This window comes from Niallia laureatilytica, assembly GCF_046613985.1.
Classification (GTDB): Bacteria; Bacillota; Bacilli; order Bacillales; family Cytobacillaceae; genus Niallia.
Window position 1 is genome coordinate 115344 of the sequence record NZ_JBKKHP010000011.1, and the last position, 49093, is coordinate 164436.

Consider the following 49093-nt stretch of genomic DNA (forward strand, 5'->3'; position numbering starts at 1 on the left):
TTACCTTTTCCTTTCAAGTGGCTTACTTTTCCATGTCCGTTCTTAAAGGATACCTTGCGTTCTCTCCGAATTTCTCTTTCATATCCTCCCTAGTTTGAGCAACCTGTTTTTAACCGTAAAACTGTGCTTTAACAAATTTCACTATAAATAGTTAAGGGGGATTTTATAATGGATCATACATTCAGGGAAATTGGTTTGGAATTTGGCTGCAATTTAATTAATGAGACAACGAGTATCCCAATCTCAGTCCTAGACAAACAAGGTAAATTAATACTCAATCATTCATCTAACCTACCTCATAATCCAATGTTTTCTTCCTATGAGGAGCATTTAAAAAGCATCAATCTATCAGAAAAAGAGAAAACACTTCCAATCATGTGTTCAACTATATTTCAGGAACAGTTCGTTCTAATTCCTATTGTTGAAAACCATACGTACATCGGGACAATTTTCTTAGGCCCAACGGTATTCGCAAATCCTTCAGAAGCAATGTTAACCAACATATTTTATGCAAATGATTTAGGTGAACTAACCCCAAAAGTAAAAGACTATTTTTATTCCTTGCCTGTAATAAGTAGATGGAGGTTAATTAAATCAAGTATTCTTCTTTCTTATGTTTTATTTAAAGAAAAATTTGACATGAACGACATTACGGAAAAAAATCTCTATTCAATAGATAATTTCCATCAACACCAAGTATCAGACAAAAGCATTTCAGATTTACGTCAAAACTCCTCCTTTCATCACGACCCTGCTGCCGAAAAGAAATTATATCAATATATTACGGATGGAAATAAAGAAGATCTAATCATCTATTATAAAGCCTTTCATCAAAGATCCGATTTTGAATTTGGAGTATTGTCAAAGCAGTGTGAAATGAGAAGTCATAAGAACTTAAAAATAGCAGGGATTACGCTGGCTACTCGAGCGGCAATTGCTGGTGGTTTAAATCCTGAAATTGCTTATACTTTAGGAGATAAGTATATTCAGGATATTGAGGAACTTCATACGATTAAAGAGGTTGAGACACTTACTGAAAGTGCCTATTTGGACTTTGCTGAAAGAGTATATAAAGGTAAAAGACAGCAAAGCTCCAAAACAATAAGTGATTGCAAGCATTACATATTTAAATATATATACGAAAATATTTCTCTCGCTGTCCTTGCTGACTATGTCTCCATGAATCCAAAATATCTTTCTAACTTATTTAAAAAAGAGGTTGGGATTTCAGTTACGGAATATATTCAGCAATCTAAAATTGATGAAGCCATAAAATTAATGATATTTTCTAATTACTCTTTATCAGAAATATATACCCTGCTTAATTTTACCGATCAAAGCTATTTCACTAAGGTGTTCAAAAAGTTTACAGGTTTTACACCAAAGCAATACATGAAAAATAACATCGGAAAGGAGAAAAATCTTAATTTCTGATTCAAATTAGCATTCTCTCTTTTAATATTGCGGATCATTCATAGAGATACATAATGTCTCTTATGAACTGGATTTTTTTCTGTAGCGGCAGTGACATACAGCAATAAATTAATCAAAAAAAACTTTGTACGGAAGCGATAAAAGCTTAAAAAAAATAACCGTCTAACTCCCTATATAACAAGGATTAGACGGTTTTGCTGCCAAATTTACTTAAGCGTTAAATGATAAAAGATAACACCTTCCCTCAATTTGGACTTTTTTATCTTTTAAAGTTGATTTCGCTTTAGATAGTTACACTTCCTGCTAGACGAATATCACTTGAAGAGCTGCCTACATATATAGCTACTTCTCCTGAAGGAAAGATCCATTTGTTTTTCTTTTCATCATAATAAGAAAAGGCTTTTGAATCGAGTTTCATTCTTACTCTCTTTTCGTTCCCAGGCTTTAGTTCAATTTTTTTAAATCCTGCTAATTGTTTGGGAGATGTCTCTATGTTAGCAGGAAGTTTACCAATGTATACTTGTACTACTTCAGAGCCAGTCACCCTACCTGTATTTATTATATTGAAAGTAACTTCAACCATTGGATCAGTGGATTCTGACGAATTTTTAACCTTTGTTTTTAAATTTTCATAATCGAATTTAGTGTAGGATAAACCATGTCCAAAGGAGAAAGCTGCTTTAATGCCAGCTTGTTCATAGCCACGATAACCGACAAATATATCTTCTGTATATTTTATAACTTTATTAATTCCAGGATATTGTTCTTCCGTAGAAACAGGTGTTGAGTCTTCATCGACAGGAAATGTGACTGGCAGCTTTCCAGAAGGATTAACATCTCCGAATAATACATCAGCTATAGCATTTCCTTGTTCCTGACCTGGATACCATGCTTGTACAATAGAAGCGACCTTATCTTTCCAGCCACCCATCTTTACAGCAATCCCACTTTCATTAACAACCACGACATTTCTATTTACCTTTGCGACTTCTTTAATTAATTGTGATTGGTTATTAGGCAGTTCCATATCTGACCGATCTATGTAACCTTCGCTATCATACGTTCTTGTTACAATAACCGCTACATCTGATTTTTCCGCTAAGTTAACGGCACGCTTGATATTTTTGTCAATAATTTTGTCTGAAGCTTTCCATCCAAAGCGTAATTGTCCGCCATTCTTATATCCAGGAGCCTCTTTGTAGTCTGTTTTATACTCTATTTTCAAATTATGATTTCTGTTTGCTTCCAAAGAAATTGTCTGTTGTACTGTTTTCAGTTCTTCACCAGCATTATCAATCACTAACTTTCCATCAATATACACTTTACTCGATCCATAACTTGTCGTAGATAAGGTGTATTTATCTGTTTTCGGTACATTTATTACACCGGTATATCTTGCAGACATCTTGCCATTTAAGCTAGTTGGCAGTTTGTCTAACTTAGTTGATTGTGCGTTAAAACCTTTATAATTATAGAAACCAAGATTTAAGCTAACTTGTTTAGCGGTATGTTTAAATTCTGGATTTCCTTCCATATTCTCATTCGACCAGTATTCAGCTGTTAAACCATTCTCTTTTGAACCTGCAGCTGGCAATAAGAAAGAAGAAGGAACTGCATCAGGCCCAGGAAAAATATCACCGGTATTAACTGGATCTGTCCCTGCCTCATATTCAACTTGTACATTTGCTCCTGCACGTCTCTTTATACCCTCTAGCGGACTTACTGTATAAGTAGGATTAACAAGAGAACTCCCTCCGCCAGCTGCTGAAGCATTATCCGCGTCAGGTCCAATGACCGCAATTGACTTCAGCTTTTGTGTATTTAATGGTAAAACATCCTTCTTATTTTGCAACAATACCATTGTCTCAGCAGCGATTTTACGAGCTATTTCCCCATGGGCTTTTATATCAATTGGATTGTTCTGCGTGGGGTTATCAAATAAACCTTTTTTAAACATTTGGTAAAGAATTCGATAAGCACTTTGATTAATTGTCTCTTTTTTTACTTTCCCTTCATATACAGCCTGTAGAAGCTTATTTCCCCATACTCCAGAAGGCTCTCCCGGTGTTTCTAAATCAAGTCCGGCATTAATAGAATCAACTGTGCTGTTATTAGCTCCGTAGTCACTCATGACAAATCCTTGATAGTTTAAGCGTTCTCTAAGTAGACCTGCTAGTAAATCAACATTATTGCAAGCATGAATACCATTGACCTTATTATATGAACACATGACACTTCCTAAATCAGCATTTTCAATGATGCTTGCAAATGGTCTTGCATAGATTTCATTTATTGCTCGTGCACTTGCTTGAGAGTCAATCGTAAAGCGGTCTTTCTCTTGATTATTCAATAAATAATGCTTGGCTGTCGCCAAAACACTATTACTTTGAAGAGCATTCACATAGCTTGTTGCCATTTGTCCTTGCAAATATGGATCTTCACCGAAAGATTCAAAGTTTCTTGCGCCGAAAGGAATGCGGGCAATGTCAAGTCCAGGACCAAGCATAACATTATGCGTCGTATTAAAAGCTTCATTCCCAATCAGGTTTCCATATTCTTTTGCAGTCTCTATATCCCATGTTGCTGCAAGGCTTATTGCAGAAGGCAAGGCAGTTGATTGTCTATTTTGAATTTCAGGATTAGCTATGCGGACTCCAACTGGTCCATCTGCCATTTGTAAGGCTGGTATGCCGTATTTTGCTAATCCCTGATTATAAAATCCGTAATCACTGTTGACGTTTCCGGTAATAAAGTCTACCTTATCCTCCAATGACATTTTTCCGACTAAAGTACGAGCTCTTTCTTCAGCAGAAAGACCTTTGTTCATCCACGGAAACTCTTTGGCAAATGCATATAAAGGTAATGTTGAAAGACTAAGAATCATCGCGAAAAGAATCATGACTTTCATCAACTTGCGTCTCACTACTGAAAAATCGGCCATTATCCCACTCCTTTTTATTATTTTTAGTAATTTCAACGTTCTTCTCCTATATAACTATGATTTTCTAGATCTAATGCCTTATAGTCCTAAGAGCAGAATTTTGTAGTAATGAATAGGCTACATTATTCATCATTCCAAATCATCGAATCTGAGATAATTTCCCCTAAAATATAGAAAATAATAACATTCCAATAAAATAAAAAAATCGTACATTTTGGCTATAAAATGTACGATAAGAAAATTATTCAACTAATATTAAATTCAATCTAAACTCATCATCGCTTATTGACGGTTGAGTTTATACAGAGTTCATTCATTTCTCTGAACAGGGATTCTTAATGATTTATTATCATTTCCAAGTGCAGCTATGGTATGATTAAGGAGTTATTATCCAACTTTCCTTCGTTAAAAAATTTCTCCAAAGTGGAAATAGCTTTCTGTTCATCTTTTCCATTGGCAACTAAAATTATTTCGTCTTTCTCCAAAACATTTAAATTCATAATATCCATTAAATCAATCCCACTAGTAACTCCCTTATAAATAATATGTATTTTACAATCAAACAAAGAAGCAATTGCAACAAAATAACATGTGTTTCTTGCCTGTAGTCCTCTTGGAAGATTAACAATAACCTGACTTCTCAACATAATCTGCACCTCAAACACAAATTAATTTTGAGTATTCCTTTCAACTAATCAAATATCTTTTATCCCTTATCAAGTGGGACTTTCATCATTAGCAACTTATTAAACGAATTAAAAAAGTGAAATTATTCATTTTAAAAATCAATTATTTTATGTATTTTTGACTTAACATAAATCATATGGAATTAAAACTATTTCCTTTAATAACGAATTTAGCTTGTTTATAATGATATATTGCTTTTGAGTAACAGAATGGCTGCCCACTTGTAAGATGGTAAATGATTTCTTTACACAGCATTGGATCCCCTAATTTCAATCCAAAAAAACTTGCTTCTTCAGAGTTCAGTTTATCCAAATTTATATAAATATCAGGAAATCCTATTTTTAATCCTAAGACGTCTTTCAAATAATTATTAATTGAATTAGAAACTATTTCTTTGTCCAGATAAGAAATAATATCCTTATTATAAAACACTTGTTCCGTGCATAACACTTGCTTTTCCATATAATGAACTAACTTTACGGAATATACTTTTGAGTATTTGTCTATATCAAGAGCATCTGCAACCTCTGGTAATGCACTTACTATTTCCATGCCGACTACTTTTTGCAAAGCAGGAGAACTATTATGATCAACTTGTTGAAATTTCTGGGATGGCAATAGATTAAAATAACCTTGTCTGCTTTGGCCTCTTACAAAAATCCCACTTCCTCTCACCAAAAAAACAATTCCTTTGTCCTCCAACAGTTTAAGTGCTTTTATAATAGTACTTTTGCTAACCTTATAGTGACTTATTAACGTTTCAATTATAGGTAACTTGTCTCCTTGTTGTAATGCATTTTCTGTAATATACCTTTCCATTTCCAAAGCAATATACTGATATTTCAACATTATGATCCTCGCTTTTACAACGATGTAATATTATATAATGCAGATTTTTTTTATGTGAGTGGGAAAATTTTTTTCGCCACTCACTGCTCACTCGTTTTACCTAGCTTATCTTACACTACCTTAAGCTTGCTTCCTCATCTAAGTCTTGTTGTGTTATTTTTCTGTCCTTATAGTAGTATTCCATATCATGTTCATTTATTGTTCGCATTACTTTGCAAGGATTACCAACAGCAACTGAGTTAGCTGGAATATCTTTTGTCACTACGCTTCCAGCCCCTATAACACTGTTTTCACCAATGGTTACCCCTGGACATATGATACTTCCTGCTCCAATCCAACAGTTATCTTCGATTTTTACTGGTTCAGCATACATATACTCTCTGTAATTAGGATTGATTGGATGGCCAACAGTAGCAATTGTTACGGCCGGACCAAACAACACTTTTTTTCCAATGATAATTTTCGTGTCATCAACAAAATTACAATTAAAATTAATGTAAGTACCTTCTCCAATTTCAATATTTGTGCCATAGCAAAAATAAAATGGTGGTTCAATCCATGCTTTAGTTTCCTTACCGAATATTTCTGCCATTATTTGAACTCGGTCTGCTAATGCATCTGGTCTTGTTGCATTAAATTCCATCATTCTTTTTTTAGCTTGCATCCTATCTTCTGGTAATCCTTCACAATAATCAGTAAATAACTTTCCTGAATGGATTCTTTCTCTCATTGTCATATGTCATTTCTCCTTTTCATTCTATTATTCATTATGATGCCACATCTCTTGTAATATTTTTAACCCATCTATATTGACTATAACGATATACAGCCAACGGCAGCTTGAGTATTTCATCTAAATTGAGTACTGCATACAGTAATATAGGGTGTAAATTCCACACAAATGCACTCAAATAGCCTAATGGCAATACTATAATCCACATTACAACAATATCACACCAAAGCCCAAATTTCGCATCTCCTCCAGCTGGAAAAAAACCCCCAATGATTGTTGAATTAATGGACTTACCAATACAATAGTAAGCGCATACATATAACATTCCATCTAAGTATGATTGGGCATTAACGTTTAGGTCTACTATAAGGAACACCAATGGCTTTATCACCAATATAGTCCCGCCTGCTACAATACCTAAAAGCAATGCATATAAATTGATTCTTTTGGATGCTTTTATTGCCATCACTGTGTCATTGCTTCCTAAATATTTTCCAATAAGCACAGCACCTCCGCTAGAGATACCTGCACAAAACACAACTGCTAAGTTTCTAACTACGGTTGCGATAGAGTTTGCCGCAACCATATCAGCACTTACATGTCCGATTATTGATGTAGCAACTGTTAAGCCACCGCCCCATACAAAATAATTAGCTTGTATAGGAATTGTATATTTTAGAAAGTCTTTACGTAACTGACGATTAATCTTATCTTTTAATGGTAGGTGAAATTTAACTTGGCTGTATCTGATTGAATGAATGATACAACATCCAAGCTCTACGAACTTAGCACATACAGTTGCCACAGCTACCCCTGTAATGGCCTTTTCCGGCATACCCGGAAAGAATACATAAACACAAAGTGCATTTAAGCCGATATTAAGAAAAAGACAAATGGAACTAATCCATGCACTGAATCGTGCGTTCTCCATACTTTTTATCACGCTAAAATAAACCTGAGATAGTCCCATTGCGATATACGAAAACGACACAGTACGCAAAAAGATCTTTCCATAGTAAATTAACTCCGTATCATTTGTAAGTAATCGCATTAGCACTTCGGGAAAGCAAAACGAAAACACAAAAAATATTATCGATATACTCAGTGAAAAAATACTAGTAATGCTAAATACCCGTTGAATTACATTTACGTCATTCCTTCCCCAATATTGAGCCGTGAGTATACCTGCTCCAGTTGAAATACCCATATAAAATAGCGACAATACAAAAGTTACTTGTCCCGCAAGTGATACGGCAGACATTACAGATTGATTAATGACACCAAGCATTATAACATCTACCGCAATGGCAGCTGCTGAAATTAAATTTTGAAATGCTATTGGTAATACTAACGAAAACAAGGAACGATTAAGGGTACGATTAAATTCACTATTTGATTTCTTTTCTTGTTTTGACACTTCACACCCCGTCTTTCTTATTTTAAATATAAATAAATTGTATATGTTTACATAGATCACTTCCATCAAAATCAAATATCATTCTTTCGAAATCGTGTATTTCATAAGAATCGTCCCTTATATTTCTACTTAGGTCTTGTACATAAAATCTATAAAAATAGTGTTTGAGACAAAACAATATATAACCTATCTAAACACGAATAATGTAATTTCATCTGAATTTGGGATATGGCTTTAAAATTAGTTCATTTCATAACGCTCCCATCCATTCTACTAAGATTTTTAATTATTGTATTAACACCGAAAACACAAAAAACCGAACTAATTATCAAAAACGATAAAATAGTTCGGTTTTTATGCAGATTTACATACTTATAACTCAGCCTCATTCTTACTTCTGAATTAGATGTGACAAAATACATTAGAACATTTTAAATTATAACTTTAGTAAGTAGAACTAGGATTGGCTATTGTAATTTGCTTTCGATAATCCTGTGGCCCATAGCCCATTTTCTTACGGAAAGTATAGGAAAAATAACTTCCACTTTGAAAACCACACGCAATTGCAATTTCACTGATAGATCTATTTGTTTCTTTTAACATTTCGCAACTTTTTTGAATTCGATAGCCTATTAGATAATTATTGGGAGTTTGTTCAATATATTTACTAAATAAGTTACAGCAGATACTTCTACAAACATTCCCAGCAAACGCAATGTCATCCAGTGTTATTTTTTCTTCATAATGTTCATGAATAAAATTTGTCATTTTCCAGACTGTCCCCCAGGAATTGTCATCAACATGGTTCCTAGGGACTTTTTGTATATGGTCTCCTATATTTGCACAAAGAGACATAACTTGTGCATTTAAACGAAGTGGATTTGCGTTTTCATGCATTTCTTCATATATTTCATTTAATTTCGTCAGTGCTTCTTGTTGCCATTGAACTTGTTCATTCAATAATATATAGTCTTCAGTAGATAATCCGAATTTTTCCTCGAGGTAGACTTTTCCTACTTGAGTGTGCTCACCAAGCAATATAGGATGAATAACTACAACAATAAAGTGGCAATCATTCATATTGTTAGAATAACCATAATGCATACGCTTACTATTTACAAAAATACCATTTCCCTTTTCAATACTAACCGTATGACCATTCACAAAATATTCCATAGAACCTTCAAGTACTAAAATAAATTCTAAATCGGAATGCCAATGACTTGGTGCAACATATTTATCAAAGTAAAGTAATCTTCCTTTTCGCACATATAAAGGGAAATCAGGTATATTATAGTTTACTCGTTCAGATGAATCCGAAAATATTTCCAATACTGAATTCATGATTGCCTCCAAAGAAAATACGATTTTGATAATATTAAACCCAATTTTGATGGAAAACGCAAGTATAAATAATATAATATTGCTATTGAAAGAGAACTGATAAAGAGATAATAATTATAAGATATTATAAATAATACTTATACGGTAAATTCAAGGGAGGATTCAATTGTGAATGATATTAAAGTAATTATTATGGATGTGGATGGTACATTAACGAATAATGAAAAAGCGATATCTGCAGAAACAAAAGAGGTTTTACTAAAGGCACAAAAAGCTGGAGCAATCTTAGTTCTTGCTTCTGGTAGACCAACATCTGGATTAATGGATTTTGCGAAAGAATTAGAAATGGAAAAGCATCATGGACTTTTAGTTTCTTTTAACGGTTCTAAAGTCGTGGATTGTGAAACCAATGAAGTATTATTTAATGAAACAATGACTGTTGAACAAGGTCAAGCCGTGCTTGAGCATATGAAAAAATTTGAAGTAATTCCTATGATTGATAAAGATAACTATATGTATGTAACTGATGTCTTCAATAATGAAATAAAGTATAATGGTAATGATATTAACATAATGAAATACGAATCCCGTGGTGGTAAATATAAACTATGTGAAGTAGATGATTTGGCGGCATTTGCTGATTATCCACTAAATAAAATCCTAACTGCAGGATCTGATGATTATCTTCAGAAACATTACAAAGAGATGATGGAGCCTTTCAAAGATACGTTAAATTGTGTGTTTACAGCTCCCTTTTACTTTGAATTTACTGCTCAAGGAATTGATAAAGCAAAAGCATTAGATACAGTGCTAATTCCTAGAGGATACAAAAAAGAAGAGATGATTGCTTTCGGAGATGGACATAATGACGCTACTATGGTCGAATATGCTGGTATCGGAGTTGCGATGGCTAATGCCGTAGACGATTTAAAAGCTGTAGCTGATGAAGTTACGCGTTCAAATGAAGAAGACGGAATTGCTTATACATTAAATAAATATTTTAAATAAAACTAGATAAGTAACATAACTACAATTTATATTTAGGCAACTTTTATGATCTGTGTTTCGGATTCTACTGGACACAGATTTTAAAAGTTGCCTTCATTCATTTGGGCTTGTAAAAATCATATAAGTAATTTCTAAAACTGCTTTTAACTAGCCTACTACTGTATATGCTTTAAGAATAGCCTTTTCACCATCATTTGGAATATTGGAGATGATATAGTTTAATTAAGCTTTGAATAAAAACAGAACCCTCACATAGGAATATACCCTTTAGACAGATATACAAATATTGCTACGGGAAAAATACTAAATATCATAATTAAATTACTTAAAGCAACCCATTTTTTTGCTGAGAGGATTCCTAGGATCATTCCAACAGGGTTAATGATTAAAGTAAGCAATCCATAAGGTTCCTGAATTTTAAAAGCTAAATATGGCATCCATGAAACTATTCCACAAAGTAATAAGGTGATGGATAGCCAAAAGTATAATGGTCTTCTGGTAGTGACATGATTCATTAATCTCACTCTTTCCATTGCCTTTTTATACTTATCATAACATTATTACCAAATAAAGTAATTAAACCCATCTCCCTCCATAAACAAACATTTTTCTCTTAAACACAGACTTTCATGCAATAAGTTAGCGTTAACTCTCCATATAAGCATTAATCCTCTTTAGATTGATTAATTCACAAAGAAAAACCGTCTAACCCCATTTATACCAGTGGATTCGACGGTCGCCCTTACATTAACGTATTCTTTATTTTTTAACCAATAATTCATATCCAAAAAACTGGATATTTCCTGTTGCTTCTTAAATTATTAATAACTAATGCTAACAGTACAATTACAATAGATCCTGTTAATACTGGTGTAAATAGATATTCCCATGAATAAGAGCCGAGTATTATTATTATTGGATCTGCTCCTGCGGGAGGATGGGTTGTTTTCGTTAACATCATTAAACCGATAGCTAACCCAACTCCCAAAGCCAATGACCATGGTTCATTACCAAATAAATGATAAATAATTAATCCTATTAAAGTGGAAATGAAATGGCCCCCTATAATATTTCTAGGCTGTGATAATGGTGAATTCCAGAGTCCGAATGCTAATACACAACTTGCACCAAATGAAGCTATTAGCAAAGGAGTATAGGTAAAACGTGTTAATAAACCGAGAATAAAAATGGTTATAGCTCCACCCATAAATCCTGTTATAATATCATTTATATTTACTTTCAGAGGGCTCTTTTCTCCTCCCCCTTTCATTTTCATTAAATAGGAAGTATTTTCATCATTATGTTCCTTTTTTGCAAGATTTCCTTCTGTAATCAAAAGATGTCTGCCTCCTTGTTAAAAAACTATCCTAAATATATTACACTACTTCTTATCTTTAGTGAATCCCATTACTTCTTAATTTGCATGTCATGTTTATAACAATAGAACATTTAAAAGTTGCAAGGAACCCTTCATTTTCCCTCGATAGTTTTAACAAAACATATATACTAACAAGTTATGTAATCAAAAAAAACAAAAAGACATCTGTAAGCTCACAAGAACCGATGCCTTTTTGTTTTCGTATAAACTTATACTTGATATGTTAATCACATCATTAAAAACAGTAATAAAGGAACTGCCCTCTCATCTTATCTTGCTGTTTTCATCCAATGCTTTTGTAGGTTAACCAATCCAGGTATAACAAATTAATCTGATTAGCATTAATCAATGAACATACTGGAATTATCTTATATAGTTTCAGATTTTTTTCTACTCATAAGGAGTAAAAAGCTTTAAAGAAATATGAGAAATACCAAGGCTAACTGTTGAAAAACCAATCATAAAAAAGAAGAAAGAAACAAAGATTAACCAAAAAGGATCTAATGACATTATTGCTGCTATAGCAATTATAAGGATTAGCAAACCGGCTGTTATTTTAGGATTTAATGAAGAAACCTGTAATACGACACGAAAGCTACCTAGCAATGAATTCTCATAACGTGCACTGTACGGAAAAATAAAGATGCAAAATACTACAAAGGTAATTAACGCTAAGAGAATACCAACACCTACAATAACAAAGGATATAATCGGAAGAATTGGTAACAGCCTTATCGCAACAACTAACAAAACTCCATAAATAATTAAAATCAGCTCAATTGTAGTTCCACGAAGAAAGTTATCTTTCCACTCCTGCAAATAAGTTTTTGTTGGAAAAGACAATTTCCCTTCTGCCATTTTCATAGTAACTCTTGAGAGAGCTAATGTGCTGGCACCAACTGTAACTATTGGTAAACAGGTAATTAAAAACAGCAGATTTAATGTAAACAAATCCATTAGATAGGATGAAAACTTATAAATTTTACTATTTGAATCTATAAAATGCTTCAGCATTAAGTACCTCCTAACCTTTTACGGACCCAATCATAACACCCTTTACGAAGTATTTTTGCAGGAATGGATAGATACATAGAATTGGAATAGTTGAGATACAAATAGCTGCATACTTAATCGTCTCAGCATATTGGTTAACAACATCTGCACTTGCAGCCCCTTGATTTAGCGATGCATTATTTGCTAATAAAACAGCCCTTAAAATGTTTTGGATTGGTAATAAATCATTATCTGTAATATAAATGGACGCATTAAACCAGTTATTCCATAACCCAACACCATAATACAGCAACAAAACTGCCAAAGTCGGTTTAATTACTGGAACTAGAATCTTTCCTAGAATGGTAAAATCCCCAGCACCATCTATTTTCGCTGATTCTACCAAGCTATCAGGAATTCCTTCAATGGCAGATTTGCAAATTATGGCATTAAACAAACTCAGTGCACCTGGGATAATTAATGCCCAAATATTGTTATATAAGCCCAATTCTTTTTGGTTCAAGAAGCTCGGAATTAAGCCACCATGGAAGAACATCGTAAACATAAAAAAGGAAACGATCGCATTTTTCCACAATACATTCTTGGAAGCCATAAAATACCCACACAGAATGGTCATTAACATATTAATAGGCAAGGAGATTAACAACATCAAAAAGATATTTCGAAAACCAGAGATAATTAACGGGTGGCTTAACGCTTTAGAATAGGCCCCTAGAGTAAAATCTTTTGGGAAAATTAATTTTCCAATATTCGCATTAATCGCCGCTGAACTGGAGAATGAAGCGACGATTACATACCATATAGGGTAAAAACAAGCGATGATTACTAATATCATGATAATAGTATTAATATAAGAGAAAACTCGGTCGCCTTTACTTTCTCTCAGTAATCTAACTTTTCGTTTTCTAAGCATATCTTCAACCACCTTTCTATTAGAATAGGCCAGAACCTGCGAATTTCTTTGCTAAGCGGTTCGTTATTAACAACAATGTAACGTTAACTAATGTATTGAGTAGTCCAATTGCTGCTGCATAACTATAATCTGCATTTAATATACCCATACGGTAAACATAAGTTGATATTACATCTGCCACTGAATAAGTGGATGGAGAGTAAAGAAGCAATATCTTTTCAAACCCCATGTTAAGCAACGTTCCCATTCGCAATATTAACAAGATAATAATCGTTGTTTTCAATCCTGGGAGAGTAATGTGGAAAATCTGTTGTAATTTGCTGGCACCATCTATTCTTGCAGCTTCATATTGTTCTTGATCAATACCAGCTAAGGCTGCTAGATAGATGATAGAATCCCAGCCGATTGTTTGCCATATATCCGAAATTACATAAATCGGAACAAAAGCACTAGGTTCTGCTAATAAATTAGTCTTTTCAATCCCAAAATAGCTAAAGAATTCGGGAATTAGTCCATCGGATTGTGTAAAAAACTTAATTAAACTGCATAAAACTACGATGGATATAAAGTAAGGCATGTAGGAAACAGTTTGGACGATACGTTTAAAAAACTTATTTCTAATTTCGTTAATCAGTAGCGCTAAAATAATTGGTGCTGGAAAGCCAAATACTAAACTCCAAAAGCTAATGTTAAATGTGTTTTTAACGATACGCCAAGCACTCGGATCAGCAAAAAAGCGCTGAAAATTCTCAAATCCAACCCATGTACTCCCCGATATACCTAAACGAGGACTAAAATCTTGGAAAACCATCAGTAACCCATACATTGGTTTATAAGCAAAGATAAGAAAGTAAATTATTACAGGCAATACCATTAAATACTTTATCTTATTAAGTTGAAAATCTTTCTTTAACTTACTATAAAAACTAATTTTCGGATTATTCTCTGTTGGTAGGTTATTGTTTATTGCTAGGTTATTGTCCGACAACTTTTTTCCCCCTTTCAACAATCATCCATTTTCGATTCTTTTACCAACTAAGAGCGACACCCCAAGTTGTTCAATCGTTTAGACCAAAGACACTCACTTTACAACATCCTGAACATCCTTCCAATTCAACAACATTAGTGGTTCGGTCGTTCCCTTACCACATTTTTAATTCTTGATTGTTAACCTTTAGTAATGCCTCCAGTAGAAAATAATCAGCATAAATTAACGTTGTTATATGTTTGTCAAAATGGTAGGCAACTGCGCAACGTTCCACCAATGCTTCGCTAGTCGAATCTAAACACAAACGATTTTCACAAAGAGCTTTTAGCATTTCTTCTGCAACCTCAATATATTTGTTTCCATCTGTTTTTTCTTTATTGAGTGCTTTTCCCAAATCCAACAATCCGCAAATGGCAATACAAGTTGCACTATTATCTTCAAAGTCATCTTCTGCAGGCTGTTGAAAGTCAATAGGTGCTAGACGCGAATCAGGTAAGTGCTTTATAAAATAATCTGCAATTTCTTTTGACGCATCAAGGTAGCGTTCATCCTTTGTATGAAGGAAGCTATTCACAAAACCATAAATACCCCAAGCTTGACCACGAGTCCAGCTGCTTCCTACCTCATATCCCTGACCGCGCTCCGCTTCTATTACTTCTCCTGTTGCAGCATCGAATTTTACAATATGATGGACTGAACCATCCTCACGTATAAACTGGTCAAGTGCCATATCCGCATGTGCACGTGCGATTTGTTCGAATCTAGGATCACCGGTTTCTTCTGTTGCCCAATACAATAACGATAAGTTCATTAAACAATCAATGATAGCCAACCCTGTACAGTGATTATCTATCCCACCCCACGCACGTATGAAATTTCCTTTAAGATTAAACCGTCCAGCAAGAATATTAGCCGCATGGACAGCACGCACTTTTGCCTTTGGATCCTGTGTCATTTGATAGTTTGCCACCGATGTATGCAGCCACATAAAACCTACATCATGATTTAAACCTTGAAAAATATCAAAACATCGATCCAATTTGACTTCTTGAATTCTTGCCCATTCACGATACTTTTCTTCTCGAGTATAGTTGTAAAGCTGCCACAGCATACCTGCAAAAAAACCATTCGTCCACCAACTAACATCGCCTGTGGTTGACTTGGTATATGCATTATCCATATTGTTGTATTTACCATCCTCTAATACATAATAAGGAATTCCATTGCGATTCCTTTCACTTACCCACTTTAATTTGTCTACACATTTATCTAAATACGTTTCAAATTCCGTTTGATGCCTTCCAACCAAGCTTCTTCACTCCTAATAGTAATAATGATTTTAAAGCTGATAACCTTCAAAAACAGGTATCAGCTTATGGATATTTAGCGCTTTAAATAACGTTCATAGGCAGCTTGACGAATTTCTAACAGTCGTTCCAAGCCTTGATTATTTAATTCCTTTACAAAGTCATCAAACTTGTCTAGGCTTTCCTCTCCAGTCACAAATTTTAATGCATGTTCCTTAACATAAGTATTTATCGTATTTTCAAGATTAGAAGCTTCTTTACGTTCCTCAGATGTCATAGAAACAGCTGCAGGGAAAATAGAGTCGATTGCCTCTTCTTGACCATCTGACCATGAATTTGAAGCATTAAATGATGGTTCATCCAAACGTTGTTCAATAAATCGTGAAAGTTGAACACCTTGTCCGGATAACCAGTTACCTGTATAAAGAGCAATTGCTTCATCTTTACCTAACTTATTTTCTGTTATTAAGTCAGTAAAGGTAGGTTGCCCATCTACCATTTCCCAACTTTCGCCTTCTTTACCAAAATTCCAGTATTGCATTCCTTCTTCCGTGTAAGCCCAGTCTAAAAATTTAAACGCTGCATCCAATTCTTCTTCTGGTAATGATGTTGAGATTGCGATGCCTTGTGCATTATATAAATCTTCTGTGAAGATTGATGCTGATTTTGTGCCATCTGCTTGATTCGGATATGGTGCGCCTACCCACTCGGCACCCGTTTCATTTGTTGTTGCATCCGTATTCATTGCTAATAAAGTTCCGGCATTCATGATAGTTGCACCAGTTTTATCTTGAGATGCCTTTGTTTTCACGCCTTGATCATCAATTGTTGCAAAATCAGGATCAATTAAGTTTTTCTTATATAAATCGTTAAACCAAGCCATATAATTTCTCCATTCAGGCTGAGCTTGTGCTAACTGTACTTGGCCATTCTTATCAATGAAATAACGAGTGTCAAATGACCCATGAGCATCAAAGGCCCCTGCAAATCCTGGACTCATACGCCAACCAGTTTGAAAGGTTAATTGAGCACCATATTTCTCATGGAAAATTTCAATAGTTTTGGTCCAATCTGCAATATTTTCGGGCAATGATAAGTTCTGTTCCTCTAGCCAATCTTGGCGAATCATTGGCCCCATGTAAGAAGCTTGATACGGCTGTTCTCTAAAGAAGCCAAACATATAATACTTTCCATCATCCGTTTTCATTGCACGATCAAACTCAGGATGTTCTTTTAAAAACTTCCAATAGTTTGGTGCTTTTTCCTCAATATCTTTTGTCAGATCTCGTATGGCCCCTTCATTAATGTATTTATCAGCCACTCCCATCCAGCCATAATAAATCAGGTCTGGTAATTGTTTTTCAGAGAGCATTAAATTAAACGCCTGGCTCCAGTCTGAACCTTCCGTTGGAAACTGCCATTTTAATTTAACACCAGATTCCTTTTCTAAATTTTGATGAAAAGGTGATTCCTCATAGCTTTTGACTGTTGGACTAGGCGTCATCCACGTACTCCAAATAGTTAATGTCCCATCCTCCACTGCATTCGATTTATTGTTCTGACAACCAGCTAATACTACTGACACAATAAGGAATGTGAAAAAACATAACTTTTTTAATTTTTTCATTCGTACCTCTCTCCCCTTTCACTAATTAATAATTTTTATCGCACTGATAAAAATCTACTGCTTAAAACATAATCACGCTTATGGTTACGCTTACAATTTGGTTTCTTTAAAAATCTTTCGATCCTTTCGAAAGATTTTATGGAAAATCAGTACCAAACTGTATTTGTAGTTTATTTAAAACCGAGTTCAAAAACAATTACGTAATTTATAAATACTAACATTTTTAACTTTTTTGTTTTCTGCCATGTTTAGAACAATTGAACAAGAACCCTATGAAAAATTTTCTGATTATAATATAATAAATTCAAATATTTGTGAGCGTTTCAAAACGCGCCAAATCAACTATTAAAATATAAGTGAAGCATAGACCCTGAAAATAGAATGTAATTAACGTAGACATGACACTAGACTTAGCTTTATACAAAAATTTGAAAGTTTCCTTAAAAGCAATACTTCTAAACTTACTTCATCACTAGTATCGCTAGCATTATAGGAAGGAGCATTCTAAATGAACGAACTTTTTTCGATAATAAATGGCGGAATAAATATGCGTCATCCTTTAACGTTTAGAATGTCAAAACCCCATGGTATCCCTTGTTATGTTTTATTATCACTGAAATCCAATGCAATCTATAATGTTAACGGTGTATCCATGAAAGGTCGACCTAACGAAGCTATAATTATTAGTCCTAACACTCCTTATTATTACGAGAATCCAGATGGAGTGTATATTGATGACTGGCTGCGCTTTGAATCAAATGATCCTACGCTTTTAGACAAGATGAACTTTCCTCTTAATACTCTTATATATCTAGCTGATTCCAGGCATATTAATATTATCTTTCAAGAAATTATTTGGGAGTATAACTATTCAAGAGAAGAATTTAAGAAGCAAAATGTTTCAATACTTCTTCAAGTCCTTATTAATAAACTAATGTCCTACTATCTTGAAATAGGCAGTGATGATAACTATAGTCCTTTTCATTCAAAATTAAGAGATTTACGATTACGCATTCAGTCTGATGTCATGCAGTCGTACAAGGCAGAGAACGTTGCCTCTACTTTAGGAATAAGCACCTCCTATTTCCAGCATTTGTACAGGAAACTTTTTGGCATCTCTTTCCACAAAGACGTAATTCGGTTCAGAATTGATCAAGCTAAATATCTCATTGCTCATACAGAATTGACATTGAATGACATTTCAGAAATGTGTGGTTACTCTTCCGAAGTACATTTCTTTCGTCAATTTAAAAAAGAAACCGGCAGAAATCCATCCGATTATCGTAATATGCCGTTTTTTGAAAGCACAAGTAAGTATTAAAATTTACGGATATGTAATGTTTTAGAATAAGCAATAAAGAAAGTTTTCTTAAAAGCTCGCCTGTTAGGAATTGTGCTTCAGATTTTTCCCATGTGTCGCTTTGATTTAGGCGAAGTCGCCGTCCCTTTAAACAAATGAATAGAGCGATACTAGAAGTATCGCTCAAAGTAAACGAATCTTAAATTAACTAATTTTTAGCATCCATCCATTCCACAAGCCAGTCCTTCCGGTATTTCACTAGAATTCTGCTTGCTTATTTCTTCATTTATGATTCTCTCTAGATTTTCCTTCGAATGAATACCTGCAGCGACTGTATCTCCTATAATAAAGGTAGGAACTGCAGATATGTTAGCTTCAGTATAAGCATGTTGTAATGCCTTTTGGTGTTCTTCACGAAACGTTCTATTTTCCAGCGCCGTTCGATATGCTTGTACATCGAGGCCAACCTCACCTGCTAGCTTTGTAAGAACATTCATGTTACCAATATCTTGTTCTTCTTGGAAAAACGCACGCAGTAAACGAATGTTATACTCATTTCCCCTTCCCTTCTCCTTAGCATATTGAAAACCTTCAAATGCCAAGTGAGTATAAGGTTGTGGTGATACATTTGGTAAGACAATCTTAATTCCCATCCTATCAGCCATTGGATAAACAGACTGCTTCCAAGTTCTTTGTAAATAATCTCCTTCTGGCCTTAACGTTTCGTTTGGATACGGACGCAGCTCAAATGGCATCCATTCTATGTCTACATCTTTTCCTTTTATCGCTTCTTCTAATGGTGCTTCTGCCAAGAAACAGAAAGGGCACACATAATCTGAATAAACTTTAATTTTGACTGTCAAAATGCTTCACTCCGATTTGATTCATAATCTCCTACTTTTGCAAAGCCATGTTTTTGGCTTACATAAAAACAACTGCTACATCAGATAAAATGGGGAATTGCTGATCCTGCTGTTGCCCGTTTTCTTTAATCGCCTCTATTCAATCTCGAAATCCTTAATATTAGCTGCTGGGTAAAGCACATCATTTGGTTTAAATACTGATAAAGCTTCGTTATTTTTCACTTTTTTAACCCAATCGTGATCAGCTAAAGCACCTTTTCCTAATGTTACAATATCAGCATCACCGCTATTTAAGATTTCAGTAGCTTTTTCTATTTTTTCTAATTGACCATTCGCAATTATGGGCAGTTGGCTATATTTTTTCGCTAAAGAAACTAAAGATTCCTCTCCTCCATCAAATGCTGGCTGCCATGCTTCGAACTCTGTGACGTGAATATAGTCTAAGCCTGATTGACCTAAGGAAGTGAAAATAATTTTTGCATCTTCTTCTTTTCCTGACCATTTGTAGAAATAATCGTTTACTTGTGATTGAGAGATTCGCATTCCAACTATGAAATCATTTCCAACAGCTTTAGTCACTTCAGATGCAATTTCAACTAAATATCTTACTCGGTTTACAGTACTTCCACCATATTCATCAGTGCGCAGGTTTGTATATTCTGTAAGAAATGCATCTAAGAGATAACCATTGGCACCATGGATTTCAACCCCATCAAATCCAACAGCCTTTGCTCTTTGAGCAGCATTTACGAAGCTTTTTTTCACATCATTCATTTCTTCTTTTGTCATTTCTTTCGGAACATTAAACTCCCCTTCTCCGAAATAAAATTTAAGCTGTTCGCCTTTAGGCTTTACTGCTGATGGGGCAATTGTGTCCTTTGAAAAGTGACTTCCTTGTGAGAGTGGTCCACTATGCTGTAACTGCATAAAAATTTTACCGCCTTCTTCATGAACGGCATCCACAACCTTTTTCCAAGCTTGTGCTTGTCCATCCAATGCAATACCTGGTTGATATTGATACGTTTGGCTACTTTTATCATCAATATACGTACCTTCTGTAATAATTAACCCAAATCCACCTTTTGCGAAAGAACGGTAATATTTGACCATCTTATCCGTAACATATCCGTCTACTGTCGCACTAATTCGAGTCATTGGTGCTAGTCCAACTCTATTTTTTAATTCTGTTTTATTCATTATCAAAGATTGAAACAAAATACTTTTATCCAAGTCATTTTCCTCCTGTTGTATTAAGTAATTGACATCCTTACTGTTATTAGCTTAAATGAAGAGTACAGTTTAGTAAAACGAATATATTTGATAAGATAGTTCAAAAATATTGAACTATTATTAGGAGATGTTAGTTTGGAGCTTCGCCATTTAATTACATTTAAAACCATCGTTGAAAAGAACGGATTTAATAAAGCAGCAGAACACTTGGGTTACGCACAGTCTTCTATTACTACCCATGTTAAAGAACTAGAAAAGGTATTAGGTAATCCACTTTTTGACCGTCTCGGAAAAAAAATAATATTAACTCACTTCGGTAAGCAATTTCTTCCGTATGCAAATCAAATAATTGAGCTTTACAATCAGTCACTTACTATTGAAAAGGAACCTCAAGGTGAATTAACCATTGGAATATCGGAATCATTAACAATTTGCCGAATTCCTCAGATTCTGCTTGAATTCAAGCAGAAATATCCGAAAGTGAGCCTTCACGTTAAGTCATTAGAAAATTATGATGTTACTAAGAGCCTCCAGAGTGGTGATATAGATTTAGCTTTAATATTAGAAAAGGATAATTGGAAACAAGAAGAGTTGCATATAGGAGAATTAGTAAAAGAAAGAATGGTCTTCATCCAGCCTAAAAATAAAAAAGATGCTTTAAATACAGCGCTATATTCCGATTTAAGATGCAGTTATAAATCTGTATTTGACGAATATATTTCATTAAATCAATTAGATATTAAAGATAGTCTAGAATTCCAAAGTATAGAAGCAATCAAACACTGTGTAAAAGCTGGGTTAGGCGTATCACTTGTTCCATACTTTTCTGTAAAAGAAGAACTTAAAGGCGGGATCTTCATAGGAGAAGAAGTTACAAAAGAACAAAATTCACTATCCACTTATTTGGCTTATCACAAAGATAAATGGTTGTCACCATCTATAAGCAGTATGATAAGTCTTGTGCAGAAGCACGCAATAACTTGGGAGTAACAATTTCTCTTTTAAATAACGCAGTTTTACGTAGAAAAATGGCGTTGGCAATAAAAAACTTCTATCAAGGATTAGAAGTTTTTTTACTAAGCATTTTAAACGTTAATAAGACGCAGAATGCAGCTTTATATATTCATTATTTATACTTCCTCTCTTGTCCGAACAAATTTTTTCTAAGAACCAATTGTAGCTTAAAAAATATCCTTCTAAACAGCATCATTAAATCCGTTTATTATGTATAAAAAATCCAAAACTATTGAAAATAATATAAGCAATTACTAACTAATAAGGAGCAATTTTTGATGAAAAAGATATTTTTAATGAGCTGGATTTTGCTTTTTTCCTTAATCATGGTGACGGGAACAAATACTTACGCTAAACCGCAAGAAAAACACATTAGCCAATCACAGGTAGATTTTGAAAATAATTTCCGAAAGCTTTGGTTAGATCATGTTTTGTGGACAAGCAACTATATTACAAGCGCAACTACAGCAGGTGCAGAGGATCAAAAACAGGTTCTGACGAGACTTCTAAAAAATCAAGAGGATATTGGAAATGCAATAAAGCCTGTTTACGGCCAGAAAGCAGGGAACAAACTGACAGAGCTGCTTAAGGAGCATATTGTTATAGCAGGAAAAATTATAGATGCAGCTAAAAGCGGAAATAAAACTACAGTGACTCAGCTAAACAAAGAATGGGCTAGAAATGCAGATGATATAGCTGCTTTTCTCAGTGAAGCCAACCCTTTCCTCAAAAAGGAAGAGCTAAAGAAATTATTAGCTATGCATCTCCAATTAGTCACAAATGATTTAACTGCAAGCCTGGAAAAAGACTGGAATGCTAGAATCATCTCAATTGATGAGGGTGTAACTCATATAATCATAATGGCTAATGCTATTTCAACTGGAGTTGTAAAACAGTTTCCTGATAAATTCAAATAATAAATGGAACAAGCACCTCTATTTCTATTAGAGGTGCCTGTCATATTATTGATAGCCACTCCCTCGCTATTGGTAAATATAGATGGACAGAAAAAAGAAAAATTTTTGTTAAGGTCTAATTATCCAATCAATAATTTAATGTTTCCCATTAATGTTGTTATAAGAATTTTTTTCCTTTCAACTTTTTAAATAAAGACAATACTAATTGAATAATAATTAATTATAATAGCAAGCCCAAAGAAAAAGGCAGAACGTACAACACAATTGCCCCCAAAATTATATGAATAGTGAAGGGAAAACATTTACTTATTAAGTACATGAGTACAGAGAAACCGAAAAACCGGTACCAAGATATCAAGTTAGTAAGGGGAAATCGTGGGGTAAGATTACATATGAATAATAAGGGGAGAAGCATATGCACGTTGAGAGTCTAAAAATTTGGCAACCACAAACAAACCTAAACTCTAATCATCCTGTTCATATTCTTTTTAGGGGTATTGTTAAACATGATGACTATTTTAAAATAATCCTGGAAGATTATGACGACAATATAACGGAAATTGTATATAACCAATTAAACGGACCTATGGAATATTATGTTTGGTCCTTTAGATATACAACAGAGATAGGAAGGTTTGGTTTATATAATTTAGAGGTTGATGAATCAAATTTAAAAGAAAAAGGAAAAGCATATTTTTTTAAAATGGAAAACTCAGAATACATTAATTGGTTTGACAATCAAAATCCCCTTTTCAATAGCACGACACATCCAAATTTAGAGCATCATGTTTATATTACTCGTGATGAAGTAATGGAAGTATTATCAGATTATAATCCTTTAATATTAACAAATTAGATTAAAAATCCTTTAATTTAAACAACTGGAACAATAGGTTTTATATTCCCCTCAGTTGTTTATTACTTCGAACTGAATTCACTAAAAAGGAAAATGTTAATAAGGATAGACAATATTCCAGTATAAGATATTTTTATGTCATGGTTCATTTAAATTAAACTACCATTAGTGCCAGAGTAAACCATGAATATTATTAAACATTAATAATAATTTAACGCAGACTTGTAGATTCATAAATACTTTGTTAATACTTCTTCTCTTGTCTATATAAGTGAACTTCACACTTACTTCTAAACATTCATTTTTAAGAAGAAAATTCAATTAGAATAAATTGCCAGAAAAAAGAGCATTAATTATTTCTAAATTAACGCTCAATTAATGATCATTTCCCTTTTTGCTTCTCGAGAACAAATTGAAATAAATACAATAACAAGGTATCAATCATAAATATACATAGTAATTGAAATTTCTTAAATTTTGACAACGCAAAAATTTTTATTTTTTTAAAGAAAGAAACAAATATATACGTGAATGCTCCATCTACAATTAAATTTAACACTAAATAACTAAAAATTTTCCCATAAGTATACTTTAGTATCCATAAAGATCCGACTAAAAACGGTCCCCATGTAAAAGGGAATACCCAAGTTATCTTCGGAGATATTATTTGGTACCAAAACCACCATTTACGCTTTTTGGCTACAAAATTGAACATGTGAACAATGAAAGATATAAATATTCCAGCGGGCAAAAAACGCTTTATAGATTCTTTTCCTAATAAAGGTACTGTTAACCAAGGAATAATTAAAATTAACATTGCCATTGTTTTTGAATATTTTTTTATTTTTATTTTCACCGAGTAACCTCCAATGCAAACTAATATCCGAGTTAATTTCCCCTAAAATAAGAAGAATTATTAAATGAAGATATCATTGATTGGATGCAAACTTTTTTCAAGTTTTTTACAACGATTACTAAGCATAAATAATAACGATATTGTGAAAAAAATGTGCTTAACAAACCTGACACAATCGTTAGACAAGAAAAGTTCTTTTTGTTTATTACAAGAATGCTGCTATGATAGTGCTAATCCTTCCTGGATTAGCAAATCAATAAAGTATCTTGCTGCTTTTACAGGTCATGATATTCCTGTCGTTAACATGTTATTAGTGTGTGATTAACTTACAGAAAGGTATAAAAATTTGACTTAGAGAGAATATAAAAAAAAGCTACTTATTGGAGGTTAATTATGCTGCCTAACTATAAAGGAAAACTTATAACGATTATTTGGATGGGTATTGGCTCTGCTATACTTGCTAGCATTTTCAGTGCAGCTCTTATCGCTATTACTATTAACACTAACAAAAAAATCAACCAATTATTTAATCGTTAGGTAATTATCATAGTTGATTTATGAATTTTATTCTAAAATCTAAATAAACCTCTTCATTCTTAATCGAAACGCTGTCTTAATAAAGATATAAACATATATCTATTGAAACTGAAAATAAGGAATAATTTCCCTGCCTTTACTCTCTATACTCATACACTTTACTATGGTAATGTTTAAGTATCAACTAACGTATACTCCCTTACAGACAAAACACAACCATTTTTAATCTGTATATGAATTCTATGTTATCTTGAAATAATCTCAAAGGATGATTCAGTGACTAGAATTATCAAGTTCGGTCAAAAGGTTATTTACGATAGTAAGATACACTTCTGCTTTTTTAATCATGAAAATGGCTTACTTGAAATAGTGAATCCTGAAACACGTTCTATATTCTTAGTTAAACAGAAATCTCTCATTTATAGGATTAAATAAAACCATTATTTTTTGATGGTTTTTTATTATGCAGGTCTCCTTCCTGTTCCTTTATATGAACTGTTATTGTATTTGGATTATGAACGTATTTACCTGCCTATACCAAAATCTAATCATACCAATGCGTTCTTTCTTTCCAAAAGAGGTGTGACAATTTCCAGAAGGAGAATACAGAAAGTAATAGAGAATGCCTTTTGAGTAATAACAATACTTGGAGCAAAAGAAATTAACAGCTCATAAATTACGTCACACCTTTGGAACAGGCATGGTAAGGGATGGAACCGACTTAGTAACTATACAACAGCTTATGGGACATACAAATTTTAACACTACGCAGATATTTACCCATGTTAGCAATGAACAGAAGCAAAAAAGCCATGAGAAATAAGAATGTCTCAAGATTTTTTAGCGATTCGAATCACGCATAGACCCTTGAAGCTATTAGGTTTTACGGGCATTTCACTAAGAATTACGTTCGCTCAGACGAAATTAAATTTGTTAGCATGATGAACGACTCATTAAATTCACTATAATACGTTTCTCAGACTCCATTTAATTCACCATTTTTTCTCGAAACATATAAAAAATTTAGGAAAACATAAACAAGGTCATGAGGTTACAATCTGTTACTAAAGCAAAATATGTAGAAGTACCTTTTCTTAGAACCCTTAATTACCAATATTTGTATTTATTAAATTTCTTGATGCGTAAAATTATTCTTTCTAGCTAGTCATAAGCGTAGGATCTCCTATATTTTTCTCTTCGTTAAAAAGTTACTTAACGAAAACTTGTAGATTTATATATTATTATTTATAGTATGTTTAAACTTATTCTCTTTTCTTTTTAAGAACCTAGATATTGCAATTTTACTTTCTCCTTTTGATGGAAATATCATTCGTTCTTGTTTCAAGATGCATGCATCTCGAAACAATTAAGCATCTTGAAATACGGGTCATACTTTTACTTTTTTCATGTAACATTTGGATAACATAATAAAGTAAAAATTCAAAGGGAGTTACCGATTAATTTTGGCCATATAGAATGATCCTCTTATTCAACAAAAGCCCCCGTTTGTTTAAGTATAATTCTTCACAATGTTACCCTTCTACTACTTTATTTAACACAGAAATTTTCCTATTACAAGATCAATCTAATCTAAATAATATCTTTACTTTTTTCTCTCTTCCAAACAAACCACATAATCAGTAAAATAATTAGTATAGAAACAGCTATAATGCTTGGCACAAATTGTTGGTTATATTGTAGATCAATTACATTTCGTACAATAACTGTTGCCCCTCCAGCAATCATAATAAACTGGACAACAATCTGTGAAGCAATTAAGACAATCATATTTGGGACTAAGCTAGAAATAGCCATTGTTAAAATCGTAAGTATTACAGACAACATAAAAATAATACCGACTGATAGCAATATATACTGCCAGAACGTTATATCATACCAATAGTAATTCCATCCAAATGCAGTCAATGGTAAGTCGAAATGCGATTTTGTGTCATTCTTCATGTAAAGCATCATATAGAAGCTTAATAATACAACAGTAAGCAATATACCACTTAGCAATCCCGCAATCCATTTTGTTTGATAAACTGTGCGCCCCTTTTTACACGCATACTGTAATGGAACTACGCTTGCTCTTGTATCTCTAATAAAAACCTGTGAAATTAAAATAGCAATACTAATGAAAATAACAATAGCTACTGTTGTTTTATATGACTTAAAGTTATCCGTCACAATATCTGTATAAACAGCAAACTTCTCCTCATCAAGAAGCTGTTGCATTCGATTACTCTGTGCTGCTGGAGCCTCTTGCATTTCAGCTATTAACGTTTCTTCTTTAGATTGATGTTCATTTAAATACCATTCATATGCTTGAAGCTGCCATGGAAAATCGGCTTTACTATTAAAGAAAAGCTTATCACGATATGCACTTTGTTGTTCGTTATGGTTATCATAATTATTAAATTTTACATAGCTTTCCATACCAGCCTCAACAGCTTCTGAATCATTTGCTAAATAAGCATCAGCTCTTACTATTTCTTTCTTATACATTTCCTGTAGTTCAGAAAACTCTGCCTCATTTATTTCTGCTCCAAATTTTGGTATTAACTGTTGTTCCATTTGAAATTGATCCACTGCTGGACGTCCATTCGGAAAGTTAGTTAAATCAAACTCTATTAATAATTTAAACAGTAAGAGATTAACTAACAAGATCAATAATATTAACTTCCAAGAGAAAATTTTTCGTAACTCATAAAGAAACAATCGCACTTTATACCACATCCTTACGATTAAAATAACGAATTGCAATCGATATACTTATACTAGCAATGAACAACCATAACAGTATAGTCCAGACCTCATGATACTTCATCATCATAAATGTTGTTCCCCCATTAAAATAATAATGGGGATTTAACAGTAAGAGCGTTATATTAAAATTTGTCAGCAATTGAATGACTCCATTTGAAAAAAAAGATGGTACAACATACATAGTAATCAGCAACATCACACAAATGAGCCATGTGTAATAACTATTTTTCACTAATAACCCCAATGTAAATGTCAGCATTACTACAACCACTAGAACCATTGTTAAAATACCCACAGCCAATAAAGTGTACTGCCATAGTGATAGATTCCACCATGTAATGTACGGCAACTTAGATTCCCAATTCAGGCCACTACTAATCGAAGTTTGCCATACAGCTGAATAATCGTAGATGCTGAAGTAAGTAGCCAATGTACCAACAAATATTAAGGATATAACACTTAAACTAGCTATTAAGCTTGCCGTTCCTTTATGCAAAATTAGTTTTCGCCCTTTTTTAGTTGCATATGTTACAAGCTGTGTACGTTGTTCAAATTCATAATTTGTAATTAGTACGGTTATAAGAACGACGAGGAGTACACCCTCTATTGCCATTGTTTTCATAAGAGTGCGAAATAGCTTACTATGCATTTTATAATCACTTAAGAAAAACCACTGTTTATATTCATTCGTTACTACGATTTCATGGAAACGTCTTTCCCAATCATTAAATTCCTTTAGCATCATTTGCTCAAGCCAACTTGGCATTGTTTGAAGTTGAAAAAACGCTGCCTTTTCTTTATTTAAATCAATCTTCCGATAGCGTTCTTCTAGTCCTTTCGCTTCCTGAACATATGTAAATTTTAAGCTTATCTCATCTATTAACTGCTGTTCTTCAAAACTTGCTTGCTCATATTTCTCAGAGCTTATCTCTTCCAAATATAATTGCGTATCAACTCCTCCAAGTTGTTGAACCTTTTTTAGAAGATCCTGCTCCATCGTTTGTAAAATCTCATCATTAAAAGTTGGACCATATGTTTCAACAATGTCATTAACAATATGCAAGTCTTTTTTGTGATATGAATTGCTTACTATTGAAAATATGTTAAAGGCAATCATAGCGAGTAAAAGAACGAAAATTATAGGCGATAACAAAGCCTTTTTTATTTCAAGCCAAGTAATATACAACGCGGTCACCCTCTCTGCTCATCAGCGTATACTACTAAAAACACATCCTCTAACTGTGGTGAAACTGCCCTCCAATCGCTAAATGGTGCTTGTTCCGTGTAAAATCGGACCAGTATTTGTCCATCCTCTTGTTTTTCAGAAAGTGTTAAATAGCGTTTTCGAAATTCCTTAAAGTCCTGAAATGGTATTGTCGTTTCATAAATTTTACCGGCTAATGACTGACAAATTGTTGTAGGATCTTCTTTGTATAAAAGCTTCTTATTTTTTATCATCACGATTTTGTTAGCAATGGATTCAATATCTGACACAACATGAGTTGAAACAAGAATGATTTTCTCTCGCGCAATCTCTGACAGTAAATGACGAAAACGTGCACGTTCTTTGGGATCAAGTCCAGCTGTTGGTTCATCCAATATTAATATGTGCGGATCGGAAAGAAGGGCTTGTGCAATACCAACACGTTGAATCATTCCTCCAGAAAACTTACGCATTTTTTTATTTTTTACATCTGTCAAAGCTACTACATTTAGCACTTCGTCAATTCGCATTTCCACTGTCCTTTTATCCATCCCTTTTAAGGCAGCCAAATAGCGTAAATATTGGACAGGAGAGTTGTGCTTATAATAGCCGAAGTGTTGTGGTAAATAGCCAATTAGCTCTCTGTATTTCTCCCCCAATGTCGATATCGGTTGATTATTAAAGTAAATAGTGCCTGTAGTTGGTGTAATTAACGTTACGAGCATTTTGATAAGCGTTGTTTTCCCTGCTCCATTTGGGGCAAGCAAACCATAAATTCCTTTGTCAAACTGCATATCAATACTCGTTAAAGCCGTAAAATCTTTATAATTTTTGCTAATATTTTCAAGCTTTATCATAACAATACTCCCTCCTGTTTTCGTAAATACATCCTTTTAAATGCCATACAATATACTCCGATCAATAAAACAACTATTATTCCATATACAACGGTTGGTAGGGTCAAAACCACTTGTACATAGGCTGATTCTACCAACATTAAGAGACCGCTGTTTAATATGACCCAGCCAATTACATAAACGATTATTCTCGGAATCAACTGACCTGATCTCATAGTGAGTAACAATCCTGCAGCAAACAAAAACAAACCAGTTAATGACAAAAGCCATAAATGAATAAACGCAAATTCATACATATACGAGAGCCAAAGTGTAAGGCTCGTATTAAATAAAATAGCGAGGCTACTAAACATCAGCATGCGTATACCAATGAGTTGAAAAACCGTATATTTTGTTGTCATTTCTAGTTCAAACGTTTGCGCTTCTCTTTTGTGATAAAAGCTATAGAGTGAAAGACTAGCGAAAAGAAATGGTGATAACATAAAGAGCATCGCTAAACCAGCTGGTGAAACAGTATACTTACCTAACGAAAAGCTAATTAATAAAAGTGAAACAATAGCAATGGTAGAAAAAAGCCATTCATTACGATTTGGTAGCATGTATTTCCAGCCAACTTGGTATAATAGTACTTTTATTACACTAAAAACTGATTTTCGTTTAGGTAGACCCTTTTCTAAGATAATCGTGATTTGTTTTTGAATGTCTTCATCAGATGGATAAGGAATTGAATCATACTTTTTCATTTTTAATTCTCCTCCAACTCTCGTTTTAAATTTTTAATGGCTTTATAATATTTTGTTTTCACAGTAGATAAAGGTACATGCAATTTTTTCGCTATCTGTTGAAACGTTAAGTCATCTATAAGTTTTCCAAGTAATATTTGTTGCTCCTGCTCGTCAAATGTTGTTAACACACACTGAAGTTCTTCCAATTGGTGATTATGAAGCACCTGTAGGAGCACCTCATCTTCACTAGCAATCTCTATCTGTTCTACGACATCTGTTTTAATTCTTGTCCGAAAACCCTTCGAACGGAAATAGTCTGTACAATGATTCTCTGCAATTTGATAGAGCCATGTTCGAAAGGAGGCTTTTTTTTCATCAAAGTTGTTTATTGATTGCAGTGTACGGATAAATATTTCTTGAGTTAGATCCATTGCCAACTGTTGATCAAATACTCGCCTATATGTATAAGAGAATATCTCTTTATAATATTTATGTATTAACTTATTTGCACTCTCTTCATGCCCGTCCTTTTGTACGCGCCGAATCCATCGCCTTTCTAAATCAAACATATCCTCACTTCCTTCTTCCTCCATATATTCGTAAAGCATCTCATAAAAGTTTTAATTCCATAAAATAATTTATATTTTACATTAAAATACACATTTCATTTGCATGAAACTAGTTCCAATCGAACAGCCGTATATCCTGGATATACGGCTGTTAATGTATTGTTGCTAAGTTAATTATGTAGTTTTAGTCTGGTAGTTCCATGTGAACGAGTACACTTTAACTAAACTGCCTCGATTGTGACATAAGAAAGGTACTTTACCATTATTAATGGAATGTGCCACTTTTAACACCATAAAAAAAAGAGCTACATTCTGCAGCCGCCTGTTTTTTAAATATTTATTATATATACATCTGTTTCCTTTGGAAAATCATTACGAGTTAGCTTTGATTTAGAAATAATTTGTCTATATGCTGTAATGGTTCCGTCATGAGATACTATATATCTTTTTGATTGATTCAAACTTCTACACCATTCAATAAAATCAGATGCTAATTCCCTAAATTCTACTTCAGGTAATGTATTTATTCCTCCATCCCATAATCTTAAATCATGCTCATTAACCAACTCAAAATCCGGAAATTGTTCTTTTAGAATTTTTATGTCTAGGATAGAATCGCAAGGTAATGTAATACCATTTACTTTGAGTGGAAATTGCCTAGGAGCGATCAATGGGTGAATAACCTTTCTACACGGGCTATTATTCATCCAAATTCTTGCTGTTTCTAGTGTTCTCCGAATCGGACTTACTATTACGATATCTTCAGGTGTTAATGAAAACTTATTCCTTAGTGTCTTAGCTTGTAATTTTCCTTTATCAGTTAGTGAAGGGTCAGCAATCTTTAAACTTTCTGGAATCTGAATAGTATGTTCTCCTTCTCCATGTCTCACAAAAATTAACTCCATATACTCACTCCTAAAACACACAAAAAAACGGATGATTTTCTTTATTTAAGCATAGTTCTAACTCCTTAATAAATTGGTCATTCTTTATTAAAGTCAGACAATCTTCCAAATTAAAATATCCAATTTCTAAGCTTTCTGTGTTGAGTTCAAATTCCCCTCCGATAGGTGCGCCAAGCCACCACATATTGCAAAGATTGCTTGAAACCTCTTGTGTGACACCACAAAAACTTAATATTTCAATATCTATCCCTGTCTCCTCTTTCACTTCTCGGATTACTGCTTCCATTATTGTTTCAGAGTTTTCTACCATTCCACCAGGTAATTCCCAACCTCTTTTAGGATCTTTTTTTAAAAGGATTTTATTTTCGTAATTTTTTATTACCGCTCCAGATGTTATTCTAAAAGACACACATCCTCCCCCCTTTAATCTTATGTATTACTACATAACAGTTGTCTTTTCCTTTAAATCCCATACATTTCTTATTGTGCTATCCTGCCCGTTTGTAACACAAGTAGGTTTCTCTTCAATTATTACAGGAATGCTGCCCTTTTAGTACAGTAAAAAAAGCTGGCAAAATGACAGCTCCATTATTAAATCTTTCACCCAATACCTGAAACAGCCCCATATTTAAAGTAACTAATCTTATTACTTTAAGTTTTTAAACTGTAAAATCCTCAATAATTTCTACTACTTCGATTTTTCCGTTGATCAAAAGCTCAGGAAGGTCGGTTTTCACATTACCTCTCCAATAATCTCTTGCTTGTTCTATTTTGCGAGCGAAAGAAACTCCATCTGCACCTGGTAAAAGGTCTCCATCACCTTCGAAATAATTTCCAGCAACTCGTAGTTTAACAATCTGCAAAATCGTCCTATTGAAAGAAATAAATAACTCTTTCCATTTCAGAACTTCTTCATAACTTTTCGTTGCGTATAAGCAAGACAATCTAGAAGGATATTCAGGGTATTCTTGTAATCTAACCATTTCTGTTATCACTTCTCGGATAGCTCTAATTGTTTGACCTGCATAATCTACAACTACCTCGGCATTTTCTCCCTTTAGGTTCAATTCATCACTATTAAAATGATCATATAAAATCTGCATAAAGTCTTCACCTTTAGAATTTAATTGTTCCTTTTCAAAAAAAAAGCGGTATAACGTGTTTTTTTGGTTCTTGTCAAAGTTAATTTTTTGTCCAAGACTCATTTTTTGATTAGTAACAATGTGATAAGCATAAAATTCATTCTCTTTCACTTTACGCCTCCTATTGAGCTTACAATTTACTCTAATTTTACCAGAAATAAAGGAGATAGATACCTTGTTGCGTAATACTTATTGCACTACCTCTTTATAAAACAACGAACTAAAATTGTGAATATTTTCACTTACAATAAACTGCCATTATAGTCACAAAAAAAAGGCAACTTGCATTAAAGTGATGCCTTAATATACTCTTTATTCCTCTATACTTTCTTTTAGTGCCCTTTCATTTAATCCGTTTTGACAAAAGTTAAATGTTTTATTGCTCAACCTTTTGGATCGGTCAACAATTTGACCTAAGTGATAACCAGTATGTTCAATTAAATGATAAAGACTGTGCATATCTATATTCTTAGGTAAATTATTAATTAATTGATTCATTGCATTATTAAATTCATTGAATGTATCTTTTATATGTATAATTAATTCCTCTTTAGAAACGTTGGTATCTGGAAAATAATCCTCAATTCCTTTATTAAATCCAAGATGATCTATATTTGAAAATCTTATAGTATTCCTATTTATATGTTCACATATATGAAGAACTATTCCACCGGTTGAATTCAAGTTTCCTACCTCTTTATTCCATATTTGTTCTGAATTAAGTTCTTGAATGGCATAGATTAATTTTGGTAAGTAGTGGTGAAACATTCTATTCTTTGAGATTTCCACAAATAACTTTAATGACTTGTTATTGTTCATAAATTCCTCCTAAAAAGTGATTTAATACTAATAATTTCTCCACTATTTTAGAAAATCCCGTTTAAGTGTATTTATTCACAAACTTCGCTAGTTATAAAAAAACGACTGCAAATATGCAGTCGGAACTTTTAATAACTTATTTTACAATTAACACTGGACATACTACCCTTTTTACAACCTTATGGCTTACACTTCCCAGCACCATTTCTTGAAGTGAGTTTAAACCTCTACTGCCAATTATCACGATGTCATAACTTCCTTTATTAGCATACTCCACAATAGTTGGACCTGGTTCTCCATGTAATAATTGTATCGAGAATTTTATTTTGTTAGACTCTAAAATTTCCTCAATAGGTATTAATCTTTTTTTTCTTGCTACCTCTAATTCCTCACTATTGTGAGCATGAAGGACTTCTGTTCTAGCTTTTGAAAAATCAACTACATAAACAATCTTTACCGTGCTTTCCTTACTAACAGATGCTATCTTAACTGCTTCTTTTGCTGCTCTTCTAGAATGTTCTGATCCATCAACTGCTAATAAAATATGGTTATACATGTTCAGTCACCTCGTATTATAATATTAATGGGCTGATAGTTTTCCATTAGGGTTATTAAAAACAGCTAGTTTATCTACGATTTTTTTACTCGCCGCATTTAAATTCTTAATAGAGACATTATTATTATTTTCACGGTATTTAATTACAACTTTATCGATAGCTCCAACTGCTGAATCGTCCCATATATGTGCATTTGAGAAGTCAATTATTATATTCTTATGTTGAACACTAACATCAAATCCATCTAAAAATCCTTCCACAGATGCAAAGAATAGTTGTCCTTCCACAAAAAAAGTAATATTTTGCATTGTTTCTTGTTTCGTTAACTTTATTGTTGAAATTTTTGCCACAAAGAATATAGCACTTAGAATTACACCGGCTATAACTCCAATGGAAAGGTCATGTGTCGCTACAACAATGACAACAGTAACTAACATAACAATTGCATCGGTTTTAGGTGCGTTCTTTAAGTATGAAAAAGAATTCCAATCAAAAGTTCCAATCGAGACCATTATCATAATCCCCACTAGTACAGCCATAGGAATTTGAACAACTACACCACCAAGAACAATAATTAAAAACATTAAAAATAAACCAGCTATTAATGTGGATAGTCGCCCTCTTCCACCTGACTTAACGTTTATAACAGATTGACCAATCATAGCGCAACCAGCCATACCACCAAAGAAACCAGTAACAACATTTGCAATTCCTTGCCCTCTTGCTTCTCGGTTCTTATTGCTTTCTGTATCTGTCATATCATCTACAATGGAAGATGTTAACAAGGATTCTAATAAACCTACAATTGCCAAGGCAATGGAGTAAGGAAATATTATTTGTAACGTTTCAAAATTAAATGGAACATTAGGAATTAAAAACGCTGGTAGAGATTGTGTTATAGCCCCTAAATCCCCGACAGTCCTTAAATCAAAATTAGAATAGATAGCAACTGATGTAAGAACTACAATAGCTATTAACGGTGCAGGAATAGATTTTATAAATCTAGGTAAAACATACACAATTACTAAAGTAATACCTACAAAGATATAGGTCATTGATGAAATACCAATAAAGTGAGGCACCTGAGCTAAAAATATTAAAATTGCTAAGGAATTTACAAATCCTATCATTACAGCTCTTGGAATGAACTTCATTAATTTTGCAATTTTAAATACTCCAAACAAAACTTGAATAATACCTGTTAGGATGGTAGCTGCCAACAGATAATTTAAACCATGTTCTTTTACTAATGGAACCATCAATAGGGCCATTGCACCTGTAGCTGCTGAAATCATCCCTGGTCTTCCTCCAACAAAGGCAATAATGACAGCTATACAGAATGAAGCATATAGACCTACCATAGGGTCTACTCCAGCAATAATGGAAAATGCAATTGCTTCTGGAATTAAAGCTAAGGCAACAACAATTCCTGCTAAAATATCTCCTTTTACATTTGAAAACCATTCTTTTTTAATCTTTTCCACTAATTTAAACCTCCAATTCAAATTTTTTTATATAAATTAGATAAAAAGCTATTATCAATATCTCGAAAACAGTCTAACACCAAAAAGACCAAAATGGAACCCTTTTGGTCTTTTTTTTAAAAGAGAATTTATGTTAGTTTTAATGTAATCGTTTTTTTCGGGAGGGAAAAAATCATGTTATAAAGTGTAGTCTTTCTTCAAAGTGATATAATCAGTGAACATACTAAAAAGGGAATAATGGAAGCCAAAGCAAAAGGGACATTAACAGGTAGACCAAGAAAACCATCGTATATGGTAGAACGTGCTATAAACATGTACCATAGCAATAAATTTACAATTTCAGAAATAACTAAAGAAACTGGTATAAGTAAGTCACGTTTATATAGATATTTAATGGAATAAAATGGAGATCGATAGTTGTTTTTATTAACTTTCGATCTCTAAATATAATGAGAATTTATATATTTTCTAAAGGTCTTTCATTTATATAAATTTTATTTTTAATATAGTCTTGGTAATTCTTATTTCCACCGGAAAGACATAAAAAGATACCATTATTGATACGTTAATTGTCATATTTAAGTTAAAACTACATTTTATTATATTTTGTGAATAAATGTACTTAAACAAAACTGCCACGTTTCTTCCATAAGCTATTTCTTCGTTTATCAGGAATGCTTCCATATATGTATCATAACATAGTGCAGTAATCCTTAAGTTATGACTATTAATGATTAGACATAACTCTCGTATTCAAGTAAAAATTCTCAAGAATTGTCCTTATTGCAATTTCTATTTATTTTTTGCCACATTTACTTTTAATTGTATTCACAATAACATATAGTTAAATAACTATTTGTTATTGTGAAGGGAGCTGGACAATGTGATGGATGCTTATAAAGCACTTTCAGATACTACTAGAAGAAAAATTCTAGAACTTCTGAAGGAACGAGATATGACTGTAAATGAAATTACGGGGTATTTTAACATATCGCAGCCAAGTATATCTCATCATCTCTCTATTTTAAAAAGCAGTGGGTTAATTGAATCCAGTAAAGAAGGAAAGTATGTCAAATATTCATTGAATTTGACTGTACTTCATGAAATTATGGGATGGTTTATGAAGTTGATGAATAAAGTGGAGGAAGAAAAATATAAGTAAAGCCATCAATAATTAGCATTGATGGTTTTACTTAATCCTTCTTTCGCTAACCTTTCTTGATTTATACATAAGTATATTTTTTATGGAAAGTTCTTACTTTTAAACTAAATTATCATAAAAAAACTTTTCAATAATTTGCACTTTTTTCTTCTATCATTTTCTTGTAGGCATACCAATGTTCTTTTTGAGAATCATTAATCTCTTTCAGTTCTTGATTCAAGTGAATTAAAACTTCTTTCAGAACAATATCTCTCGGGTTATTTTGGATTTTTTTGATGGTTGTTAATAATTCCATTCTTATACTCGAATCTAATTTACTTAACATAGCCATTTCTGAAACAAAATCTATATTCATAAGAACACATCCTTATTTTTACTTTTAATTATCAAGGAAAGAAAAGCAATTAACAATCATTCTAATTCAACAAATACCGACAAAGACACTAGATTTCATCTCTTTTATTTTTCGGAAGTATGTATTTCTATTCCAGTCATGAGATACCAAAATATTATAAACAAGCTGCTGGTCCTTAGCCCTTAGTCTTTAGTCATAATCTCTTTTAATATCATTGGAGCATTAGTTTCTACACGTCCAAAGATGCTAATACCTATGTGTCTTAAATATCCTTTTTTATCCACAAAAAAAGCCCCTCATAAAGGGTCTTTTTTGAGCAAGTCGTATTAATTTAATTATTACATATAGGTAACATATTAAATTGATTGAAACTTTATGCTGAAAAACTTAAAAATATTGATAGGTATTTTTCCCACTCGATTTTGCTCGATACAAAGCATTATCTGCTTTTTTTAGTAACTCAGTCAGTGACTGTTCCTCTTTTGTATAAGAAACTATACCAATACTTGAGGATAAAGAGAAATCATTCGTATGAAAATCCCAAGATGATAAACTAAGAATAAGAGTAGTTGCTATATCATCTATCATCTCTTTACCAACACGCCCAATGAGATTAACAACAAACTCATCTCCACCTAAACGAAAAACAGCTCCACTTAACGTACTCTTACGAATTATTTCTTCTATTCTTAGAGAAACTTCTTTTAAGACAAAATCTCCTGTTTCATGTCCTAATTTATCGTTAATTTGCTTAAAACCATCTAAATCTAAAAAGAGAATTATTCCTTCTTCTCTTGTATGTTGTTGAAAAAACCTTTCTAATGAGTATCTGTTATAACAACCAGTTAAATGATCTCTACACGCCTTACTCTCTAACTCTAAATAGTATGAGAACATTTTTGCTAATTTTTCTATTAACTGGATGCTATTATCATTAAACGTCGTAGCTCTCTCTTGAACCGCGCATAGCGTTCCAAAGACTTCTCCATTTCTTAGTATTACTGGTACTCCTAAATAAGCATTTACATTGGTCGACTGGTAAGTTCTTTTTAAATCAATTAAGCTCTCTTCATTGCTAATATCCGCATAAACCAGAGCTTTCCCTTTGGAGAAGTTAATCCTAGTACAAACTGCGGAATGGAGTGGAATATGTGATCCTTCATTAATATGTATATTCTCTTTATTTTTAGCAACTTTTAAGATGTGCTGCTCTTTATCCGTAAAAGCACTTAAAAAGAAATAGCCCTCCGGTATTATATTTTTTGCTAAGGTAAGAATGTCCAGAGCGAGCTCATTGAAATTTTCGTAAAATTGATATTCATTTAAATCTTTTTTCATCTAAAATAGAACTCCTTGTACTGTAACATTGGTTGATTATGTCTCGATTTTTAGTATTCCTAAATGATACCATGTAATGAGGAAAAGTCTTTTCTGCTTCTAACTTATTCTCTATTTCTTCTTTTATAAATTCAAGGTGAGACTTCAACGCTAATTATAATATCCTTATTATACATTGCTTAACTTGAATAATCTTTTTACTTAAATCCCTTATTAATCTAAATAAAGACCACCAAAAATGGAGGTCTTAGTGATTATGTCTGGACAAAACGATACATATATAGCTCGTATATTATAATATCAATTTATTCAATATATAACATAATTTACATCGTAAGTTAATAACTTTCTATTTTATTTAGTGAGATAGCTTCTAATGCTCTTTCACAATTATTAAATGTATTTAATCTATTTTCATTACTAAATCGCTTTATATCCCTAGCCATTTCGGTCTTAATACCACTTACTACTAACTTTGCTCCCATTAATATTAGAATTTGGTTGATTGTATTTAAACCATTGTTAACTGCTTCATCGTAATTTTTTAACCCTTGCAGGTCAATAATAAAGTATTCTTCTTTCTCTTTAGAAACATAGCTAGCAATTTGGTTTACCAATCGATGAAATCTTAATTCTGTTAAATTTCCAACAATCGGTAAGATAGACACATTTTCTTGTACTGAAATAATTGGTGTAGACAGATCGTTTATTTCTCTTATGTATTGCTTAATTACTTCTTCTTGTGTCTTTTGAGAAGTTATGTCCTTTTGCAATCCTACAAAGTATAAACTCTTACTTTCCCCAACATATATAGGGTGTAAAGCCAGCTCATTCCAAAACATTTCCCCGTTTTTTTTAAAATTTCTTAACGTAACCACAATAGATTCTTTTTTAAAGATAGCGCTACGTAACTTAGCAACTTCAGACTGTTCAGTCTCATATCCCTGTAAAAATCTGCAGTTTTTACCTACAATGTCGTTTGAGTAATAACCAGTTAATTCTTCAAACCCTTGATTTACATAAACTATTGGATTATCTACCTGATTTGGATCAGTAATGACTATCCCTGTAGAAACACGATTAATTACTTCTCTAAGGAATTCATTTGTATACATATCTTGTTCTTGTTGAGTATGTTCCAAAACTATGCTCCTTCCCAAGGAAAATTCTATACTATGCTATTAGTTTCATTTTGTATTTTTTAACATAACATGCTTAAAAAATATGTACAACAATAATGATTCATTTTCTTTGCCCTGTTTCTTCATTTTTGTTCCCCTTTAGCATAATTTTATTTTTGGAATCATTTACAATATTTACATTCCAAACTTAAATTTTTATAATTATAAAAGGATTAGTCTCCCATAAAATCTAATCTATGTTTGGGTTTTTTTTTTGAAAAATTACCCAAACAAACCTTTCTAATATAGAGGAATTTTATCTACCTCATCTGTAGAGTATAAAAGTAATTATCAATAAGAGAATTCACTTACATTACATGCTATTCTAAATATCACTGTACACAAAAAGATGCCCTACCCCGGAGGGTAAAGCATTCAGCGAGAAGGAGCATAACCTTCAGTAATATACTGCATAAAAAAATATGTAGTTATTCAATTTTTTATATAAAACACTCCATTCCACGTTCTGAACTAACTTCGCCTTCTACAGTAAGTCCCTTCAATTTTTTAAATACTTTACTTTCACTATAGTATAAGTTTTATCTTACTGACCACGGATACCTTAACAGCTTTAACCATATTTTTTATGAAGATAACCTTTATAGTTTTCGAATAAATATGTAGGACATTTAATCTTACCATATCATGGAGTAACTCAGGAGTATATTTGATGCATCCTGGGCTAAAACAATCTTGATGTATTCGTAAAGAAGAATTTACAACTTCTGGAATTATGTGAATATTTTCACTTAAACTAACCTGCCACGATAGTACCAGAAGCACATAAACTGCACTGGTTAATGCTTAAGTTATTATAAGGATTCTGACCAGATTGTTGTATAAAAAAGAACCTTCCATTATTTAAGGAAAGACCTGTTAGCTTATGAACTTTTAAATTAAATATCACAATTCTTCAAATCAATTTCATACTCTTTAGGAATATAATTTAACAATTTTAATGTACTATTGATTCTATTATCATCAGTGAATACCGTTAACCCAACTTCATCTATATCAATTAAGGTTATTACCTTGTCCCAATTAAGATCAGGGAATTCTATTGGATGATTCCAATTCACACTTGGACATAACTCACCCAATAGTAAACTCTCACCTTTTATCATAAACGAACGGAAACCATTAGAAGCAAACCCCTCACAATATCTCGTTGTTAGTTTTAATTGAGCAGCAGACTCTACTTTAAGAATCATCCATTCATTTTTTTTATTACATACATAATCAATATGTAATTCCTTCACCTTTTCTATATCTTCATCATCCATTAACTCAGTTGATAATACAAAGAATAAAGGAAACTCAAAAGTATTTTTTATAAAATTATTTGAAAAACCTTCAAGATCTCTAAAATTTACTCCAAGACTTAAAACTGTGAGATTCCTCTTTTTAAACTTAATTGAGTTAATAATGCTTATATCGCTATTTTGAATAAAAACCGACATTATGTTCACTTCCTACTATTAATGTTAGCTAAGTTATGCCTAAAGCTAAGCTATTTAAACAGAATACTAACTAGTTATAAATAATAATCATTTATGGAACACTCCGTTCTTGATTAATTACCTATTTTAAAATTCAGTAAGTATATGGCTATTTTAATTTTAATTCTTCTTCAACAAACCTGCCCTGATAGTGACAGAAAGGGAGATTTCCTTAGTAAATGGAAATCTCCCTTAGTCCTTAACCAATTTATTTTCCAACTGCATAAATAAGGAAGGTTCCAATTTCTTACTTTCAATTACAATAACAGTTAGACCTTCTCTGCTTTTTGTTTCATGCCACTCATCTTTTTCCCAGAATACAGCATCTCCAGATACCACTTTATAATATTCAGATGTTTCATTCCTTACATAGCCTTCTCCGTTCAGTATTAAAAGAAGCTGAGGAACTACCGCTTGGTGGTAACCTACAATACCGTTCCTTTCCAAATGCATACAACCAATATTTGTTTCCTGGTCAGTTTGAATAATACGAGACATAATAAAATTAGAGTTGAACTTTGAAACATTTATACCATTGTCCTTATCAAATTTATAAAACTCCATACAAGCCTCCTAGAATAAGAATTTTATTGATGTATGAATTACCTTCTACAATTCATTAATAAAATCCTTCTTCCACTATCCTGCCCTGTTTCTACCATAAGCAAGCTTTTCATTTATTATAGGAACGCTCCCCTATTATTGCATAAACGGAAGGCCTCCAATTAATCGTGTCAGATAACAATCCAATCCAATCTTAACGAACTTGGTATGTTATTATCTTTATTTGGAGTACCCTATTACGTTTGAGTTATACAAGAAAAAGTATGATATGTAAAACAATTTCCTTATACTATTTAATTAATTTCAAAGTTGTCTTCGTGCATTTTACCGTCCTTTTCCCATATAACGGATATCTTATAAGTATAACCCTTTTTCGGAGGATTACTTCCATACAAATCTTCCACATAAAACGGATTTAGTCTAGTTTCAGCTCCTGCTTCATCTCTACCTTCATTAAATTCTGTGAAATCTGCTATTGTTTTTCCGTTTTCTAACCATTTTATTCCCTTAACTTTTATCTTTTGTTTATCTAGTTGCTTAATGCTTCCATACCACTCGCCTTGTTCGGCTTCATCTAGGGATTTTTTATATACTACCTTCCACATACCATTTTTAGATACTCCAGAAATTCTAATACTGTTGACATAAAAATATATACTCCCCACAAGAAGAACAAGCAGGAAAATTGTAATCCATTTATACTTTTTCTTTTTCATCCCAGTCTCTCCTTTCCCTGAAAAAACAAAAAAAAGTAAGAACCCTTTCTCACTTTATTATTTCAAATCAATCGTATCTGCATGTGTTTCACCATCTTTTATGTAGGTTACATCTACTTGATAGCACTAAAGGGCAGCATTTCTGTTTTCTTTTTTATTAATTGTTATTTTGTATTTTCAACTCGAATTTCCTTAATAGTTTTGTCTAGGGTTACTGAATCTAGATGGAATCGAAAAAATAGTGGTTCCTTTTCTTGATTTTTTGTCACGTACACGCTCCCATAAGCATCGATTATGGTGAATTCAGGATCTTTATACGTTTCACTATTTTCCATAATGCTAGCTAAGAAATCGATATATTCTTTTGTGCCTATTCGATAATTTAAATTATGTTCTTTAAAATATTGATCAAGTAAATATTTCCCCTGACCAATTGTAAAACTATCAATATCTGCGTCAGATAAATCTTCATTTGCCATTTTTGCTTTCTTAATAGCCTGTTTCTGATTTTCCGTTAATAAATAGCGACTATCACTTTCTGATTGAATAATAACTGCTACAACAAAAATAACTATGATAATTAATACTAAACATACAGGAATAATGTGTTTTTTTCTCATAAACTTCCTCATTTCATGAGTTTTACCTAAGCTCATACTGACATTTTTATATTTCCTAAAGCTTCTTGAAATCCTTCTCTCAATCCTTCATTTTCAAACTATTGCCCTCCTTTAGTATGTTAGACTCTATTTTTTGTAAAAAGTTACTTGTATTCCATTTTTTATTCAATTATTTCTCACAACGTAAAAAAAGAACTGTAAATTCCCTACAGTTCTTTTAGAAATACTTATTATAAAGTTCACGTCTTAATTGACCACTTAAATAAGCATATATCCTAGTAGTTTCACTTTTTTCATGGCCCATTAAATTTTGAATAACTTCTAATGGTGCTCCATTATTAATTAAAGTGGTTGCGTAACTATGTCTTAACTGATGTGGATGTATACACTTATTAATATTAGCTCTTCTGGATATCTGCTTAATGACATATCTCATCTGTGCAATGCTCATTCGATGTGGAGCTCGGACCGTTACAAATAGAGCTTTTTCACTATCTGTTCGGTTTTCTATATATCTTTTTAGCCAAATACTACATCGAGTATTAAAATAAACTTCTCTTTCCTTTTTCCCTTTACCAAATACAATAACGGATTGCTCGGAGAAGTTGATAGAACTTCGATCTAAGTTTACTATTTCTCCTATTCTGCAACCAGTAGAATACATAAATTCAAATAACGCTTTTTCAAAGGGACTGAGGCATGCTTCTCTTAATAGCTCTATTTCTTCCTCCGTTAAAAACTTTGGAATTTTACTCTCTAATTTAGGTTCTTTTATTGCCGTACTTGGATTAAAAGTAATATATTTTTCTTCTTGCGCCCATCTGAATAACGACTTAATAAAACGAATACGATGACATAAACTAGATGCTTTTAAATCACTCCCAACTTCTCCGAGATACAGTTTGATAGTTTCCGTTGTAATTTCTTCTATCTCAACATTACCTAAGTGATTTATGAACAAGGCAGATTGAATCTTATAAGCTTTCAATGTCTGGGAAGAGTATCCTTGAATTTGTTTATCTGCTTTATATAATTGCCAAGCTTCAGATAAAATCATATTCATCTTTCCTATCTTTTTATCAATCAGTATTTACTAGTAATTTATAAACTATACTTAATTAATAAAACATATAGAAGAAATGCCCCCGTTTATTTAAGTGTAATTCTTAACAAACTTGGTTAGTCCATAGGGGATTTATAAAGGTATGCTCCCCTAATTACGTAAAACAGCCACATAATTGTAGCTGCCTCCATTATAAATGTTCTATAGGTTTTAATCTTACTTTAGATAACAACAATGATAAATGAAAATAAATATTTGATGCAATGATTCCAATTATTGAAAATATAATGGCATCCTTTATAAGAAAAGACTGAGTCCAAATAATGAAAAATATAACACCAGCAAAAATACCAGCTATTGAATACATTCCCAAAACGAGAAAATATTTTGCCTTTTTTGATTCTATTACTATGTTTTCCATGCCAATATCAATAAGAAGTGATATCGGTATTCCTATAAGGTAATAAATAGGTCCTGCAAAAATAGAAGCAAATAAAATGGACCAAAAGAAACCAAAATCGGGTACATAGAAAACACAAGAATATAATATTGCAAATAAAACAACAGATAGTGTTGCAGTTAAAAACCTTTTCATTACTTCACTCTCCATGAATTAAAGCTATTACAATAAAACAGTTGGTAAAAAGTAGCATAACAATTGTACCAGACTAATCAATCCATTGTAAGTGCCTATTTTATATTCCTTCTTTTATTCCTTCTTTTACAATGCTGCTCTGTTTCTAACATAAGCTAGTTTCCATTTATTAAAGGAATGCTGCTAATGATAATCAAAAGAGAAATGGCGTTACCTTTATTCAACCCTAAGGTAACACCCCTTTAATCAGCAACTTAATAATTAAGGTAAGATTTTTTAATTAACTCCTAATATTTTAGATTCTTTTAGATCTTTTTCATCTTTATCAAAGAGAAGAAAAGAAATAGCAATCCCATTTGCAACCCAAATACTTAAAATGACCAACAAATTATCAATTATATTTGTAAGAAAAATTACATTTAATATTAATATTAGGGCGACAAGAATTTTAAATAATATACCTCTTTTTATTATAAATACTTCAATTATATATTTTAGTCTTTTTACAAAAAAATACAATTATAACCCTGTAAGTACATTATATAACTATCTTCTTTAAAACAACAGTCCGCAGATATTTTTCTCTGCAGTAGCCTTATACCTTCATCCACTAAACTGCCACGTTTCTTCCATAAACTATTTTCACATTTCTTACAGGAAGGCTGCCAGGTTTGTTACACGAAAAAGATTCTCTACACAAGTTTCTCCTTCTCCTCTATAGCCCTATAAGAGATATAAGTGTTTAAATGAACTTATTCACAAACTCACCCTTTAATCAAAAAAAGAATCCCTTTTACGATCCTAAAATTGCTATGTAAAAATCCATCTTTACTCTATGAATAAAAATTTCCGTTTAAATTAATAATATTAACATGCCCCCGACTGTTCCTGAACACCACTTTTTTATAGGTTTTCTAAACCTTCTTCAATGTTATCTACCAAGTATTCTTCGAAAGATGAATATTCAACATTGTACGATGGGTTGCCATAAGGGAAATAGCAAACCACTGGACATTCTAAGTTGTCGTTCATTTCATCAGTGTTTAGGCAATATATAAATTCATGCACATCCTCAATTACAATAAAACCTTTAGGTAAACCAAGATTTAGGAATTTCTCCGTATATCCCAAGACTGTAGTCTCATCTGGAGGCTCATATCCAAAAATTGTTCTACCAAACATTTCAACAAAACCATATCTGATTAAAAATTGCTTATAACTTTTGGGTAATGTTACGTCCAACATATTTTCCAAACTTAGAATGGTTTCTTCTTTTATGCCTTTTCCAATAGTATATTCCTCTGGATAATTAAGGAGAAAGGTATTTATTATATCATTCAAGAACCTTCACCAACTATATGTATATTTTTTAATACTGCTTCAATTACAATGCTCTACTTCTCGATAGTTACTCCTAATTTCAATAATAGAGCAGGAGCAATGATTGAAGTGAGAAAAGTAAACATTATACTCTATGGATCTTTAAGAATAATGCAAAACTATAAGGTTTTTTTAACAATGGCTCCTTACAAATGGTAACCATTTAACGATTCATTCTTTGGCACAATTATTTAAGATTTCTATTAAAAAACCCATTGTTATTATAGGTTATCAATACCTTCTTCAATTAAGTCTTCTAAGAATTCCTTAAAGGATGAATAATCTACACGGATAGAAGGTTTGCTATGTGGAAAAAAGGAAACCACAGGACATTCAAACTTTTCATTTAGTTCATTTGTATTAAGGCAGTATAAAAATTCGTGTACGTCTTCAATTACAACAAACCCTTTTGGTAATCCTTTTTGTAGATATTCCCTCGTAGAGTCAATTACTGAACCTTCCTTTGGAGGTTCTTCCAAACCTAAAATATATCGTCCAAATATACCGCCGTAACCAAATGTTAAAAGATATTCTTTGTAACTTTTAGGTAACTTAACATTTAGTATTCTTTCTAATTGATCTAGGTTTTCCTGAGTAATTCCATCGCCAATTATAGCCTCTTCAGGATAGCGCCTAAAAACTTTTAAAACATTTAAATCCATTATTACACCTTCTATTTTGTATATCATGTTTAATGTTACGGCCCAGCATTTTAATTATTAGGACCTAGATTATTATACTGCTTTTTTGCCTGATTAAAAATGCGGACTGATAAGTATTCTATTATGTTTTCTATTTACGCTAACCTGCCATTATAGTTCCAGTAGTAATAACATAGAAGAAGTAATAAAACCTTCTCTTGGCAAAAGGATACAGAAAATTGATAACCATTTGAGTACAATTAAAAAAGACGCTTCCAAAGCGTCCTTATGCTCTGACTTTTAGGGTCATTCTTACGGTTTTTAAAATATGACCATCAAAATTATCATCAAATTCATTAACTATTGTAAACCCTTTAGCTTCATAGAATTTCCTTCCTAGATTATTCTCTTTTTCTACGTTAATAAAAACCTCTTTTACTCCATCTAATATTGAAATACCCTCTTGTAACAAAGAACTGCCTATTCCTTTCCTTTGATATTGTGGTAGTAAGTAAATTGCTGCCAACTCAGATTTCCCATCATTGCTTACTGTTGAAAAATTTGCAAAGCCTAGGACTATTCCATCATGTTTGGCAACCAAAACGATAGATTTTTTATAACGTCTTAGCATCATTTCATCATTGTAAGCTGTATCTAGGAAGCGTTCTTGAATTTCCATTGGAATAATTCCCTCATATGTACTGTTCCAACTTTTTTTTGCAACTTCTTGAACTTGCTTTATATCTTCCTGAGTCATTCTATGCACACTATACTTCATGTAAAATCACCTATATTTTCTCATTTTTAGGAATATTTTAACATTAATGACTATATTACAAAAGAGTAGTTTTTCTTATTACACTAAACTGCCCTGTTTCTGCCATAAGCTAGTTTTTATTTATTATAGGAATGCTGCCTAGATTGTTCCTTAAGAGAAAGGAATGACTCCCCCAATAATGACATCCTAAATTTTACCCTTAAGACATTAATTGAAGAAGTAAATCTTCTTTGCGTAAGCATCCCAGTCTTTATTATCAGTATTAACTTCAATGGTTGGAATGATTGATTGCCTGGCTTGTCTCCTAAGTTTATGTTGTTGTTTTATTAATAAATCACAAGCAGTTTTAATTTCTTCTGCTGATTTTTCAGCCCATTCTTCAGGGTTTCTACTTTTTATTCTTTTCTCCACAGTCTCAGGAGAAATTGTGAGTAACGCACACCTTGCCCCCATCTCAAATAAGTCCAATTCTATTTGTTTAACTTCGTACAATTCAGAATCGGAAAATGCCACTCTATGATTTAAGTGAAATCTTTCTAAAATAAAAAAGATTCCTTTTGAACGTTGTTGTTGTCCCAGTTCCTTTTCCCAATCACTTAATTTTTTCAACATCGTTACTCTGTCTTTTAGAAGTTGAATATGTTCTTTCTGGTTTAGTGTTCTTAATTCTCCATTGGCTCTATGAATAATTTGGGAGTAATGCTCACTAAGTACAACAATACTTCGTTCAGCATAATCATCAACAGCTTGTAGTTGCTTTAATGATTTTAGTACAGATGTTTTTCCAGCGTTTGAGTAGCCCTCCAGTATGATCCCTCTAAATTGGTTCATTTTCCCCTCCCAGGAATGTTTGATAATAATTATTTCTATGTGGAGAATAGAATACCTTCTTTCACTAAACTGCCGTGATTGTTACATAAGAAAAGGACCTTCCTAGTTAACTAAGGAAGGCACGGA

Annotated in this window: 49 protein-coding genes and 1 pseudogene; 10 read left to right on the top strand and 40 right to left on the bottom strand. The window is 32.6% G+C overall.

All coding sequences use genetic code 11. From position 1 onward, the window contains the following. The first annotated feature begins 168 nt into the window (after positions 1-168). Complete coding sequence (locus ACLIJJ_RS21715) at positions 169-1434, top strand: helix-turn-helix domain-containing protein (protein ID WP_341080258.1); 1266 nt, start codon at positions 169-171, stop codon at positions 1432-1434. A 283-nt stretch (positions 1435-1717) separates the two neighbouring features. Here the strand turns inward: ACLIJJ_RS21715 and ACLIJJ_RS21720 are convergent, their stop codons facing one another. From ACLIJJ_RS21720 to ACLIJJ_RS21745, 6 genes are all read right to left on the bottom strand, one after another. Then, the gene (locus ACLIJJ_RS21720) at positions 1718-4375 is read right to left on the bottom strand and encodes a glycoside hydrolase family 3 C-terminal domain-containing protein (protein ID WP_411411649.1); all 2658 of its coding nucleotides are present in this window, start codon (positions 4373-4375) and stop codon (positions 1718-1720) included. Positions 4376-4740: 365 nt separating this feature from the next. Then, positions 4741-5022: an HPr family phosphocarrier protein gene (locus ACLIJJ_RS21725; protein WP_233317258.1), complete on the bottom strand. Its 282-nt coding sequence runs from the start codon at positions 5020-5022 to the stop codon at positions 4741-4743. Between the two features lie 172 nt (positions 5023-5194). After that, positions 5195-5911, bottom strand: coding sequence for a GntR family transcriptional regulator (locus tag ACLIJJ_RS21730; RefSeq protein WP_233317259.1), 717 nt, complete (start codon positions 5909-5911; stop codon positions 5195-5197). A 115-nt stretch (positions 5912-6026) separates the two neighbouring features. Then, complete coding sequence (locus ACLIJJ_RS21735) at positions 6027-6647, bottom strand: sugar O-acetyltransferase (protein WP_411411650.1); 621 nt, start codon at positions 6645-6647, stop codon at positions 6027-6029. Positions 6648-6678: 31 nt separating this feature from the next. Beyond that, positions 6679-8061 carry an MATE family efflux transporter gene (locus ACLIJJ_RS21740; protein WP_411411651.1) on the bottom strand — a complete coding sequence of 461 codons (1383 nt, stop codon included), beginning with the start codon at positions 8059-8061 and terminating at the stop codon, positions 6679-6681. Positions 8062-8505: 444 nt separating this feature from the next. Then, positions 8506-9405, bottom strand: a complete 900-nt coding sequence (locus ACLIJJ_RS21745; protein WP_233317261.1) for an AraC family transcriptional regulator — start codon at positions 9403-9405, stop codon at positions 8506-8508. A 192-nt stretch (positions 9406-9597) separates the two neighbouring features. On the opposite strand from ACLIJJ_RS21745, the gene ACLIJJ_RS21750 reads away from it, so the two are divergent. Continuing rightward, complete coding sequence (locus ACLIJJ_RS21750) at positions 9598-10413, top strand: Cof-type HAD-IIB family hydrolase (RefSeq protein ID WP_233317294.1); 816 nt, start codon at positions 9598-9600, stop codon at positions 10411-10413. A gap of 778 nt (positions 10414-11191) precedes the next feature. On the opposite strand, the gene ACLIJJ_RS21755 is transcribed toward ACLIJJ_RS21750, so the two are convergent. From ACLIJJ_RS21755 to ACLIJJ_RS21780, 6 genes are all read right to left on the bottom strand, one after another. Next, positions 11192-11689 carry an HPP family protein gene (locus ACLIJJ_RS21755; RefSeq protein ID WP_341081596.1) on the bottom strand — a complete coding sequence of 166 codons (498 nt, stop codon included), beginning with the start codon at positions 11687-11689 and terminating at the stop codon, positions 11192-11194. Positions 11690-12181: 492 nt separating this feature from the next. Continuing rightward, positions 12182-12805 (bottom strand): DUF624 domain-containing protein, encoded by a 624-nt coding sequence (locus ACLIJJ_RS21760; protein WP_411411652.1) that lies wholly within the window; start codon positions 12803-12805, stop codon positions 12182-12184. A gap of 10 nt (positions 12806-12815) precedes the next feature. After that, on the bottom strand, positions 12816-13718 hold the full coding sequence (locus ACLIJJ_RS21765; protein ID WP_237943631.1) for a carbohydrate ABC transporter permease: 903 nt from the start codon (positions 13716-13718) through the stop codon (positions 12816-12818). A gap of 19 nt (positions 13719-13737) precedes the next feature. After that, the gene (locus tag ACLIJJ_RS21770; RefSeq protein WP_233317264.1) at positions 13738-14706 is read right to left on the bottom strand and encodes an ABC transporter permease; all 969 of its coding nucleotides are present in this window, start codon (positions 14704-14706) and stop codon (positions 13738-13740) included. A gap of 154 nt (positions 14707-14860) precedes the next feature. After that, complete coding sequence (locus tag ACLIJJ_RS21775) at positions 14861-16015, bottom strand: glycoside hydrolase family 88 protein (RefSeq protein ID WP_411411653.1); 1155 nt, start codon at positions 16013-16015, stop codon at positions 14861-14863. Between the two features lie 74 nt (positions 16016-16089). Next, positions 16090-17640 carry an extracellular solute-binding protein gene (locus tag ACLIJJ_RS21780; RefSeq protein ID WP_411411654.1) on the bottom strand — a complete coding sequence of 517 codons (1551 nt, stop codon included), beginning with the start codon at positions 17638-17640 and terminating at the stop codon, positions 16090-16092. A gap of 508 nt (positions 17641-18148) precedes the next feature. On the opposite strand from ACLIJJ_RS21780, the gene ACLIJJ_RS21785 reads away from it, so the two are divergent. Further along, complete coding sequence (locus tag ACLIJJ_RS21785) at positions 18149-18961, top strand: AraC family transcriptional regulator (protein WP_411411655.1); 813 nt, start codon at positions 18149-18151, stop codon at positions 18959-18961. Between the two features lie 194 nt (positions 18962-19155). Here the strand turns inward: ACLIJJ_RS21785 and ACLIJJ_RS21790 are convergent, their stop codons facing one another. Together ACLIJJ_RS21790 and ACLIJJ_RS21795 are read right to left on the bottom strand one after the other, a co-directional pair. After that, positions 19156-19803: a DsbA family oxidoreductase gene (locus tag ACLIJJ_RS21790; protein WP_411411656.1), complete on the bottom strand. Its 648-nt coding sequence runs from the start codon at positions 19801-19803 to the stop codon at positions 19156-19158. Between the two features lie 135 nt (positions 19804-19938). Beyond that, on the bottom strand, positions 19939-21033 hold the full coding sequence (locus tag ACLIJJ_RS21795) for an NADH:flavin oxidoreductase (protein WP_411411657.1): 1095 nt from the start codon (positions 21031-21033) through the stop codon (positions 19939-19941). A 135-nt stretch (positions 21034-21168) separates the two neighbouring features. Between ACLIJJ_RS21795 and ACLIJJ_RS21800 the strand changes: the two genes are divergently transcribed. The 3 genes from ACLIJJ_RS21800 to ACLIJJ_RS21810 all read left to right on the top strand — a co-directional run bounded on the left by ACLIJJ_RS21800 (position 21169) and on the right by ACLIJJ_RS21810 (position 23820). After that, positions 21169-22023: a LysR family transcriptional regulator gene (locus ACLIJJ_RS21800; RefSeq protein WP_411411658.1), complete on the top strand. Its 855-nt coding sequence runs from the start codon at positions 21169-21171 to the stop codon at positions 22021-22023. A 302-nt stretch (positions 22024-22325) separates the two neighbouring features. After that, positions 22326-22964, top strand: a complete 639-nt coding sequence (locus tag ACLIJJ_RS21805; RefSeq protein ID WP_411411659.1) for a glycosyltransferase — start codon at positions 22326-22328, stop codon at positions 22962-22964. A 415-nt stretch (positions 22965-23379) separates the two neighbouring features. Beyond that, complete coding sequence (locus ACLIJJ_RS21810; RefSeq protein ID WP_411411660.1) at positions 23380-23820, top strand: hypothetical protein; 441 nt, start codon at positions 23380-23382, stop codon at positions 23818-23820. Between the two features lie 382 nt (positions 23821-24202). Here ACLIJJ_RS21810 and ACLIJJ_RS21815 read toward each other — a convergent pair whose 3' ends face one another. Continuing rightward, complete coding sequence (locus ACLIJJ_RS21815; protein WP_411411661.1) at positions 24203-24676, bottom strand: hypothetical protein; 474 nt, start codon at positions 24674-24676, stop codon at positions 24203-24205. Between the two features lie 393 nt (positions 24677-25069). Between ACLIJJ_RS21815 and ACLIJJ_RS21820 the strand changes: the two genes are divergently transcribed. Both ACLIJJ_RS21820 and ACLIJJ_RS21825 read left to right on the top strand, forming a co-directional pair. Then, on the top strand, positions 25070-25213 hold the full coding sequence (locus ACLIJJ_RS21820) for a hypothetical protein (RefSeq protein ID WP_411229977.1): 144 nt from the start codon (positions 25070-25072) through the stop codon (positions 25211-25213). 646 nt (positions 25214-25859) lie between these two features. Further along, positions 25860-26036 (top strand): tyrosine-type recombinase/integrase, encoded by a 177-nt coding sequence (locus ACLIJJ_RS21825; protein WP_411411662.1) that lies wholly within the window; start codon positions 25860-25862, stop codon positions 26034-26036. Positions 26037-26803: 767 nt separating this feature from the next. On the opposite strand, the gene ACLIJJ_RS21830 is transcribed toward ACLIJJ_RS21825, so the two are convergent. The 11 genes from ACLIJJ_RS21830 to ACLIJJ_RS21880 form a co-directional block, all read right to left on the bottom strand. Next, positions 26804-27805 carry a hypothetical protein gene (locus ACLIJJ_RS21830; protein WP_411411663.1) on the bottom strand — a complete coding sequence of 334 codons (1002 nt, stop codon included), beginning with the start codon at positions 27803-27805 and terminating at the stop codon, positions 26804-26806. A gap of 136 nt (positions 27806-27941) precedes the next feature. Further along, positions 27942-29045 (bottom strand): hypothetical protein, encoded by a 1104-nt coding sequence (locus tag ACLIJJ_RS21835; protein ID WP_411411664.1) that lies wholly within the window; start codon positions 29043-29045, stop codon positions 27942-27944. A 128-nt stretch (positions 29046-29173) separates the two neighbouring features. Next, the gene (locus ACLIJJ_RS21840; RefSeq protein WP_411411665.1) at positions 29174-30043 is read right to left on the bottom strand and encodes an ABC transporter ATP-binding protein; all 870 of its coding nucleotides are present in this window, start codon (positions 30041-30043) and stop codon (positions 29174-29176) included. Then, positions 30040-30786: a hypothetical protein gene (locus tag ACLIJJ_RS21845; protein WP_411411666.1), complete on the bottom strand. Its 747-nt coding sequence runs from the start codon at positions 30784-30786 to the stop codon at positions 30040-30042. Before ACLIJJ_RS21845 ends, ACLIJJ_RS21840 begins: the two co-directional genes overlap by 4 nt. Positions 30787-30788: 2 nt before the next feature. After that, positions 30789-31337 carry an RNA polymerase sigma factor gene (locus ACLIJJ_RS21850; protein ID WP_411411667.1) on the bottom strand — a complete coding sequence of 183 codons (549 nt, stop codon included), beginning with the start codon at positions 31335-31337 and terminating at the stop codon, positions 30789-30791. Between the two features lie 329 nt (positions 31338-31666). Then, positions 31667-32242 (bottom strand): histidine phosphatase family protein, encoded by a 576-nt coding sequence (locus ACLIJJ_RS21855; protein WP_411411668.1) that lies wholly within the window; start codon positions 32240-32242, stop codon positions 31667-31669. 10 nt (positions 32243-32252) lie between these two features. Beyond that, positions 32253-32651 (bottom strand): NUDIX hydrolase, encoded by a 399-nt coding sequence (locus tag ACLIJJ_RS21860; protein WP_411411669.1) that lies wholly within the window; start codon positions 32649-32651, stop codon positions 32253-32255. 250 nt (positions 32652-32901) lie between these two features. Next, positions 32902-33495, bottom strand: coding sequence for a DUF2441 domain-containing protein (locus ACLIJJ_RS21865; RefSeq protein WP_411411670.1), 594 nt, complete (start codon positions 33493-33495; stop codon positions 32902-32904). 201 nt (positions 33496-33696) lie between these two features. Next, positions 33697-34203 (bottom strand): hypothetical protein, encoded by a 507-nt coding sequence (locus ACLIJJ_RS21870; protein ID WP_411411671.1) that lies wholly within the window; start codon positions 34201-34203, stop codon positions 33697-33699. A gap of 136 nt (positions 34204-34339) precedes the next feature. Then, entirely contained in the window at positions 34340-34759 is a 420-nt protein-coding gene (locus ACLIJJ_RS21875; protein WP_411411672.1) for a universal stress protein, read from the bottom strand. 24 nt (positions 34760-34783) lie between these two features. Next, positions 34784-36244: a SulP family inorganic anion transporter gene (locus ACLIJJ_RS21880; RefSeq protein ID WP_411411673.1), complete on the bottom strand. Its 1461-nt coding sequence runs from the start codon at positions 36242-36244 to the stop codon at positions 34784-34786. Positions 36245-36442: 198 nt separating this feature from the next. Between ACLIJJ_RS21880 and ACLIJJ_RS21885 the strand changes: the two are divergent. Both ACLIJJ_RS21885 and ACLIJJ_RS21890 read left to right on the top strand, forming a co-directional pair. Beyond that, positions 36443-36646 (top strand): annotated as a pseudogene (locus ACLIJJ_RS21885) (helix-turn-helix domain-containing protein); the annotation flags it as partial. Between the two features lie 484 nt (positions 36647-37130). Further along, on the top strand, positions 37131-37406 hold the full coding sequence (locus ACLIJJ_RS21890) for an autorepressor SdpR family transcription factor (RefSeq protein ID WP_411411678.1): 276 nt from the start codon (positions 37131-37133) through the stop codon (positions 37404-37406). 127 nt (positions 37407-37533) lie between these two features. Here the strand turns inward: ACLIJJ_RS21890 and ACLIJJ_RS21895 are convergent, their stop codons facing one another. The 14 genes from ACLIJJ_RS21895 to ACLIJJ_RS21960 all read right to left on the bottom strand — a co-directional run bounded on the left by ACLIJJ_RS21895 (position 37534) and on the right by ACLIJJ_RS21960 (position 48967). Then, positions 37534-37761, bottom strand: coding sequence for a hypothetical protein (locus tag ACLIJJ_RS21895; protein WP_411411674.1), 228 nt, complete (start codon positions 37759-37761; stop codon positions 37534-37536). A 387-nt stretch (positions 37762-38148) separates the two neighbouring features. Next, positions 38149-39099, bottom strand: a complete 951-nt coding sequence (locus ACLIJJ_RS21900) for a sensor domain-containing diguanylate cyclase (RefSeq protein ID WP_411411675.1) — start codon at positions 39097-39099, stop codon at positions 38149-38151. A 338-nt stretch (positions 39100-39437) separates the two neighbouring features. Next, positions 39438-40241, bottom strand: a complete 804-nt coding sequence (gene ytvA / locus ACLIJJ_RS21905; protein WP_411411676.1) for a YtvA family blue-light photoreceptor — start codon at positions 40239-40241, stop codon at positions 39438-39440. A gap of 935 nt (positions 40242-41176) precedes the next feature. Beyond that, positions 41177-41740, bottom strand: a complete 564-nt coding sequence (locus ACLIJJ_RS21910) for a hypothetical protein (protein WP_233317287.1) — start codon at positions 41738-41740, stop codon at positions 41177-41179. A gap of 231 nt (positions 41741-41971) precedes the next feature. Continuing rightward, positions 41972-42343 carry a cupin gene (locus ACLIJJ_RS21915; RefSeq protein ID WP_233319559.1) on the bottom strand — a complete coding sequence of 124 codons (372 nt, stop codon included), beginning with the start codon at positions 42341-42343 and terminating at the stop codon, positions 41972-41974. Positions 42344-42636: 293 nt separating this feature from the next. After that, a complete protein-coding gene (locus ACLIJJ_RS21920) occupies positions 42637-43059 on the bottom strand; it encodes a hypothetical protein (protein ID WP_237943585.1) in 423 nt (140 codons plus the stop codon). Between the two features lie 164 nt (positions 43060-43223). Then, complete coding sequence (locus ACLIJJ_RS21925; RefSeq protein WP_233319557.1) at positions 43224-43679, bottom strand: hypothetical protein; 456 nt, start codon at positions 43677-43679, stop codon at positions 43224-43226. 217 nt (positions 43680-43896) lie between these two features. Next, positions 43897-44736: a tyrosine-type recombinase/integrase gene (locus ACLIJJ_RS21930; protein ID WP_237943581.1), complete on the bottom strand. Its 840-nt coding sequence runs from the start codon at positions 44734-44736 to the stop codon at positions 43897-43899. A gap of 196 nt (positions 44737-44932) precedes the next feature. Continuing rightward, positions 44933-45337 (bottom strand): hypothetical protein, encoded by a 405-nt coding sequence (locus ACLIJJ_RS21935; protein WP_233317899.1) that lies wholly within the window; start codon positions 45335-45337, stop codon positions 44933-44935. A 276-nt stretch (positions 45338-45613) separates the two neighbouring features. After that, entirely contained in the window at positions 45614-45856 is a 243-nt protein-coding gene (locus ACLIJJ_RS21940) for a hypothetical protein (protein ID WP_237943579.1), read from the bottom strand. 384 nt (positions 45857-46240) lie between these two features. Further along, complete coding sequence (locus tag ACLIJJ_RS21945) at positions 46241-46678, bottom strand: SMI1/KNR4 family protein (RefSeq protein ID WP_233317901.1); 438 nt, start codon at positions 46676-46678, stop codon at positions 46241-46243. A gap of 260 nt (positions 46679-46938) precedes the next feature. Beyond that, the gene (locus ACLIJJ_RS21950) at positions 46939-47379 is read right to left on the bottom strand and encodes an SMI1/KNR4 family protein (RefSeq protein WP_233317903.1); all 441 of its coding nucleotides are present in this window, start codon (positions 47377-47379) and stop codon (positions 46939-46941) included. 265 nt (positions 47380-47644) lie between these two features. Next, positions 47645-48136, bottom strand: coding sequence for a GNAT family N-acetyltransferase (locus ACLIJJ_RS21955; RefSeq protein ID WP_233317905.1), 492 nt, complete (start codon positions 48134-48136; stop codon positions 47645-47647). Positions 48137-48343: 207 nt separating this feature from the next. Beyond that, positions 48344-48967, bottom strand: a complete 624-nt coding sequence (locus ACLIJJ_RS21960) for a hypothetical protein (RefSeq protein WP_233317907.1) — start codon at positions 48965-48967, stop codon at positions 48344-48346. Positions 48968-49093: the final 126 nt, after the last annotated feature.

Bases quoted from the DNA above. Each gene is read 5' to 3' on its own strand.
- ACLIJJ_RS21715 (WP_341080258.1), top strand. From the start codon at position 169: ATGGATCATACATTCAGGGAAATTGGTTTGGAATTTGGCTGCAATTTA.
- ACLIJJ_RS21720 (WP_411411649.1), bottom strand. From the start codon at position 4,375: ATGGCCGATTTTTCAGTAGTGAGACGCAAGTTGATGAAAGTCATGATT.
- ACLIJJ_RS21725 (WP_233317258.1), bottom strand. From the start codon at position 5,022: ATGTTGAGAAGTCAGGTTATTGTTAATCTTCCAAGAGGACTACAGGCA.
- ACLIJJ_RS21730 (WP_233317259.1), bottom strand. From the start codon at position 5,911: ATGTTGAAATATCAGTATATTGCTTTGGAAATGGAAAGGTATATTACA.
- ACLIJJ_RS21735 (WP_411411650.1), bottom strand. From the start codon at position 6,647: ATGACAATGAGAGAAAGAATCCATTCAGGAAAGTTATTTACTGATTAT.
- ACLIJJ_RS21745 (WP_233317261.1), bottom strand. From the start codon at position 9,405: ATGAATTCAGTATTGGAAATATTTTCGGATTCATCTGAACGAGTAAAC.
- ACLIJJ_RS21750 (WP_233317294.1), top strand. From the start codon at position 9,598: ATGGATGTGGATGGTACATTAACGAATAATGAAAAAGCGATATCTGCA.
- ACLIJJ_RS21755 (WP_341081596.1), bottom strand. From the start codon at position 11,689: ATGAAAATGAAAGGGGGAGGAGAAAAGAGCCCTCTGAAAGTAAATATA.
- ACLIJJ_RS21760 (WP_411411652.1), bottom strand. From the start codon at position 12,805: ATGCTGAAGCATTTTATAGATTCAAATAGTAAAATTTATAAGTTTTCA.
- ACLIJJ_RS21765 (WP_237943631.1), bottom strand. From the start codon at position 13,718: ATGCTTAGAAAACGAAAAGTTAGATTACTGAGAGAAAGTAAAGGCGAC.
- ACLIJJ_RS21780 (WP_411411654.1), bottom strand. From the start codon at position 17,640: ATGAAAAAATTAAAAAAGTTATGTTTTTTCACATTCCTTATTGTGTCA.
- ACLIJJ_RS21785 (WP_411411655.1), top strand. From the start codon at position 18,149: ATGAACGAACTTTTTTCGATAATAAATGGCGGAATAAATATGCGTCAT.
- ACLIJJ_RS21805 (WP_411411659.1), top strand. From the start codon at position 22,326: ATGAAAAAGATATTTTTAATGAGCTGGATTTTGCTTTTTTCCTTAATC.
- ACLIJJ_RS21810 (WP_411411660.1), top strand. From the start codon at position 23,380: ATGCACGTTGAGAGTCTAAAAATTTGGCAACCACAAACAAACCTAAAC.
- ACLIJJ_RS21820 (WP_411229977.1), top strand. From the start codon at position 25,070: ATGCTGCCTAACTATAAAGGAAAACTTATAACGATTATTTGGATGGGT.
- ACLIJJ_RS21840 (WP_411411665.1), bottom strand. From the start codon at position 30,043: ATGATAAAGCTTGAAAATATTAGCAAAAATTATAAAGATTTTACGGCT.
- ACLIJJ_RS21845 (WP_411411666.1), bottom strand. From the start codon at position 30,786: ATGAAAAAGTATGATTCAATTCCTTATCCATCTGATGAAGACATTCAA.
- ACLIJJ_RS21850 (WP_411411667.1), bottom strand. From the start codon at position 31,337: ATGTTTGATTTAGAAAGGCGATGGATTCGGCGCGTACAAAAGGACGGG.
- ACLIJJ_RS21855 (WP_411411668.1), bottom strand. From the start codon at position 32,242: ATGGAGTTAATTTTTGTGAGACATGGAGAAGGAGAACATACTATTCAG.
- ACLIJJ_RS21870 (WP_411411671.1), bottom strand. From the start codon at position 34,203: ATGAACAATAACAAGTCATTAAAGTTATTTGTGGAAATCTCAAAGAAT.
- ACLIJJ_RS21875 (WP_411411672.1), bottom strand. From the start codon at position 34,759: ATGTATAACCATATTTTATTAGCAGTTGATGGATCAGAACATTCTAGA.
- ACLIJJ_RS21890 (WP_411411678.1), top strand. From the start codon at position 37,131: ATGGATGCTTATAAAGCACTTTCAGATACTACTAGAAGAAAAATTCTA.
- ACLIJJ_RS21895 (WP_411411674.1), bottom strand. From the start codon at position 37,761: ATGAATATAGATTTTGTTTCAGAAATGGCTATGTTAAGTAAATTAGAT.
- ACLIJJ_RS21900 (WP_411411675.1), bottom strand. From the start codon at position 39,099: ATGAAAAAAGATTTAAATGAATATCAATTTTACGAAAATTTCAATGAG.
- ACLIJJ_RS21910 (WP_233317287.1), bottom strand. From the start codon at position 41,740: ATGTCGGTTTTTATTCAAAATAGCGATATAAGCATTATTAACTCAATT.
- ACLIJJ_RS21915 (WP_233319559.1), bottom strand. From the start codon at position 42,343: ATGGAGTTTTATAAATTTGATAAGGACAATGGTATAAATGTTTCAAAG.
- ACLIJJ_RS21920 (WP_237943585.1), bottom strand. From the start codon at position 43,059: ATGAAAAAGAAAAAGTATAAATGGATTACAATTTTCCTGCTTGTTCTT.
- ACLIJJ_RS21925 (WP_233319557.1), bottom strand. From the start codon at position 43,679: ATGAGAAAAAAACACATTATTCCTGTATGTTTAGTATTAATTATCATA.
- ACLIJJ_RS21930 (WP_237943581.1), bottom strand. From the start codon at position 44,736: ATGATTTTATCTGAAGCTTGGCAATTATATAAAGCAGATAAACAAATT.
- ACLIJJ_RS21935 (WP_233317899.1), bottom strand. From the start codon at position 45,337: ATGAAAAGGTTTTTAACTGCAACACTATCTGTTGTTTTATTTGCAATA.
- ACLIJJ_RS21950 (WP_233317903.1), bottom strand. From the start codon at position 47,379: ATGGATTTAAATGTTTTAAAAGTTTTTAGGCGCTATCCTGAAGAGGCT.
- ACLIJJ_RS21955 (WP_233317905.1), bottom strand. From the start codon at position 48,136: ATGAAGTATAGTGTGCATAGAATGACTCAGGAAGATATAAAGCAAGTT.
- ACLIJJ_RS21960 (WP_233317907.1), bottom strand. From the start codon at position 48,967: ATGAACCAATTTAGAGGGATCATACTGGAGGGCTACTCAAACGCTGGA.